A 56,153-nucleotide genomic window follows, 5' to 3' on the forward strand; every position below is an offset into this window, starting at 1 on the left:
AGGCATCCGCCGATCCCGCGCCCGCCGAGCCCGCCCCCGCCGCGCCGGCGCCCGCCGAGGCATCCGGCCCGCTCGGCGCCGACGAGATCGCCGCGATCACCGCGGGGTACACGTTCGCGGGCGAGACGCTCGACCTCGGCGCACTGATGAACGGCGACCCGGTGCCGACCGCGCAGATCCGCATCCCGCTCGGCATGATGAACCGGCACGGGCTCGTCGCCGGGGCCACCGGCACCGGAAAGACCCGCACGCTGCAGGGGCTCGCCGAACAGCTCGCGGCCAAGGGCGTGCCGGTGTTCGCCGCCGACATGAAGGGCGATCTCTCCGGCGTTGCGACGCCGGGGGAGCCGAACGACAAGCTCCTCGCCCGCACCAAGGCGATCGGCCAGGAGTGGAAGCCCGAGGCATCCGTCACCGAATACTTCGCCCTCGGCGGCATCGGAAAGGGCGTGCCCGTGCGCGCGACGGTGTCGGGGTTCGGGCCGCTGCTGCTGAGCAAGGTGCTCGGCCTCAACCCGACGCAGGAGTCGAGCCTCGGGCTGGTGTTCCACTACGCCGACGAGAACGGGCTCGCGCTGGTCGATCTCTCCGACCTCCGTGCCGTGCTCAGCTACCTCACGAGCGACGAGGGCAAAGGCGAGTTGAAAGAGCTCGGCGGGCTCTCGCCCGCGACGGCCGGGGTCATTCTGCGCGAGCTCATCACCTTCGCCGACGACGGGGCCGATGTGTTCTTCGGCGAACCCGAGTTCGACGTGCACGATTTTCTGCGCACCGCCCCCGACGGGCGCGGCGTGATCTCGCTGCTCGAGGTGCCCGGCGTCGCCGACAAGCCCGCGCTGTTCTCGACGTTCCTCATGTATCTGCTCGCCGAGCTCTACGAGCTGCTGCCCGAAGTGGGCGACCTCGACAAGCCGAAGCTCGTGTTCTTCTTCGACGAGGCGCACCTGCTCTTCAAGGATGCCTCGAAGGACTTCCTCTCGTCGATCACCCAGACCGTGCGGCTCATCCGCTCGAAGGGCGTGGGCGTCTTCTTCGTGACGCAGACCCCGAAAGACGTGCCCTCCGACGTGCTCGGGCAGCTGGGCTCGCGCGTGCAGCACGCGCTGCGCGCGTTCACGCCCGACGACGCGAAGGCGCTGCGTGCGACCGTCGGCACCTACCCCAAGAGCGGGTACGACCTCGAGCGCGTGCTGCAGGAGCTCGGCACCGGTGAGGCGATCGTCACCGTCATGAGCGAGAAGGGCGCGCCGACGCCCGTCGCGTGGACGCGGCTGCGCGCTCCGCAGGGGCTCATGTCGCCGACGCCCGACCCCGACATCGAACGCGCCGTGAAGGCATCCCCGCTGCTGGCGAAGTACGGCACCGCGATCGACCGCGAGTCGGCGCGCGAGATCCTCACGGCCAAGATGAACGCCGCGGCCGAGGCCGACGCCGCGGCGCAGGCCGCCGCCGAGCAGGCGAAGGCGCAGGCCGACGCCGACAAAGAGCTCGCGAAGCAGCAGGCCGCCGCCGCGAAAGCCGAGGCCGCCGCCGAGAAGGAGCGCCAGCGCGAGTACGACCGCATCATGAAGTCGACCGGCGGCACGACCCGCACCTCACGCAAGAAGGAGACCTCGCCCCTCGAGCAGGTGCTGAACTCCAAGTCGACGCAGACCATCCTCAACTCGGTCATCCGGGGGATCTTCGGTACGGGGCGTCGCTGACCTGCGCCGGGCGGCTCACGGATTACCTCGCGCGGCGCCCAGGCGCAAGCCCTGCGCCTGAGCGCGCAGATCGCCGTACGCTCGCCGCATGACCGAGCTGTCGGCCCCCACGGGGCGTGAAGAGGCCCTGCGCGCCGAGCCGCGCCCGGACGGCACGGCGCCGCGCGCGCTCGTGCTCGGCGCGACAGGCTACATCGGCGGTCGGCTCGTGCCCCGGCTTCTCGCGGCGGGCTACCGGGTGCGGGTGCTCGTGCGCGACCCGGCGCGACTCGCGGCGTTCGACTGGGGGGACGACGTCGAGGTCGTCGAGGGCAGTGCGACGGATGCCGAGGCGCTCGCCGCGGCGACCGTCGACGTCGACGTGCTGTACTACCTCATCCACTCGATGGCGCAGGGGAAGGGGTTCGAGCGGGCCGACCTCGCCGCCGCGCACGCCGTCGCGGATGCGGCGGCGAAGGCATCCGTCCACCGCATCGTGTACCTCGGCGGTCTGCATCCGGAGGGCGTGGAGCTCAGCCCGCACCTGCGTTCACGGGTCGAGGTGGGCGAGGTGTTCCTGCGCAGCGGCGTGCCCACGCTCGTGCTGCAGGCGGGTGTCGTGATCGGGTCGGGGTCGGCGTCGTTCGAGATGATCCGGCACCTCACCGAGGTGCTGCCCTACATGCCGGCGCCCCGCTGGGTGCGCAACCGCATCCAGCCGATCGCGGTGCGCGACGTGCTGCACTACCTGCTGGGGGCGGCGCGCGTCGCGCCCGACGTGAACCGCGCCGTCGACATCGGCGGGCCGGACGTCTGGCGGTACGGGCAGATGATGAACGGCTACGCCGTCGAGGCTGGCCTGCCACAGCGTCCCATCGCGCCGCTGCCGGTGCTCACCCCGGGCCTCGCCTCGCACTGGGTGAACGTCGTCACGCCCGTGCCGCGGTCGATCGCCCGGCCGCTCATCGCCTCGCTGCAGAACGAGTGCGTGATGGACGACCATGCCGTCGATGAGCTGATCCCGCGCCCCGAGGGCGGTCTCACCCCGTATCGCGCCGCCGTCGCGCTCGCCCTCGGCCGCGTCGAGGCCGACACCGTCGAGACGAGCTGGCAGGATGCCGACGTCACCGGCGTGCCGTCGGACCCCCTGCCGTCGGACCCCGACTGGGCGGGACGGACGGTCTTCACCGATGTGCGGGTCGCCGACACGACGGCAACGCCCGAGCGGCTCTGGGCCGTGATCGAGGGGATCGGCGGCGAGAACGGCTGGTATTCGGCGCCGCTCCTGTGGGCCGTGCGCGGGTGGATGGACCGCGTCGTCGGGGGAGTCGGGCTCTCGCGTGGGCGGCGGAGCCGAACGCGGGTCGCGGTGGGAGACGTGATCGACTTCTGGCGGGTCGAGAAAGTCGACCCCGGGCACCTCCTGCGCCTGCGCGCCGAGATGAAGGTGCCGGGCCTCGCCTGGCTGGACCTGCAGTGCGATCCGGCGCCGGACGGCTTGGGCGGCGCCCGCTACCGCCAGCGGGCGGTGTTCTTCCCCGCAGGGCTCGCCGGGCGCCTGTACTGGCTCGCCGTGCTGCCCTTCCACGGGTTCATCTTCCGCGGCATGGCGAACCGGATCACGGCGACGGCAGAGGCGCCCGAGCCTTCATAGGCTGAACGGATGCCCCGCATCCGCCCGTTTCAGCCCGGCGACGAAGCCGCCCTGTCGGAGATCTGCCTGAAAACCGCCGACGCCGGCGCCGACGCGACCGGCATCTTCGCCGACGACGACCTGTGGGGCGAGGTGTTCGTGCTGCCCTATGTGGCGCGGCACCCAGACCTCGCGTTCGTCGTCGAGACCGATGACGGCCGCGTTGCGGGCTACATCGTCGGCACGGACGACACGCGAGCGTTCGAGGACTGGTTCCAGGGCGAGTGGTGGCCTCGGTTCGCCGAGCGTTGGCCGCTGCCCGACCCTGAGCGCCCCGCCGCGGAGCGCACGCGCCAAGACGGCACCGTCGCCTACGCCTACGGTCGCCGCGGCGGTGCCGAGCCGTTCGGCGACACCTATCGCGCGCACCTGCACATCGACCTGCTGCCCGAACTGCAGGGGCAGGGGTTCGGTCGCCGCCTCATCGACACGCTGGTCGCGGCGCTCCGCGAACGCGGTGTGAGGGGACTGCACCTCGCCGCCGACGTGCGGAACACCTCGGCCGCAGCGTTCTACGAGCGGACCGGCTTCAGCCGCATCCCGTCGCACGCCGACGTGGTCGCCTTCGGTCGCGAGCTGTAGCGCTGCCGACCCCGCCGGGGGCCTTCTGGGCTCACCGGCGGCGGAGTGGGGCGTCGGGGTGTTCCGAAAGCAGGCTGAATCGGTCCGCGCGGGGCTCCGCGCTGCGCGGAGGGACGGTTCGCCCTGCTTTCGGAACGGAAGACGGGGAGAACGCGGGGGAGCGGGGACGCCACCGGGCCGAGCGCGGGCACGGACGGCGGGTGGATTAAACCCGGCCTAGCCGATTCGGGCGGCGAGGCTCGCGCGTACCGTCGAAGCATGGATACGCGCGCTCCGGGTGCTTCGCCCGCGGGTGCGGCGCGGGGCGCTGCGCGCCGCCGCAGAGGCGCGTGGCCTCGACTGGTGATCGTCGTGCCGGCGGGCGCGATCATGCTGGTCGGTCTCGACGCGGGGCTCGTGCTTCTGGGTGTTCCCGCGCCGCTCATGCTCTCGCGGCTTGCCGATCTGCACGCGCCCCTGCTCGTCTTCGGATTCCTCGGCACCCTCATCTCGCTCGAGCGTGCCGTGGCCCTGCGCGCGGCGTGGGCCTTCGCCGCGCCCGTGCTGATGGCAGCCGGCGCCATCGCCATTCTCACCGCGCTGCCCGTCATCGCCGGGCAAGCGCTCATCGGTCTCGGCATGACTGTGCATGTCGGGCAGTACCGCGCCGTGTGGCGCCGGCAGCCGATGACGGCGACGGCTGTGCAGGCGCTCGGCGCCGTCACCGGCACCGTCGCCGCCCTCGTCTGGGCAGCCTCGGTGCCTCCGCCGCGAATGGTTCCGCTGTTCGCGGTCTTCCTCGTGCTCACGATCGCGGGTGAACGGCTCGAGCTCGCGCGCGTCGCCGCGCCCGGCCGCGCGGCTGAGACAACGGTGTTCGCGCTCGCGGTGGGGCTCTCTGTCGCGGCTGTCGTGAGCCTCGTCGCGCCGACGGTGGCGGTCCCCGCCGCGGGTGCCCTGCTGCTTGCCCTGGCCGCGTGGCTCTACCGTTACGACATCGCGCGCGTGACGGTGCGCACGCGCGCGCAGCCGCGGTTCATCGCGGTCTGCCTGCTCGCCGGGTACGGCTGGCTCGTCGTAGCCGGAGCCGGGTGGCTGCTCGGCGGAGCCCGCACCGATGGGCCGGTCTACGACGCCACGACCCACGCCGTCTTCCTCGGATTCGTGATCACCCTGGTGATGGCTCACGCGGCGCTGATCCTGCCGGCCGTGCTGCGCGTTCGCATTCCCTACCATCCCGTCATGTACGTGCCCGTCGCCGTGCTGCAGGCGTCGCTTCTCGTGCGGGTCGTGGCGGGGGATGCCTGGGGGTCGGTCACGGCGCTGCGTGTCGGCGGCGTCGGTGCCGTCGTCGCGATGGTCGGCTTCGCGGCGACGGTCATCGTGCTCTCGGTGCGGGCCGGGCGCCACGCGCGCGCTGAGCGAGAAACAGAGCGACAAGCAGAGCGAGAGGAGCAACCCCGATGAGCCGCCGCAACTGGTACCTGCTGACGAACGCCGTCGTCTTCGCCTGGATCGTGATGACCTTCGTCGCCGTCACGATCCACCGGTTCGTGAACCAGCCGCTGTGGCTGATGGTGCACGTGCCGCTGCTGGGCGCGGCGACGGCCGCGATCCTCATCTGGTCGCAGCACTTCAGCGACACGCTGCTGCGACGCCCCGCTCCGGCGGGGCGCGTCGGGCTCGCGGTGCGGCTCGGAGCGCATTCGAGCGGCGCGGCCGTCGTCATCGCCGGCATCCTCAGCGGCAGCGCTCCGCTCGTGATCGTCGGCGCGACAGGTGTCGCCGCGGCGATCGTCGTGCATGCCGTGGTGCTGTTCGTGCAGTTGCGGCGAGCCCTGCCCTCGCGCTTCGGGCCGCTCGTGCGCTACTACGTCGCCGCGGCGCTGGTGTTCCTCGGGGGCATCGCGATCGGGGCCGTGATGGGCGCCCTCGCCGACCCCGGGGTGACCGATCGCCTGGTGGCGGCTCATATCGTGCTGAACGCCTACGGCTGGATCGGTCTCACGGCCCTCGGCACGCTCGTGCTGCTGTGGCCGACCGTCCTGCACGCGCGCATGGACGACAGCGCAGACGCCGCCGCCCGCCGCGCCCTGCCCGTGCTCGTCGCGGGGCTCGTCGTCGCGGCGACGGGGCCGCTGGTCGATCTGCGCCCCCTCGTCGCCGTGGGCATGACGATCTGGCTCGCCGGTGCGCTTCTTCTGGGGCGAGCCGGGTGGCGTCACGCGCGCCGGATGCCACCGGGAACCTTCGCCGGATGGAGTCTCGCGGCGGCGTATGCCTGGGCGGTCATCGCTGCGGCAACGCTCGTCGTCATCGGCGTGCTCGCCCCCGACTGGGCGGGACTGCGCGCCGGCTATCTCATGGCGCTCGGGCCCCTCGTGGCGGGCTTCGGGGTGCAGCTGCTCATGGGTGCGCTGAGCTATCTGCTGCCCGTCGTCGCGCTCGGAAGCCCCGCCGCGGCAGAAGTCGCAGCGGACGTGCTCGACCGCGGCGCCGCGTTCCGGGTCGCTGCGCTCAACGGCGCGATCGCCCTGTATCTCTTGCCGATGCCGTCGCTCGCGCGCGTGCTGCTCTCGTTCGTCGCGCTGGGCGTCGCGATCGCTTTCGCCGTCTTGCTCGTGCGTGCGGTGATCCTCGGTCGCCGCGTGCGGCGCGCGGAGGGCGATGCCCCCGACCGTTCGCGCGTCGTGCGGCTGCAGGCTCCGACGGTTGCCGCGCCGCCCGCTCCGGCCCCGCGAACGGGCGCCGTCGTCGCGGCATTCGCGGTGCTCGCGCTCTGCGTGGGTGCGGGCGTCGCCGCCGATCCGGCCGCGGTGGGAATCTCGATCGCGGCGCCGGCGGGAGAGGTCATCGCGTCGGGGGCGACGACCGAGGTGACGGTTGAGGTCGAGGGGATGCACTTCACGCCGTCCGAGATCGACGTTCCCTATGGTGACGCGCTCGTCGTGACCTTTCACAACACCGGCGCGGACGTGCACGACCTGACCTTCGCGAACGGCGTACGCACCCCGCGGCTCGCCCCCGGCGACGCCGCGACGATCGAGGTAGGGCTGATCGGCGCCGACCTGGAGGGGTGGTGCTCGATCGCCGGTCATCGGCAGATGGGCATGGAGCTCACGGTGCGCGTCACGGGAGCGCCCACCGGCTCCGCGACCGCGACCGCGTCGGAAGGCGGCGACAGCGACGGCATGGACATGTCGCACGACCACAGTGCCTCTTCGGGCTCGAGTGCCGCCGACGACATCGACCTGTCGGCCACGCCTGCAGACGACTTCTCCGCCTGGCCGGCGGCTCTGGAACCCGCCTCGGACGAGACCGTCCACCGCGTCACCCTCACGGTGCACGAGATCGTGACCGATGTCGCCCCCGGCATCAGCCAGACGCGGTGGACGTTCGGCGGCACCTCGCCCGGGCCGGTGCTGCGCGGCCGCATCGGCGATCGCTTCGAGATCACCCTCGCCAACGACGGTTCGATCGGCCACTCGATCGACTTCCACGCCGGCATGCTCGCCCCCGACCAGCCGATGCGCACGATCCAACCGGGCGAGAGCCTGACCTACACCTTCACCGCGACACAGGCCGGCATCTGGATGTATCACTGCTCGACCATGCCGATGTCGATGCACATCGCCAACGGCATGTTCGGCGCCGTCATCATCGATCCGCCCGATCTCGCTCCGGTCTCCCGCGAGTACCTGCTCGTGCAGAGCGAGTTCTATCTCGGCGCGCAGGGCGAGACGGCCGACGCGGATCGCATCGCGACGCAGCAGCCCGACTTGGTCGCGTTCAACGGGTACGCCGACCAGTACGTCTACCGGCCGCTCGCGGCATCGGTCGGCGAGCGCGTGCGGGTGTGGACCCTCGACGCCGGGCCCAACACCGCCTCGTCGTTCCACGTCGTCGGCGGGCAATTCGACACGGTGTTCTTCGAGGGCGCCTACACACTGCGCCCCGATGACCCGGGCGGGTCGCAGGCGCTCGCGATGCAGCCCGCGCAGGGCGGCTTCGTCGAGCTGGCCTTCGCCGAAGCAGGCAACTATCCCTTCGTCACCCACATCATGAGCGACGCCGAGAAGGGCGCGAAAGGAATCTTCCATGTCGACCAATGAGCGCATCTCCGTCGACGGGCACGGTCGCGTGGTGATCGGCGATCACGCCGAGGTCACGCGCATCGCGCGCGACGCCGCGGGGTTCTCGAGCGCGGTCTCGCGCCACCTGCAGGTGCCGAACGGCCTCGACGGCGCGGCGCACGCCGAGATGCGCCGCCTGATCGATCCGTTCATGGATGCCGACGCCGTCGACGCCCTCACGGCCGACCTCGAAGCGATCGCCGCCGACCTTCTGAGCGAGCTGGTCGAACGCTCCGAGCCTTTCGGTGCCGTGGGCGACCTCGGCGCGCGGTTCGCGGTGCGGGCGCAATCGGCCTGGCTCGGCTGGCTGCCCGAATGGGAGGAGCCGCTACTCGAGTGGGTCGCCGACAACCGGGTGGCCTCGCGCACGGGGCATTCTGAAGCCACCGCGGTCATCGCCGAGCGTTTAGACGCGATCATCCGCGAGCTGCTGCGCCGCCGCAGAGAGACCCCGCGCGGCGATGTGACCTCTGCTCTCATGGCGCTGCGTCACGACGACGGGTCCGCGCTCGGCGATGATGAGCTCGTCTCGATCCTTCGGAACGTGACGGGCGGCGACCTCGGGTCGCTCGCGCTGTGCGCGGGTGTCATCGTGCACTGGCTCGCCCGGCATCCCGAGCATCAGCATCACCTCGCCGAGGCGAGCGACGCCGATCTCGATGCTGCGATCGATGAGATCCTGCGGGCCGACGACCCGTTCGTCTCGAACCGCCGTCGCGCGAGGGTCGACACCGACATCGCCGGATGCCCCGTGCGCGCGGGCGACGTCGTCGTGCTCGACTGGCGCGCCGCCAATCGCGATCCCGAGGTGTTCGGCGACCCGGGGACGTTCGATCCCGCGGGCCATGCGGCAGACAACCTCGTCTACGGCACCGGACCGCACGTCTGCCCGGGGCGCCTCCTCGCGACGCGAGAACTGCGCGTGCTCGTGCGGGCGCTGCTGCGGGCCGGCCGCGTGGCTCTCGCGGGCCCGGCGGTGCGCGAAGAGGCGCCCGCCGCGGGTTTTCGCGAAGTGCCCGTGCGCGTCGGCTGACGGCGACGCCGCCCGTACGCGTCGGCTGACGCCGCCCGGGTCAGAGCCGTCGCAGGCGTTCGGGATCGGGGGCCCCGACCGGCTCCCAGCCGCGACGCGGTGTGCGCGCACCGCGCACACCGTCGCGCGAGCGGTACACGACGTAGGGGCGGAACAGATACCCCACGGGCGCCGAGAACACGTGCACGAGGCGCGTGAAGGGCCACAGCGCGAACAGCGCGCACGCCGTCAGCACGTGCAGCTGGAACAGCAGCGGCACCTCGGCCATGAGCTCGACGCGCGGCTGGAAGAGGAAGAGGCTGCGGATCCACGGCGAGATGGTCTCGCGGTAGTGGAACCCGCTGCCGAACACCTGGTAGACGAATGTCGCGAGCGTGCCGAACCCGAGCGTTGCGCCGAGGAAGACGTACATCACCTTGTCCATCACGGTGGTGGCGAGGAACACCGGGCCGACCGTGCGGCGTCGATAGATGAGGATGCCGAGGCCCGCGAGGGTCAGGACGGCTGCGAACGAGCCCATCCCCGTCGCACCCAGGTGGTAGATCTCTTCGCTGATGCCGATCGCGTAGAGCCATTCGCGGGGGATGAACAGTCCCACGACGTGCCCGGCGATGACCATGAGGATGCCGATGTGGAACATCGGCGAGCCCCAGCGCAGCAGCCGGTTCTCGTAGGTCTGGCTCGAGCGTGTCGTCCAGCCGAACTTGTCGTAGCGGTAGCGCCAGAGGTGCCCGACGACGAAAACGGCCATCGCGGCATAGGGCACGGCGACCCAGAGGATGATCTGCTGAGCGGTCACGGCGCACTCCTGAAGGCGGGGGTCTGCTGCGAAACGGGGGAGAAGGGCGGAAGTTGGCCGAGAAAACTGAGTCCGACCGTTTCGGTGGGCGGGCCCTCGTTGATCAGGCCCAGGTAGCGTTCGCGCGTGGCCGCATCGATCGGCGGCAGTGATTGCGTGATCGTCTGCACGATGAGCGCCCATGGGCTCGACATGCCCTCGAGCGCCGCGCGGAGCACCTCGATGCCCTCGCGGTGCGAGGCGATCAGGGCATCGGCGATCTCAGACTCGGCGCGCGCCGAGAACTCGAGCACGGCGGGCAGATAGTCGGGCAGGTCGTCGGCCTCGAACTCCCACCCCGCCGCCCGGTACGCCTCGAGGAACGTCACGAGGGCGACGCCGCGCCGGCGGGTGTCGCCCGTCGCGTAGTAGCTCAGATACAGGCTGCACTTGCGCTTCAGATCGAACGTCGTGACGTAGCGGCGCTGCCACGCGGCATCGCCCGCGCTCTCGGCCTCGTCGATGAACGCGATGAGCGGCGAAGAGATCGCGGCGGGCAGCCTCTCGGCATGCTCGCGCAGTGCGGGCAGACGCGAGAACCACCGAGCGTCGGGGTAGTCGAGCAGGAGCGAGGCGAGCATGTGCGCGTGCGAGCGCTGCGCGGGCGTCAGGCGCACCGAGGGGAGCTCCGGCGGCAGGGCGCGGCGCGGTGTCACACGGGCCAGTACCGAGCTCATGAACGATCCTTCTTCTTGCCGGTGTCGCGTACCTCGGTCATCGACGACGGCGGGAAGAGCCCGTTGGCGCTGCCGTTGCCGTCCCAGTTGAGGAGGTTGACGCGCCCCGGCGTCGAGGGGCGATCGGCGGTCTGTCGATCGGCGAGCATGTGGAAGTTCTCGACCGCGACGGGCACGCTGGGGCCGCTCGACGAGCCGAACGGTCCCGCCCCGCCCATGCCGGGCCCGCCGTCGAAATCGAGCGAGCACGCCATCTCTTCGAGCGCGTGGGCCTGCTCGGTGTGCGCGGAGGGGATCACGTAGCGCTCTTCGTACTTCGCGATCGCGAGCAGTCGGTACATCTCCTCGATCTCGGCGCCCGTCATGCCCACCGCGCGCGCGATGCGCTCGTCGCGCTCGTCTTCGAGGTTCACCCCACGCATGTACGAGCGCATCGCCGCGAGACGGCGGAGCGCCAGATCGACGGGCGCGACCTCGCCGGCGGTGAAGAGTTCGGCGAGATAGCCGATCGGAATGCGCAGCTTGTCGATCGCGGCGAACAGGGTGCGCGCGTCTTCGCCGTCGTTGCCCGACCCGGTCACGACGTCGACGACGGGAGACAGCGGCGGGATGTACCAGACCATCGGCATGGTGCGGTATTCGGGGTGCAGCGGCAGGGCGACTTCGTAGCGCATGAGCTTCCAGATCGGGCTGCGCTGCGCCGCCTCGATCCAGTCCTCGGGAATGTCGCCCTGTCGTGCCGCTTCGATGACGGCGGGATCGAACGGGTCGAGGATGATGTCGCGCTGCGCCTGCAGCAGGGCCTTGTCGTCTTCGACCGAGGCGGCTTCGGCGACCCGGTCGGCGTCGTAGAGCACGATGCCGAGGTACCGCAGGCGCCCGACGCACGTCTCGGAGCACACCGTCGGAAGACCCACCTCGATGCGCGGGTAGCACATCGTGCATTTCTCGGCCTTGCCCGTGCGATGGTTGAAATACACCTTCTTGTAGGGGCACCCCGACACGCACATGCGCCATCCGCGGCACTGGTCCTGGTCGACCAGCACGATCCCGTCTTCGGCGCGCTTGTACATCGCACCCGAGGGGCAGGATGCCACGCACGAGGGGTTCAGGCAGTGCTCGCAGATGCGGGGCAGGTAGAACATGAAGGCCTTCTCGAACTCGGCCTTTACCTCTTCGCTCATCTTCTTGAGGATCGGGTCGTCGTGCATCGTCTCGAGCGATCCGCCGAGGTCGTCGTCCCAGTTGGCCGACCACGAGATCTTCATGTCTTCGCCGGTGAGCAGGCTCTTCGGGCGGGCGACCGGGGTCTGCGAGCCCGCGGGGGCGTTCAGCAGCATGTCGTAGTCGTACGTCCAGGGCTCGTAATAGTCCTGGATCTCGGGAAGCTTCGGGTTCGAGAAGATGTGCGCGAGCTTCGACAAACGCCCGCCGCCGCGCAGCTTCAGCCGGCCGCGCCCCGTGCGCACCCAGCCACCGCGCCACTTCTCCTGGTCTTCGTAGGTGCGGGGGTAGCCGACGCCGGGGCGGGGCTCAACATTGTTGAACCACACGTACTCGACACCTGTGCGGTTGGTCCACGCCTGCTTGCACGTGACCGAGCAGGTGTGGCATCCGATGCACTTGTCGAGATTCATGATCATCGACATCTGCGCCATGACCTTCATCAGTACTGCACCTCCTGGCTGCGGCGACGGATCGTCGTGATCTCGTCGCGCTGGTTGCCCGTCGGGCCGAGATAGTTGAACGCCCACGCCAGTTGCGCGTAGCCGCCGATGAGGTGGCTGGGCTTGAGCAGAATGCGGGTGAGCGAGTTGTGGATGCCACCGCGCAGGCCGCTCGTCTCGGCGATCGGCACATCGACCGTGCGGTCCTTCGCGTGGTACATGTACACCGTGCCCTCGGGCATGCGGTGCGAGACGATCGCGCGGGCGACGACGACGCCGTTGCGGTTGTACGACTCGATCCACTCGTTGTCGCGCACGCCGATCTTCTGGGCGTCTTGCGGGCTCATCCAGATCGTGGGGCCGCCGCGGCTGAGCGAGAGCATGAACAGGTTGTCTTGGTACTCGGAGTGGATCGACCATTTCGAGTGCGGCGTGAGGTAGCGCACCGTCACCTCGGTCTGCCCCGGGGCGCCGGGGCCCGCGATGCGCTTGGTCGTGCCGACCTTCTCGGAATCGAACAGGCGGTGCATATCGAGCGGCGGGCGGAAGATCGGCAGGTTCTCGCCGAGCTCGCTCATCCAGTCGTGGTCGAGGTAGAAGTGCTGGCGCCCGGTGAGGGTGTGCCAGGGCTTCAGGTGCTCGACGTTGATCGCGAAGGCCGTGTAGCGGCGGCCGCCGTGCTCAGACCCCGACCATTCGGGCGAGGTGATGACGCTCCGCGGCTGGATCTGCACGTCTTGGAACGTGATGTGCGAGCCCTCGTGGTCTTCGGCGAGCTGCGCGATGCGCTGACCGGTTCTCTTCTCGAGCTCGCGGAAACCCTGCACCGCGAGGCGGCCGTTGCTCGTGCCCGAGAAGGCGAGGATCATCTCGCACGCCTTCTTGTCGGTGTCGAGCAGCACGCTGCCGGCGTAGGGCCCGCTCGCCACGGTGCCGTTCTTGTGCTTCAGCTGCTCGATCTCGACGTCGGGGCGATAGGTGATCGCCTTCGTCGTCATGCCGAGCTTCGCCGTCAGGGGGCCGAGAGCCTTCCACCGTTCGTAGAGGTTGGCGTAGTCGCGTTCCACGACGATGAGCTTGGCCATCGTGACGCCCGGCACGAGTGGGGCGTCGCCCGGCACGATGCCGTGCGGGGTCGCCATGACGTCGGGGGTGTCGTGCTGCAGCGGCGAGGCGACGACGTCGCGGCGCACGCCCAGGTGCAGGCGTGCGTATTCGCTGAACTTCTCGGCGAGCGAGCCGAACAGATCGAAGTCGGTGCGCGTCTGCCACGGCGGCGTGATCGCCGGCGTGAAGGCGTGGATGAAGGGATGCATGTCGGTCGAGGACAGGTCGTACTTCTCATACCAGGTGGCGGCGGGAAGCACGAGATCGCTGAACAGCGTCGTCGAGGTCATGCGGAAATCTGCCGTCATCAAGAGGTCGAGCTTGCCCTCGGGCGCCTCGTCGTGCCACGCCATGTCGCGCGGGCGCGAGCCTTCGGGCGACTCGGGGGCGCGCACCGCCGAGTCGGTGCCGAGCAGGTGCTTGAGGAAGTACTCGTTGCCCTTGCCCGAAGACCCCAGCACGTTCGCCCGCCAGATCGAGATCACGCGCGGGAAGTTCTCGGGCGCATCGGGGTCTTCGACCGCGTACTGCAGCGACCCGTCGGTCAGCTCGTCGACGATGTGCTGGGCGGGCTCTTTGCCGGCGGCCTCGGCCTCGTCGCATAGGTCGAGGGGGTTGCGCGAGAACGTCGGATACGCCGGCATCCACCCGCGTTTGACCGATTCGACGAGGCAGTCCGCCGTCGTGCGGTCGTCGAACTGGCCGCGGGCCAGCGGAGAGGCGAGTGACGAGGCGGGCAGGCCGTCGTATCGCCACTGGTCGGTCGCGAGATACCAGAACGCCGTGCCGATGTTCTGGCGCGGCGGGCGCCCCCAGTCGGCGGCGGTCGCGTACTGCGAGTACCCCGTGATCGGGCGCACCTTCTCTTGACCGACGTAGTGCGCCCAGCCGCCGCCGTTGACGCCCTGGCATCCGGTCATCGTCGTCAGCGCGAGGAAGGTGCGATAGATCGTGTCGGAGTGGAACCAGTGGTTGGTGCCCGCACCCATGAGGATCATCGAGCGCCCGCCGCTGCGCTCGGCGTTGTCGGCGAACTCGCGCCCGATCCGCGCGGCCTGCGCCGCGGGCACGTTCGTGATCTCTTCTTGCCACGCGGGGGTTCCCGGCGTGCTCGCGTCGTCGTAGCCGGTGGGCCACTCGCCGGGAAGGCCCTCGCGGGCGACACCGTACTGCGCGAGCAGCAGATCGAACACCGTCGTCACGAGGCGACCGGCGACCTGCCGCACCGGCACCCCGCGGGTCACCGTGCCGGTGCCGCCGGCGTGGGCGGCATCGTCACCGTCGGGGGTGACGTCGAAGCGCGGCAGCACGATCGAGGCCGATTCGGTGGTGCTCGCGAGATCGCGCAGCGACAGGGGCGGCACGACGCCTTCGAGGTCGAGGTTCCATGTGCCCTCGTCTTCGGGTGTGAAGCGGTGGCCGAGCGAGCCGTTCGGCACGACCGGCTCGCCGTGCTGGTCGAGCAGCACCGTCTTGAAGTCGGCGCGCGGTGCGGCGGCGTGCGCACCGCCCAGGTCGCTCGCCGTGAGGAACTTGCCCGGCACGAGACCTTCGGGGTGCTCTTCGAGCGCGACGAGGTAGGGCGCGTCGCTGAAGCGGCGCATGTAGTCCTCGAACCGCTCGGTGCGGCGCTCGACGAAGAACTCGGTCAAGATGACGTGGCCCATCGCCATGGCGAGGGCGGCATCGGTGCCGGGGTGCGGGGCGACCCACTCGTCGGCGAACTTCGTGTTGTCGGTGTAGTCGGGCGAGACCGTGACGACCTTCTGCCCGCGGTAGCGCGCCTCGGCCATGAAGTGGGCGTCGGGCGTGCGCGTGACGGGTACGTTTGAGCCCCACATCATGAGGTAACCCGCGTTCCACCAGTCGGCCGACTCGGGCACGTCGGTCTGATCGCCGAACACCTGGGGGCTCGCGACGGGCAGATCGGCGTACCAGTCGTAGAACGACAGGATCGTGCCGCCCAGAAGGTTCAGGAACCGCGCCCCGGCGCCGTGGCTGACCATCGACATGGCGGGAATCGGCGAGAAGCCGGCGACCCGGTCGGGGCCGTAGACCTTCACCGTGTAGACGTGCGCCGCGGCCGCGATCTCCATCGCCTCATCCCACGTGGTGCGGATGAGCCCGCCCTTGCCGCGGGCACTCTTGTAGCGCTGCGCCTTGTCGGGGTCTTCGACGACGGATGCCCAGGCCTCGACCGGATCGCGATGCGTGAGCTTGGCCTCGCGGTAGAGCTCGGCGAGAACGCCGCGGATATACGGGTAGCGCACGCGCGTCGGCGAATAGGTGTACCAGCTGAACGCTGCGCCGCGGGGGCAGCCGCGGGGCTCGTACTCGGGTGAATCGGGGCCGACCGAGGGGTAGTCGGTCTGCTGGGTCTCCCACGTGATGATGCCGTCTTTGACGTACACCTTCCACGAGCACGAGCCCGTGCAGTTGACGCCGTGGGTCGAACGGACGACCTTGTCGTGGGCCCAGCGGTCGCGATAGAAGACGTCGCCCTTGCGGCCGCCCTCGAGGAACACGGCGCGCAGGTCTTCGCTCGTCTCGCCGCGGTGCAGGAACCGACCCATCGTGAGGAGGGCGTCTTCGAGCGGGCCGTCGGTGGCGCGCCTCGTGCGGATCTCGGGGGTCATCGGATTCTCCTCGCTGGCGATCTGTGCTCAGTATCGCCAGCGACTCAGCGCGGCCCCGGCGAGTAGACCGTGGTTAATCCAGGCTGAAGGCGAGGCTCGACCGCCCCGTTCCCGACCGCGGAATAACAACGGTGAACCGCTCTCGGGGCGCTCCGGCAGCGGCGCTACCGTGAGCGCACCGATGGGAGTCACCGTGACAACGAAGCCCCGCGCGACCATGACGTCGCCGCACCCGAACACCACCCCCGACCTGCGCGGCGGACTGGGGCAGGTGCTCCTCGCGACCCTCGCCTCGACGACAGGCTTCTGGGCGTGGATGTGCATCGCCCCGCTGCAGAACGTCTATGCCGAGAAGATGGGCCTCGACCAGGGGCAGATCTCGCTCATGCTCGCGACGCCCGTGCTCGTCGGGTCGCTCGGACGCGTCGTCGTCGGCGCGCTGACCGACCGCTTCGGCGGGCGCCGCATGTTCACCGCGGTGCTGCTCGGGTCGATCCCCGCCGTGCTGCTCGTCGCTCTCGCCGGGCAGACCGGCAGCTTCTGGCTGCTCATGGTCGCGGGCTTTCTGCTGGGGGTCGCGGGCACGATCTTCGCGGTCGGCGTGCCGTTCTCGAGCGCATGGTTCCCGCCCGAGCGCCGCGGATTCGCCAACGGCGTCTTCGGTATGGGCATGATCGGCACGGCCGTGTCGGCCTTCGCGACGCCCCGTCTCGCGAAAGCGATCGGCTACCTGCCGACGCACCTGCTGATCGTGGGGGTGCTCCTCGTGGTGGCGGTGCTCATCTGGTTCTTCCTGCGCGAATCGCCCGCCTGGAAGCCGAGCAGTCAGCCCCTCGTGCCCAAGGTGGCCGGCGCGCTGCGACTCGCGGTGACGTGGCAGATGTCGTTCCTGTACGCGATCGTCTTCGGCGGATTCGTGGCGTTCTCGACCTATCTGCCCAAGTACCTGCTGACCATCTATCCCGACCAGATCGATGCCGTCGGCGCCGGCACCCGCACGGCGCTGTTCGCCGCGGCCGCCGTGCTCGCCCGCCCGATCGGCGGCGTGCTGGCCGACCGGTTCGGCCCGAAGGTGATCTCGCTCCTCTCGCTCGCCGGCATCGTCGCGTGCGCGTACCTCGTCGGCCAGCAGCCGCCCGAGGGTGTGCTGACCGGCGCGATCTTCTTGCTGATGGCGGCGGCGATGGGCCTCGGCATGGGCGCGGTCTTCGCCTGGATCGGCCCGTCGACCCCGCCCGACAAGGTCGGCGCCGTGACGGGCGTCGTCGCTGCGGCGGGCGGTCTGGGCGGGTACTTCCCCCCGCTCGTCATGGGCGCCACCTACGATTCAGCGACCAACTCGTACGCGCTCGGGCTGTGGCTGCTGGTACTCGTGGGGGCGGGAGCGCTCGTCGTCGGCGGCATGCTCGCCGACAAGCGCGCGGGTGCGCGCGCCGACAAGAAGTGACGGCCGCGCGAGTCGGCCGACGCGGTCACCGCCGGCCGGCTCGCGGCGCGCAGACGTCGTCGTCGCCAGAGGGGGATGCCTCGGAAATCGCGGTGGCGGTCGCGGTCGCAGTGGCATCCCGCCCCACGCTGCCGCCGGGCGCCGCCGCGCCTTCGGGTGCGGCCGCCAGACGCAGCACGAGTTCGCAACGGTGCGCGCTCACGAGCGGGAGCAGCCGGTCGATCTCGACGGGACCGCCGGCACGGTCGAGCACCTCGCGGATGAGCCCCTCGTGCACGCGGCACAGGGCCTCGCGGTGATTGTCGACGAGCGTGTGGAAGGCGCACGGGCGCAGGGCCACCTCGAGGTCGCGTTCGGCCACCCGCGGGTCGAGTCCCACTTCGTCGAGGTGCTCGTACAGCGCGTCGAGCTGGTGGACGGCGTCGGGCCCGAGGGCGAGCTCTGGGTCGGACTCGGTCTCGGGCATGATGCGCCGCAGCAGGTCGCCGTGCTTCTTGGCCTGCTCGATCCGCCTCTGCGCCGCCTCGTTCTCGACCCCGGCATCCATCGGGTAGAACAGCGCCCGTGGCCGCCCGCGCATCGCGCGGTGCTCGACCTCGCTGCGGATGATGCCTTCGCTCGTGAGCACGCGCACGTGATCGCGCAGCGTGTTCGCGTGCAGGCCCGTCTTCTCAGAGAGCTCGACGAGCGAGATTCCCGGTTGCTCCATCACCAGCGCCGCGACCTGCAGCCGGCTCGGCTGAGCCAGTCCGCGGTAGGCGTGCGTCGGGCGGGGCATGCTTCGATTATGCGCGGTCTCGTGGCGGCGAGCGTGCGATGTGATGGTATCGGGCCCCGATGCGTGCGGCGTAGGCTGGCCGCATGAGCCCGGCTGCCCGCGTCATCACGGTCTCGGATCGCTCATCGGCGGGGCTGCGCGCCGACGAGGGCGGGCCCCTCGCCGTCGCGGCGCTGCGAGCCGCGGGGTTCGACTGCCCCGACGCGATCATCGTGCCCGACGGCGCCGACGCCGTCAAGGACGCGTTGCGCGCCGCGTGTGCGGCGGGTGCGCGCCTGATCGTCACGACCGGGGGAACCGGCCTGTCGCCGCGCGATCAGACCCCCGAGGGAACCGACCGCGTCATCGAGCGCGCGCTGCCGGGCATCGCCGAAGAGCTGCGCCGGCGCGGCCTCGACGAGACCCCCGCCGCGATGCTCTCGCGCGGGCGCGCCGGCGTCGTGGGCGACGCGCTGATCGTGAACCTTCCGGGGTCGCCGCGCGCCGTGGCATCCGGCATGCCGCTGATCGTCACCATCGCGCCCCACGCGCTGGCTCAGCTCGATGGAGGAGACCACGCATGAGCATTCGCATCGCCCGCATTCGCGACACCGAACTCGATGTCGCCGAGCATCTCGCCGCTGTCGAGGGTGCGTGGGTGGGCGCCGTGACGAGCTTCGTCGGCACCGTGCGCGCGAACGACCCCGACGCACGCTCCGAGGTCGTCGCCCTCGAGTACTCCGCCCACCCCGACGCCGAGGCGACCCTGCACGACATCGTGATCGGGGCGATCGGTGATCGGCGGGCGGCCGTGGCCGTCAGTCATCGCGTCGGGCGACTCGCGGTCGGCGACGCGGCTGTCGTGATCGCCGTCGGCACGGCGCATCGCGACGATGCCTTTCAGATCTGCCGAACCCTCATCGAAGAGATCAAGCGTGGTCTGCCCGTGTGGAAGAAGCAGTGGACCGACGACGGCGAAGCGGCCTGGAAGGGCATCGGCGGCTGAGCCTGCCCGAGCGCCGCGCGGCCAGCCGCGTGCTCAGCCGCCCGCGAACGGGGGCAGCACGTCGACGAGCGTCGTCTCGGTGAGCGGTGCGTCGGCATCGGTGCGGCGACCGTCGATCAGCACGGCGCAACGCGGCAGCAGTGCGCCGAGCGCGGGGTAGTCGGTGGCGAGCGCCGCGCGCAGCTCGCTCACGCGACCCTCGCCGCGCTCTTCTTCGGCGCGGCCCGCGAAGTCGGCCGCGGCCGCGAAGTAGCGTACGCGCGCCATCAGCTCTCCCTGCGGGGCCAGGCTTCGGCGAGCTCGACGATCGCCGCGACCGCCGCGCGCACGTCGTCGGGGGTGCCCCCCGCGCGGCCGGCGACGAGTCCCGCGGCGAACGCGCTGAACGGTGCGGCCGGGCGGGCGACACCGTTCGCGACGTCGCGCGCGAGGTCGAGGACGAGAGCGATCGGCAGGTCGTCTTCGGCGAGCTCGAACCGGGTGCGCAGCGCGGCTGCCCAGGCGTCGAGGGCTTCGGGGGGAAGGGTGCGTTCGCTCATGGGTTCGTCTCCGATGGCAGGGTCGTGGTCGTAGGGGGCTGGATGCCTTCGCGCGCGAGATCGTCCCACGTGTCGACGTCGGCGGTCGCCCGCTCAGAGGCGACGAGCACGAGGGGATCGAGGGGGGCGAGCAACGCCCGCATCGAGAGCCCCGCGGCCGCGTCGGGGGCGGCCTTCGCCGCGCGGCACAGCGCGGTGGTGCGGTAGAGCCCCGCGAGCCACTGCGGATGTCCGTCGTGGTCGGCGAGGCAGAGGCCGCAGCGGCGGGCGCGCTCACCGGGTGCGAGGGCGTTCCGTGCGTCGCGCAGCGCATCGACGGCGGCGCGCGGGTCGGCGAGGTCGGTCGCGAGCACGAACGCCCACGAAGGGTCGGCGCTGGGGCGATCCGATGAACGCCACGAGTCGAGGACGGCGACGAGCGCCGCGGCAGGCCCCGAGAACGGCGGTTCTTCGCGCACCCACTTCACCGCGCTTTCGCCGCTTGCGCGCACGATGCCCGGGCGCTCTGGTCCGGCGATCGTGAGGGGCGCCGACCCCGCGACCGCGTCGACCGCGCGCTGCAGCAGCGACCTGCCGGCGCGCTGCAGTAGCGGCTTGTCGAGGCCGCCGAGGCGTGACGCGCGGCCGCCGGCGAGCAGGATCGCACCCGTCGCACCGCGCGTTCTGGTCGAGGTGGTCATTGCCCGCGCGTCCAATCGCCGCTCTTCCCGCCGGTCTTGCGAACGAGGTGCACCTGCTCGATCGACGTCGCCTTGTCGAGGCCTTTGACCATGTCGACCACGGCGAGAGCGGCCACGGCGACGGCGGTGAGGGCCTCCATCTCGACGCCGGTGCGATCGGCCGTCCGCACTGTCGCCTCGATCTCGACGCCCTCATCGACGATCGTGACGTCGACGCTCGCGCCGTGCACGCCGATGACGTGCGCGAGCGGCAGCAGCTCAGGTGTGCGCTTCGCGGCTTGGATGCCACTGATCCGCGCGACCGCGAGCACGTCTCCCTTCGGGGTGGTGCCGTCGCGCAGAGCCTCGACGACCGTGGGCGCGCAGCGCACGAAGCCGTGCGCCGTCGCCGATCGCACCGTGGGCTGCTTCTCGGTGACGTCGACCATGCGGGCGTGGCCCGCGGCGTCCAGGTGGGTGAAGGTCATGGCATCCTCGATATTCGTTCCGGTGGGCAGTGGCGGTGGGCAGTGGCGGTGCGGTGCTCAGTCCAGCGGTGCTCAGTCGAGCAGCATCACGTCGACCGGGTCGCCGGCGCGTACGACCTCGAGGTCGGCCGGAATGACGGCGTACGCATCGGCAGCGCCGAGCCGCCCGGCGAGGTGCGAACCGCCGCCCGACACCGGCACGGCGCGCCACGCGGCGGGGTCTGAGCGGTCGAGAGCGACGGGCAAGAACTGCTGGCGCCCCTCGGGTGTGCGCCAGCCGCTGTCGGCGACCGCGCGCACCCGCGGCCTGTGCAGCCGAGCGCGGCCCTGCAGAGCGAGCAGAGCCGGGCGCACGAACACCTCGAACGACACGGCAACGCTCACCGGGTTGCCGGGCAGCCCGAACAGCAGCGTCGATCCCGCCACCCCGAAACCCTGGGGCTTGCCCGGTTGCATCGCGACGGGACCGAAGGTCATCTGGGTGACGTGCTGGCGCACGACTTCGTAGGCTCCGGCGCTGACACCGCCCGAGAAGATGACGACGTCGCAGGCATCCGGGCCCGTCGTCACGGCGTCGAGCAGATCGTGCAGATCGTCGCCCTCGTCGTCAACGACCTCGCGGCGGACCACGACGGCGCCCGCGCCGTGCACGAGCCCAGCCAGCAGCGTGCCGTTGGATTCGGGGATCTCGCCGCGCCGCAGCGACCCGCCGCGAGCGGGCAGGTCATCGAGCGGCACGAGTTCGCTGCCCGTCGAGACGACGACCACGCGCGGCGCCGACGCGACCGTCACGCCGGTCACACCCACGGCGGCGAGCGCGGCGAGCTGCCGACCGCCGAGCAGAGTGCCCGCCGGCAGCACGAGGCCGCCGCGCGGCGTGTCTTCGCCGCGCCGCCGCACGTGCGCCCCGAGCGATCTCGGCGCGCTCGCCACGACGATCTCGCCGAGCGAGTCGGCGAGGCCGCCGAGGGTGTCTTCGAAAGGCACGACGGTGTCGGCCGCGGTCGGCAGCGGTGCACCGGTCATGATGCGCGCCGCCTCTCCGGCGGCGAGCGGGGGATCGAGGGGGCTGCCGGCGGGAACATCGGCGACGACCTGCAGTCGCACCGGCCGGTCGGCGCGCGCCGCGGCGACGTCGGCGTGGCGCACGGCGAAGCCGTCCATCGCCGAGTTCTCGAACGCGGGCAGATCGAACGCCGCGACCGCAGGCGCGGCGAGGGTCGCGCCCAGCGCGTCGGCGAGAGCGACGCTGCGCACCGGCAGGGAAGCGGCGGCAGCGAGCACCGTCGCGAGGTGCTCATCGACACTGACCATGGCGGCGCCCGGCGTCGCGCTCATGTCCATGCCGCCAATCCGCCCGCGAGCACGCGCGCGTCGACCCCGCGCTCTCGCAGCGCCTCGGCGGCGCGCCGTGCGCGCAGCCCCTTCGCGCACACCACGACGACGGGCGCCGTCGCGGCGACCGCGGAGGGATCGGCCAACAGGTCGCCGAGAGGCATCAGGATCGCGCCGTCGATTCCGCCGCCGCGCGTCTCGTGCGGCTCGCGCACGTCGAGTACGACGGCGCCCTCGTCGGCGATCGCGGTGCGCATCTCGGCGAGCGTCAGCTGCGGGGGAGCGGCGGCGTAGGCGTCTGGTACAGCGGGCGCGGCGGGTTCGGATGCCTCGACCACCCCGCGGCGCCGCTCAGCGGTCGGGTGCAGCGGCACGTCGGTGCTGCGACCGGCGAGCGCGTCGACGAGCAGCACGCGGCCGAGCAGCGGCTCGCCGACGCCGGTGATGAGCTTCAGCGCTTCGACGGCCATGATCGCGCCGACCTGCAGGGTCAGTGCGCCCAGCACGCCCACCTCGGTGCAGCTGGGTGCTTCGCCGACCAGCTCGGGCGGGTGCAGATCGGCGAGCACGACGGCCTCACGACCCGCGGGCGGCGCCGACCAGAACACCGTCACCTGCGCGTGGAACTCCTGCACGACGCCCCAGACGAGCGGTAGCCCTCGCCGTTCGCACTCCGCGGCGACGATCGTGCGCGTCGCGAAGGTGTCCGAGCCGTCGAGCACGAGGTCGGCCCCCGCCAGCAGATGCGCGGCATTCGTGGCATCCAGCCTCTCTCTGCGGGCGTCGACACGTGTCTCGGGGCTGAGGTCGGCGCCCGCGCGCACGGCCGAATCGACCTTCGGTGCGCCGATGTCACGGTGGCGGTGCAGCACCTGGCGCTGCAGGTTCGCGACGTCGACGTCGTCGTCGTCGATCACGGTGATCGTGCCCACTCCCCCCGCGCAGAGGGCCAGTACGGCGGGTGAGCCGAGCCCGCCGGCTCCGACGATCGCGACGTGTGCGGCGGCCAGGCGGCGCTGCGCGAGCTCGCCGAATCCGCGCAGTGCCGCGTGCCGGTGCGTGCGCGTGCGCTCGGCGTCGGAGAGCGCATCGACGGGGCTGACGAGGGGAGGCAGCGGCATGCGTTCAGGCTAATCCCGCACGCCGCGCGCGCTGCGACCGTATGCCCGTGGAAACCTCACGAGCGGAATATCCACGGTCATCGTTCCGCATGTGCGGAGTAGTTTTGCCTCATGACGAGCTATCGCATCTCTGACGCGGCACGCCTGCTCGGCGTGAGCGACGACACCGTTCGGCGGTGGATCGACCAGGGCGCTCTGCCGACGACCGATGCCGCACCGGCCGAGATTCCCGGTGAGGCGCTCGCCGCCAAGGCCGTCGAGCTCGCCCACACTCCCAACGATCCGACCGACCGCCTGTCAAGCGCGCGCAATCGCTTCACAGGGCTCGTCACGCGCGTGCAACTCGACGGCGTCATGGCGCAGGTCGACATCCAGTGCGGCCCGCACCGCGTCGTGACGCTCATGTCGGCCGAAGCCGTGCGCGAACTGGACCTCGCGCCCGGATCGCTGGCCGTCGCGATCGTCAAAGCCACGACCGTCATCGTCGAGACCCCGAAAGGCTGACCCATGACCCACTCCCGACCCCGCGCCGCCGCCAGGCCGGTCAGGCCCGTCACGGCCCTCGCCGCGCTCGTCGTCGCGATGTCGACGCTCGCGGGGTGTGCGAGCACGCCCACCGCGGTTGACGCCTCGGCGAGCGGCGATGCCGCCGCCAGCGCCTCGACGCTCAGCGGAACGCTCACCATCTCGGCTGCGGCGTCGCTCAAAACGGCGTTCGACCGGCTCGCCGCCGACTTCGAGGCGCAGAACCCCGGCGTCGACGTCTTGCCCATCAGCTACGACGGCTCGTCGACCCTCGCGACGCAGATCATCGAGGGCGCCGCGGTCGACGTGTTCGCCTCGGCCGATCAGAAGAACATGGCGAAAGTGACGGATGCCTCGCTCGCGACAGATCCCAAGCCCTTCGCCACCAACGTGCTCACCCTCGTCGTGCCCTCCGGCAACCCCGGCGGCGTGACGGGTCCCGCCGATCTCGCGAACCCCGATCTCGACGTCGTGCTCTGCGCCGCCGAGGTGCCGTGCGGCGCCGCGTCGGCGACCCTGCTGAGCAACGTCGGCGTGCAGGCATCCGTCGACAGCTACGAGCAGAGCGTCACGGCCGTGCTCACGAAGGTAGCCGGCGGCGAGGCCGATGCCGGCCTCGTCTACGTGACCGACGCGAAGAGCTCGACCGACGTCGAGACCGTCGCCACTGCGGGTGCCGACGCCGTCGTGAACACGTATCCGATCGTGGCGCTGACGGGATCGAAGAACCCCGACGCCGCAGCCGCGTTCGTCGCGTATGTGCTGTCGGATGACGGGCAGTCGGTGCTGCGCTCGCTCGGTTTCGGCGCGCATTGAGGGCGACGGGCCTGTGAGGGGCGACGGGAGAGGTTTCGTACCGCGGGTGCTGATGGTGCCCGCGGTGCTCGGTCTGGCCTTGCTCGCCGTGCCGCTGAGCGCGCTCGTCGGGCGGGTCGAGTGGTCGACGCTGTGGGCCGATGTCACCTCGCCCGAGGCGGTGTCGGCGCTCGGGCTCTCGCTCGTGACCGGCACGATCGCGACGATGGTGTGCGTCGTGCTCGGCGTGCCGCTCGCGCTGCTCATCGCGCGATCGGGTGCGCGCGTGGCGACGCTGCTGCGCGCCGTCGTCACGGTGCCGCTCGTGCTGCCGCCGATGGTCGGCGGGGTCGCGCTGCTGGCCCTGCTGGGGCGCAACGGATGGCTCGGTGCGCTTCTCGCCGAGGTCGGGGTGAAGGTGCCGTTCACGACGGCGGCCGTCGTGATCGCGCAGACGTTCGTGGCGCTGCCTTTTCTCGTGCTGGCGCTCGAAGGGTCGCTGCGCTCGACCGGGATCGGCTACGAGCAGACCGCGGCAGCGCTCGGGGCGGGGCGGTGGCGCATTCTGTGGCGGGTGACGCTGCCGCTCGCAGCGCCGGGACTGATCGCGGGGATCGTGCTGTGCTTCGCGCGGGCGATCGGCGAGTTCGGGGCGACGGCGCTGTTCGCGGGCAACGCGCCGGGCGTCACCCAGACCATGCCGCTCGCGATCTATACCGCCTTCAACGGCGCTGGGGTGTCGCAGGGCACGGCCGTCGCTCTGTCGCTGCTGCTGCTGACGACCGCGGTCGCTGTGCTGCTGCTCGTGCGGGCGTGGCGCCCGGGCGCGGGGGCCGCGCGGTGACTGCCGCACCAGTCAGGGGCAGTGATGCGGCTGCTCGCGGGGCCGCGCTCGAGGTGCACGTCGCGTTGCAGCGGGGTTCGTTCGAGATGGATGCCCGCCTCACGGCGGCTCCGGGCGAGGTCGTCGCCCTCATGGGGCCGAGCGGCGCCGGCAAGTCGACCCTTCTGTCGGTCGTCTCGGGCCTCGTGCGCGCCGAGCGCGGCTACGTCCGTGTCGACGGTGCCGACGTTTCGAGCGCACGCGTGCACGTGCCACCGCAGCAGCGGGGAGTGGTGTTGCTCGGGCAGCAGGCGAGGCTCTTCCCGCACCTCTCCGCGCGCGAGAACGTCGCGTTCGCCCTCGTCGCCCGCTCGCGGCGGGGTGCACGAGTGTCGCGCGCTTTGCGCCGCGCCGAGGCTGACCGGTGGCTCGACCGTGTGGGTCTCGGCGCCGACGCGGCGCGTCTGCCCGAGGCGCTGTCGGGAGGTCAGCAGCAGCGCGTCGCGCTCGCGCGCGCGCTGGCTGCGCGGCCCCGCGTGCTGCTGCTCGACGAACCGTTCGCCGCGCTCGATCCCGCCACGGCGGCCGATGTGCGCAGCATGCTGAGCGATCAGGTGCGCCGCACCGGCACGACGACGGTGATCGTCACGCACGCCGTGGTCGATGCCATCGCCCTCGCCGACAGGCTGATGCTGATGGAGGCGGGGGCCATCGCACAGCAGGGCGCGCCTCGCGAGGTGCTGACCGCGCCGCGCACGGCTTTCGCGGCGACGCTGGCGGGGGTGGCGCGGGTGCCGGGCCTCGTGGGGGGCGGGTACTGGCGGTCGGGCGCCCTGACGGTGACGGTGCCGGGCAGCGCCGACGGAGCGGCGGTGCTCTTGGTGCCGTCGGGTGCCGCGCGCATCGTGCCTGAGCAGGGGAGAGGTGCTGCGGATGCCCGTGAAGAGCGCCCTGTGCTCTGGCGCACCCACGTCGCGCGCATCGAGGCGACGCCCGCCGGGGCGCGACTGCACGTGTCGGACCCCGAGGCCGATGTCGAGATCTCGGCGGCGGAGCTCGCCGCGCACGATCTCGCGGTCGGGTCGCCGGTGGTCTTCGCCCTCGACCCGCAGCTCGTCCGGCTCGCGCCGCGGTGACATCACCGCTACTCCCGCGCTAATACGAGTCGCTGGGTTGCATGCCGTCGGGTGTGAGGAAGCAGGGGGACGATGACATGACGTCGAGTGTTGCCCCGCGTGTCATCGGCCTGACGATCCATTGGCTGCCGGCCTTGTCGTGGATGGTGAGTACGGGATCGCCGTGATCGTCGGTGTCCATGATGGTCGTGTACGCCGGGTCTGCGGTGAACGCCGTCTGGATGTCGGTGAGGATCTTGGTGAAATCGGGGTCCGATTGCACGGTGAGCGTGGCACCGCCGCTCCAGGTGAGGGATGTGGGACTGCACGCCAGCAGGATACCTTCGGGTCGCACCTTCGATAGGGCCACGAAATCCGACGGCACCAGATCGATAATCTGTTGGGTCACGGCTTGGGTCTGGTGCTTGGCTTGATCGATGGTCAATGTCTTGTCCACTCCGTCATCCTTCTGCGCGCATCCGGTCAGCACACTCAACACCACGGCCACGCAGACGACCAGACCCCATCGCGACGGGCGGCCGGTCATCGTTGCAGCTCCGCTAGAACATCGCGAAGGGCGGCAACGATCGCGACGAAAGCCAATCGATACCTCACTGCTTACCCATCTGATGCAGCAGCTCTCGCACGCTTCGTAGTGAGGTGCCGTTGACCGAAAGGTCGTCACTCATCATGTCGATGTGATTGTCCACGCTGGCGGGGATCTGCGCTGCGACAGCGAGAGGGCCTGCGAGCGACGCTTCCATGGACACGGTCATAGGGTTCATTGGTAGGCCGCTCATTCCCGAATTGAGGATCGTGATCCGGGGGATCTGCTCGGGCGCAATGCCGAATCCAACTTCCCATGCTTGTTGGCCAGCATAGATGCGGTTGATGTCGTTGGGTGCTTGGATCGCGTATCTGGCGACATCGTTCGCTGGTTCATACCCGTACATCGCTCCAACTCCGCCCGCCAGGACTCGGACGGTCGACTGTCGACCATTGCGTGCTCATCGGGTGGACGCCATGGCTGCGGCTGCCGTGTCGGCGTTGACCATCGCGGTCGCCGCGTCACGAACACCACCCGCCCGCAGCATCAGCGCCTCCCTGAGCGCCATCACCGCTACTCCCGCGCTAATACGAGTCGCTGCGTTGCATGCCGTCGGGGGTCGCGAAGCAGGGGGACGACGAGGAAATGTCGAGGGTTGCGCCCCGCTTCATCGGCCTGACGATCCATTGGCTGCCGGCTGCGTCGTGGATGGTGAGTACGGGATCGCCGTGATAGTCGGTGTCCATGATGGTCGTGTACGCCGGGTCTGCGTTGAACGCCGTCTGGATGTCGGTGAGGATCTTGGTGAAATCGGGGTCCGATTGCACGGTGAGCGTGGCACCTCCCGCCCACGTCACCGAAGTTGGGCTGCACGCCAGCAGCACGCCCTCCGGCTGCTGTCTCACATCTGCCACGTAGGTAGCGGGCGTGAGTTCGATGATGCGCATCTCGACCTCTTGGGTCTGGCTTTTCGCTTGGTCGATGGTCAGCGTCTTGTCCACTCCGTCATCCTTCTGAGCGCATCCGGTCAGCACGCTCACGACCACGGCCACGCAGACGACCAGACCCCATCGCGACGGGCGGCCGGTCATTGTTGCAGCTCCGCTAGAACATCGCTGAGCGCGCGGAGGTTGGCGTCCTTGTTGGTGGCGATGAGGTCGTGATTGCCGATGGGGTCGCTGGTGGCGGGGATCACGTGCATCGGAATCACGACGTCGGGCCCGCCGGGAGCGAACGGGTTGATGAGCGGGCGTGTCACGATGGTGAAGTCTCCCGGTGTGGCGTAGTGGTGTTGCTGGAAGTAGGGGCTGGTGCCGGGGTTGTTCCCGCCCCACACGGCGCCGGTCTGTTGCGCCATCGTCAGGGCGTCGGTGTATGCGAAGTGGGCGTACGCCGTGCCGGGGTGCGGCCTCCAGTCCGGTGGCATCCCCGCGCCGGAGAGGGAGATGACCGTGTCATACTCCGCGCCGGCATCTTCGGACGCAGTGAGTGCGCCGAGTCCCCACGAGTGCGCGATGCCGTTGTGCTCAGCGGATGCCGCAGAGGTGAGTGACGCTCGGAGTTCGGATTCGAACCTGGCGAGGGCGTCGCCTTTCGCGACCGCCCACGGCAGGAAGTTCGCCTCAAGAATGCGCGGCAGGATCTGCGCGGCACCGGTCGCCGGGTCTTCTCCGGGGAACAGGCCGTGCTTCCACACGAATGTCACCTGGCCGGTGTCCTTCTTCGTAAGCCAGCTGCCGACTTGTTGGACGTCGCCGTGGTAGAAGCTGAACAGGCTCGTGAACGTGCCCGGGATGTAGGTGTTGATCGCGGTGGTTTCGGGGCCGGGGGTTCCGATCATCTCCACGATGCTCAGGGATGACGGGTCGTACAGATACAGCTGAACGGTTCCGTCGATCACCTTCTGAAGGTACCCGCGTTCCGCGAGCAACCGGTTGATCTCCTCATCGAAGGTGCCCGCGTCGTACCCGTAGGCGGGAGTGGAGAACCCGCCAGAGGTGGGGGTCGATCGCAACTCCGCGAGGCGAGCATCAATCTCCGCTTCACGCGCGACCGCGTTCAACCTGTTCGCGGCGGACCGCGCGACGGGAGACACCCCGCCCAGGGAGCCGATCAGTCCCGGCGCGCCCAGAACGAGGGCCGTCTGTGCGTCCCTGGACAGCGACGCCCACCATGCAGCGACCTGATCCGGAGGTGCAGAGGTGCGGAGCGAGGCGGCCAGGCCAGGGTAGAACTGGAACAGGGCGGCCAGTTCCGTGGCCGTCATCCCCGCCAACTGCTCGAGCGTCACGTTCGGGAGGCTGCCGGACGGTGTCGCGCCAGGACCGCCCGGGACAAACCCAGTAAGAGCGCCCGCGCTCGACGCGCCGCTGAGCGATGCGATGGCAGCACTGTCCGCGGCAGACCTGAGGGTCGTGAGCGCTTCGAGCTGCCCTCCGTACGCTCGCATCTGCCAGTTCAACGCATCGACATTTCCTCTCGCACGGGAGAGTTCGTACGGGTCCGCGCTACTGTCGGACGCAAGCCGGTCAACGCTACGTCGGGCGCGCAACAGCGTCTGCGATGTCTCTTCCTGGCGCGCGATGATCGCGGACTGCTGCTGCTTCACGGCGTCGACATCGTTCGCGTACCGCTGCAACGCGCCCGCCACCGCGTCGACTTGCGAAGCGAGACCGCCCAGATCCGCTTGCACGTCCGTCGCCACGGAGACGACGGCTCTCTCGCCCTGCCCCGACCACCCCGCGGACGCCGTTGCAGAGGCCGCACCCGTCCGCGCGGCGGCGTCGCGCATCGTCGCGGCTTGCTGCTGGCGCGCCGAAGCTGCCGCACGAATCGAGGGAGGATCGCCATACCCGGGGTCTGACGCTGTCCACTGACCACTCACGGCAGCGCCCTCACAAAACTCTCATCCGCGGCGATCATGTCCGCGACCGCCTGCTCCACTCCGAACGCCGCACGCTGAAGCATCGACTCGGCAGCCGACACGCGTGCCGAATGAATCGCGGTCACCCCGTCCAGCGCAGCCTGTACGCTGACGGAGCCGAGCCCCGCAGACCATGGCATCCAGGTGTCGGAGAGAGCCGCAGCCGCGGCTCTGAGGCCCCCCGACGAGGCCGAGATCGAACCATAGTCCGCGAATAGCGAGCTGGTCACGGCTCTCGTGGTCAGCGGCCGATGCGGGCGGCGATCTGGGTGTCGACGTCCTGCAGGGTTTGTGCGGTGGTGCGCAGGAACGCGGCGAGGTCGTCGAGTCCGCCGATGGTGTTCGTCGCACCCGACGTGAACCGGTTGTAAGCCTCTTGGTAGGCGCCTGAGGATCGGTCGGTGACGAACCCCTGGGCGACGAGCGCGCTGATCTGGGACTGTAGCCGCTGCAGCGTCGTGTTTATCTCATCGCGACCGGCAATGAGCTGGTCGGCACGGGACGTCATTTCACCGTAGGTGACGTTCAAGTTAGCCATCAGAGTTCCCCCTCTGGTTGCACCGTGCCCTGCACGGTGATTCGTCTCGCCTCTAGAGACGGCTCTGTGCTTATTTTATGACGCGGGTTCCTGGACGATCAGCCATTTCTTGTCCCCTCTTCGGGGGACAAGCGGGCGACTTGCACCCGTCGGACGCGTCCGGCGGTGACCGCGAATCCACGGCCTGCGGGGAAGTCGGCGCGGGTGGAGCGGGGGAACTGGACACGGAAGATGCTCGCCCCGTCGGACTCTTCGGGTTGCAGGACGATGCCGGCGCGAGCGGTCTTCAGTTCGGTGAAGATCTGCCACGCCGACCCCGCGGTGACCGTGTCGGTCTCCACGAGGACGCGGGTGGTGGGGTTGCGGCGGGCGGCTTTGAGGAGCCCCGCGATCGCAGATTCGGCGGGGGTTCCTTCGAACCCGCTGCTGTCTTCGACGACTACGAACAGTGACGCTGAGCCTGGGGCGGTGAGTGTTGCCGCGAGGGTCGTTGCGAGGGCAAGCGACGTGTCGGGGTCGGTCGCGGCATCCTTCCAGCGCAGTTCGTCGCTGAGGTCGCCGGGGCGGGCAGAGAGGAGGTAGGCGGGGAGGTCGGGGTACGCGTGGTGGGTGGCGTGGGCGATCGTGCGCATCGCGGTGCTGCGGCCGGAGCCGAACGGGCCGGTGACGACGAACAGCCCGTCCGCGACTCCCACGGCGTCCAACGTGTCGTCGGCGACGCCGTACACGGGTGCCCCGTCGACGGTCCGGGGGAGAGCATGCCAGTCGATGTGCTCCTCGAGACGCTTCACGGCAGGGGCGGGCGGACCAGTGGGGCGGGTTCGCCGTAGCGCATCTGCCTGCGCGGCGAGTTCAGTGCTGCCCCCGGGAAGCGCGATCTGCACCTCGAGGCCGTGCGCGTAGGCGCGGCCGGCGGGGGCGTCGTCGAGCATGTCCCGCGGCACGCCGGCGATGTCGGCTTCCGCTGCGGACGACATTCGCAGCACGACGCGTTCCGACAGCGAAGCCAGGATCGACTGCGGGATAGCGGCGTGGCGTTCGGCGGTGACGACGAGATGGATGCCGACCTGGCGGCCCGCGCTGAGCAACTGCGTGAACGTGTCGAACAGTCGTCCCGCGTCGACGAACTCGTACTCTGCACGAAAGGCGGCGATGCCGTCGATCAGCACGACGATGCGTGGCAACGGCGCCGGCGCCTGCCGGTTGTGATCGCTCAGGGTTGCGGAGTCCGTGCCCGCGAACAGTCGAGCCCTTGTTTGCGCGTGCTCCGATAGCCACCTGATGAGGCGCGTCACGCGTTCGGAGTCGTTCCCAGCGATCACCGCGCCGACATGCGCAGAATCGCGGAGCATTGCGAGTCCGCCCGCCGTGTCGATCGCGTACATCCACGTGTCTTCGGGGTTCACCGTCACGGCCGCGGCGATGGTGCGCAGCAGCGTCGTCTTCCCCGTGCCGCCCGCCCCGAAGACGGCGACACTGCCCACGGCATCCCACTCCCAGCCGAACGGCTGCTGCCTCTGGCGGGCCGGTTCGTCCTGGATGCCGATGCGCACGAAACCGGGCGACTGCGTGAAATCTGCGAGATCGACGACCCCCGGCAGGGGGTCGAGCCACGGACGACGTGCGACGGGGAGTCGCAACTGCGCGGCGGCACCCTGGATCGCGTTCGTGATCCGTTCGATGTCGCGCGGGCCGGACCGGAGTCGGCGCGGCGTCGGATCGGTCCATGCCTGCCCGGGCGCGAAAGGCAGGTCGCGAACCTGGATGCCGGCGTCAGGTGCCGCCGTGCCGGCGCGGCCCCCGACATACGCAGTCTGGAAGTCGCGGACACGCCCGGCCCCCAGCTTCGCCGCGGCGCGACCCGGCGTGTCCGCATCGAACGTCGCGGCACGCGGTGTGCCCAGAACGTCCACGGAATCGGCTTCGTCGGCGACCCGCAACGCAACCCGCAGATTCGTGTTCGCGCGCAGCGACTCTTTGATGACTCCGGCCGGTCGCTGTGTCGCCATGATGAGATGCAACCCGAGTGAGCGTCCACGCTGCGCGATGTCGATGACCCCGTCGACGAACGCCGGCACTTCGGTGACCAGGGCGGCGAACTCGTCGATCACGATCACCAACGCAGGAGGAGCGTCCGGGTCGGCCCGCTCCTCGAGCGCAGCGAGGTCCTTCGCGCCCTTCATCGCGAACAGTTCCTCTCGACGTGTCAACTCCGCCCGAAGGCTCGTCAATGCGCGGGCCACGAGATGCGGGGTGAGGTCGGTCACGAGCCCCACAGTGTGAGGCAGCGACACACAGTCGCCGAACGCCGAGCCGCCCTTGTAATCGACCAGCAGGAACGTCAATCGGTCCGGGGACTGCTCGATCGCCATCCCCAAGATCCACGTCTGCAGGAACTCGCTCTTCCCCGCACCGCTTGTGCCGCCGACGAGTGCGTGCGGGCCGTCGCGGCGTAGGTCGATGCGCAGCGGTCCCGCCGCACCCTGCCCCACCAGCGCGGTCAGTCCGGTCGGTTCACGGTTCGCGGACCCCGCCGTCCATCTCGAGATCACCGAGTCCGAGCGCGCCCATCGTCCGCTCACCGCGCCGGGGTCGGCGGCGATGTCATCCTCGAACAGATCGACCAGCCGCACTGCGGACGGCAAGTCGGACTCGTCGAGGATCGGTGCACCGTCATCCTCCAACGGGGCCAGCGATCGCGCTGCGGCGACTGCCCGGCTGCGCTCCAGCGCTTCCACACGAGTGAGACGCACCGTGGAGCCGTGGCGCACGAAGGATACGGTCGGGGCTCCGTAAGCGAACGAGACGAACGTACGGCAGACGACCGGAAGTGCCTCCGGATGACGCTCCACCCACACCGTGTACACGCCGACGTCGGGGCCATCCTCCGCGAGCTGAACCAGACGTCCCCGGTCCACGCCGGACGCGTCCGCGACGAACACCACCACCGCAGGTGTCACCGGGTCGGCATCCACAGCTTCCCAGACATCCACCTCCCCGGGCGTCAGCCCGCGCAGATGCGACCGCACACGTCGTGCACCGCTCCGGCCCGCCCGACGCTGCATGATCAGCTCCTCCAGCTCGGCCAGCATGCGCGACGAGCTGGGCACATCTGACGCGAGTGGTGAGCGCACCGGTGCATGCGGGGAGTCGATGTGGGGGAGCCACTTCGCCCACGCCCACTCGTCTTCCGCGGATCCCATCGCCAGTACGCACAGGGCCACGTCCGCGGGGGAGTGCAACGAAGCGATCTGCAACAGCAAAGCCCGCATGATCGCCGACGCCACGGCGGGCTCGGCGGCGATCCCGAGGGCGCCTGCATCCGACAACCGTTCGACGACGGGAACCCCGGTCACCGTCGCATGCTCGTCGACGAGCGACCTCAGCTGCTCCCACTCCGACGCCGCGCCCAGATCGCGTGTCGGAAGCTGCACTCGGGTTCGTGAAGGCAGCTCGCCGACCCCCAGACGCACTGACAGAAACGCCGCGTGCTCAGGCATCCGGGTCCACAACAGCGGCGACCGCTCCTGCACCGCACCGAGAGCCTCCTCCGTCGACGGGGACTCGCGAAGCCGGGCCTCCCGCTCCCTGACGACACCGTCCGCCAACTCCGCGGCGAGACTCTCCAACCCCTTTCCGAAGCGCTTCTGCTCGTCGCGGCTCTGGCGCTTCTGCCGCACGCGCTGATCCCACCAGGACGCGACCATCAGCACTGGACTGAGCGCGATGAACACCAGCATCAACGGATTGCGCGTCAACGCGAACAGCACCCCACCCGCCGCGATCGGCGCGACCACGGCAATCCACGCAAAACGAGGTCGCTCGCCCGCCCGAGGCAGCGCCGGCGCGGGGACCTCGCCACCAGACCACGGCTGCACGACCCGCGGCGACCGCGAGAACCCCGACGCCTCACCCGCCACCGGCCCGGCAGACGGCAGCACCTCGACCCGTAACTTCGAATCGCCCACAACGAGACGATCCCGCGACGTGACCACCGCCCGTTCCGCACGCGACCCGTTCACCTCGATACCGTTCGCGGAGTTCAGATCGTCGACGACGACCGACCCCGAAACCACCGTCAGACTCGCGTGACGACGAGACACCAACCCGTCCTGCAACCGCACCTGCACCGCCGGGTCACGACCGATGAAGTTCACCCCGTCGCCCAGCGCGAACACCGCCCCCTCGTCGACGCCCTCCAGCACCGTGACCCGCGCCCGCACAGCCTCACCCACGACTTGCTGGGCGACCGCCTCCGCCACCGCGACACGAGACCCCGACCGCACCCCGGACTCGTTCATCGACAACAACGGATTAACCGGCCGCATCACCTCACCCGCGCCCGGATCAACCCACAACGTCACCACCGCCGACGCCGCACGCCCCGCCAACCGGCGGGCCACGTCTCCCACCGTCGCCGACGCGTCACACGTCACCACGACATCCCGCGACGACGCATCCCGAGACACCAACTCCAGCTTCAGTCTCACATCAACCCCTCCGGATCGTCAGCCGACCGCCAGGCTAGCCGCCGCGAGCGGTCCGACTCCAACCGCTCATCGTGTACGCCGACCATGTCGGGATGAAGATTCTCTGCTACGCGCGAGTCTCAACCAAAGAACAAGAAGTATGTCGCGCCGGGTTGAATGGAGGGTCTGACCGTCCCGAAAGAATGAGAGTCGATGCTAGCTTCGAAGAAGTGCCCGCCGGGTTTGAAGGAGCGGGCCGTCGGGCTCGTGTTGGACTCGCGTGACGCGGACGGTGGCCGTCGGGGGCGCGTGCACGAGGATCGGGCGCCAGCTCGGCGTTCGCGGGGACATTCTACGCGGCTGACCGCAATCCAGGGCTAGCTCAACGGTCGACCGCGCAAAACGCTCCAGGTGCCGATTTCCCATACCTTCACCCCCGCGACGGCCTGCTGGATTCCCGCGGGTTCCGGGCCCGAGATCGCGGCAAAGCGGCCGAGGCGTCTCGCGTGCGTCTATCAACCCGCCCAACGTCGGCGCGGGCGCCTGTGCGGTGGCATCCGCTCGTCTCAGCGGGCGATGCGCCCCTCGGCCAAGCGCACCGTGCGGTCGACGAGCCCGTCGGGCACGGCGACGTGCGAGATGAGCACGATGGCCTGGTCGGGGCCGACAGCGGCCAGCAGATCCGTCAGCAGCGCGTCGGAGGCGGCGGGGTCGACACCCGCGGTGGGCTCGTCGAGCACGAGCACGGGGAAGTCGCGCAAGATGCCCCGCGCCAGTGCGATGCGCTGCGCTTGACCTCCCGAGACGAGAGCCCCGCGCTCACCGACGCGGGCGTCGAGACCGCCGCGCTCGCGCAGCCATTCGCCGAGGCCCACGCGCACCAGCACGGCCTCGAGATCTGCGTCGGTCGCCGTCTCACGGGCGAACAGCAGGTTCTGACGGATGTCTTCGTCGAACAGCATCGGATGCTGCTCGCACAGACCGACCGTCCGCCGCACCGCGTCGGCGGGCACATCGGTCACGCGCGTGTCGCCGATGAGGTAGTCGCCCGCGCTCGGCGCGAGGAATCGCACGAGCACGTGCGCGAGCGTCGTCTTGCCCGAGCCGCTCGACCCGACGACGAGCACCCGCTCGCCGGGTCGCACCTCGAGGTCGATGTCCGTGAGCGACGCGCTCGCCGCGCCGGGCCACCGCACCGACACGCCGCGCAGCACGAGTCCGCTCGCGAGATCGATGTCGGTGGTCGAGGGGGAGGGGGCCTCGAACGGCAGTTCAGCGGGCGGGCTGTCGGGAAGAGCCGTGCTGATCCGCTCGGCCGCCGCGCGCACCTGGCGCCAGGCCGATGCGGCCAGCGGCACGGCGGTGAACACCTCGAACACGGCCATCGGAACGAGCACGGCCACCGCGAAGGCCGGGCCCGTGATCGTGCCCGAGCTCACCGCGGGGGCCGAGACGATGACGGCGAGCAGCGAGGCGGCGCCGGCGAGCACCGACACGATCGCGGTCGTGCCGGCCTGCGATCCAGCCCGCCGGGTGACGGCGCGGCGGAGTGCGGCATCGGCCGCGCGGATGCGCTCTCGACCGGCGTCTTCGGCGCCGTAGGCGACGAGCACATCGAGGCTGCCGAGGTAGTCGAGCACTGCATCGGCGAGGCGTGAGCGCAGCGGCGCGATCGACCGCTCGGCGCGCGATCCCGACGCCCAACCCCACAGCGTCGCGACGGCGGCGGCCACCAGCAGGCACGCGAGCAGCGTGAGCGCCGCCGGCCACCACACGAACGCGACCAGTACGACCGCACCCACGGCGACACTCGCCGACGAGACGAGGGGCAGCACCACGCGCAGGGGCAGGTTCTGCAGCTCGTCGACGTCGTCGACGAGGGCGCCCAGTACAGAGCCGCGGCGCGTGCGCGCGAGCCCATCGGGCGCGAGCGGAATGACCCGGCGCACGAGGTCGGTGCGCGTCTGGGCCAGCTGACGCAACGCTGCATCGTGGCTCGCGAGACGCTCCGTGTAGCGGAACGCGGCGCGGCTGAGCGCGAACGCGCGCACCCCGACGACGGCGGCGCCGAGGAACATCACGGGCGGCTGTTCGCTCGCATAGACGATGAGCCATGCGCTGCAGGCGAGCAAGGCGACGGCGGATGCCTCGGTGAGAAAGCCGCTCGCCGCACCCGGCCAGAACCGCCGCCACGGCGGCATCGCGCGCCGCAGGATCTGTGCGGCGTTGACGGGCGTGCGAAGCGGAGCGACCGACCCCGTGCGGGGCGTCTGGGCCTGCGCCGCGCTCATGCCGGCACCTCGATCGGGTGCAGCGCGACGACCTGATCGGCGATCGCCCGCGCAGTCGTGCGGTGCGAGACCAGCAGCACGCACGCACCCGCATCGGCGAGGCCGCGCACCGAGCGCCACAGCTCGGCTTCGGTCTCGGCGTCGAGCGCGGCCGAGGGTTCGTCGAGCGCGATCACCGGCGCCAGGCCCGACAGGTGCCGGTGGATCGCGCGGGCCACCGCGACGCGCTGCGCCTGGCCGCCCGACAGGCCCGCTCCCTGCGCCCCGAGTTCGTGTTCGGGATCGAGGCCCGCGGCACCCGCGAGCGCGAGCGCGCGGTGCGTGAGGTCATCGGCGGGCGATGCCTGCGCCGACGCGTCGACGCCCGTTCCCAACCGCACGTTCTCGCCGATCGTCCCCGAGATGAGTCCGGGTTGCTGGCCCGCCCAGGCGAGCCACTGCCACGGCGCGAGGGTGCGCAGATCGTGGCCCGCGACGTCGGCTGTACCCTCGAACTCGGCCGCGCCGCGGAGCGCGGCGAGCAGGCTCGTCTTGCCGCTGCCGCTCGGCCCTTCGATCAGCGTCACGGTGCCGGGCGCCGCGGTGAAGGTCACGGGGGGCAGCACGCGCTCACCGCGGTGCACCCGCACCGCACGCACCGCGACCGTGGCGCCCGCGCCGATCGTCGGCGCCGCGAGCTCCTCGGGTCGCGACGCGGGGCCCGCGCTCTCGTGCGCGGAGGCGTCTGCGGCATCGAGCACGGCGAAGACGTCTTCGGTGGCGGCGACGCCCTCGGCGGCCGCGTGGAACTGCACGCCCACTTGCCGCAACGGCAGATAGGCCTCGGGGGCGAGCAGCAGCACGAACAGCCCGACGGTCAGCGCGATCGTGCCGTCGATCAGGCGGAACCCGATCGAGACGGCGATGATCGCGACCGAGATCGACGCGAGCAGCTCGAGAGCGAACCCCGAGAGGAACGACACCCGCAGCACCCGCATCGTCTCGCGACGATACGCGTCGGTGACCTTCTCGATGGATGCCACGGCGCGGTACTGCCGCCCGAACACCTTCAGTGTCGACAGCCCCTGCACGGTGTCGGCGAAACGGGCCGCGAGCCGCCCGAGGGTCTTCCACTGCGCGCTCTGCACCGAGCGCGTCGCGAGTCCGATGAGCACCATGAACACCGGGATGAGCGGCAGCGTGAGAACGACCGCGATGCCCGAGGCGAGGTCGTTCCACCACATCGTGGCGACGATGATCGGGGTCGCGATCACCGTCAGCACCAGCTGCGGCAGGTAGCGCCCGAAATACGCATCGAGGGCGTCGAGGCCCCGCCCGGCGACGACCGCGAGCCGGGCCGAGTTCTGCTGCGCGAGCCACCCCGGGCCGAGCACGCCGATCGCCTCGACGAGCCGTGCGCGCAACTGAGCTTCGACACGGGCCGCGGCCCGAGCCGCCACGATCTCACGCAGCCACAGCAGTGCGGCGCGGGCGAGCACCACGGCGAGCAAGAGGCTCAGGGTCGTGGTGAGTTCCGACCACGGTGTGCCCGCGATCACTCCGGTGATCGCCGCCGTCAGCAGCCAGGCGAAGGCGACGACGACGAGAGTCTGGGCGAAGCCGATCACGCCCACCGCCACGAAGAATCCGCGCGATGCCGACGCGTAGCGCAGAAGTCTCGGATCCACAGGTCGCACGCGCGTGCGCGCGGGCGACGGTGAGGCATCCGGCATTCGTCCATCCTCTCAGATCGCGCGCCTCGCCGACCCCGTGCGGCGGGCCGTGAATACCCACGGTGGTGGCTGCTCGTACCCGGCTCGTGCGGGGCTAACCTCGGACAATGGCAGCGATCCCGGTCACTCTGACGCGGTCTGGCGGCGCGGTACACAGCGTGGGTAACAGCGTGGGCGACAGGCCGCGGACCACGACGGGCGTGCGCGGCGTTCCCGGCGATCCCCTGGTCGACCGCTTCGGGCGGGTGCACCGCGACCTGCGCATCTCGCTGACCGACCGCTGCTCGCTGCGCTGCACCTATTGCATGCCCGAGCAGGGCAACGAATGGCTGGCACGCTCGAGCATCCTCACCGTCGACGAGATCGAACGCATCGCGCGGGTCGCGGCGGCGGCCGGGGTCACCACGTTTCGGCTGACCGGTGGAGAACCGCTGCTGCGCGCCGACATCGTCGAGGTGGTGCGGCGCCTCGCGGCCATTCGCACGCCGCGCGGGGCGGCGATCGACCTCGCGATGACCACCAACGGCATCCGGCTCGCCGATCTCGTCGAGCCGCTGCGCGAGGCGGGGCTGCGCCGACTCAACATCTCGATCGACACGCTCCGCCGCGACCGCTTTCACGAACTCACCCGCCGCGACCGTCTGCCCGAGGTGCTGGCCGGCATCGCGGCAGCGGCCGCCTCGGGCCTGCGCCCGCTGAAGCTCAACGCCGTCGCGATGCGCGGTGTCAACGACGACGAGATCGTCGACCTCGTCGAGTTCGCCCTCGCGCACGGCGCGCAGTTGCGTTTCATCGAGCAGATGCCGTTGGATGCCGGGCACACGTGGGACCGCGCATCGATGGTGACACGGGCCGAGATCCTCGAAACCCTCGCGCAGCGATGGCGGCTGACGCCCGTGCCCGGTCGGGGCGGCGCGCCCGCCGAGAAGTGGACGCTCGACGGCGGCACGGCGACGGTGGGTGTCATCGCGTCGGTCACGGCACCGTTCTGCGGGCAGTGCGACCGGCTGCGGCTGACCGCCGACGGTCAGCTGCGCAACTGTCTGTTCTCGACGGGGGAGTACGACCTGCTCGGGGTGCTCCGCGGAGCGCCGGGTGTGCACGGTGTGCCGGATGCCGGTGATGCGGCGATCGACGCCGGAGTCGACGCCGTGCTGCGCGCGTGCGTCGCGGGAAAGCTCCCCGGTCACGCGATCGACGACCCAGCCTTTCTGCAGCCGGCGCGCGGCATGAACGCGATCGGCGGCTGAGCCGCAGGGGCTCAGCCGCCGATCGGTCGGACGTCTTGTCTCAGTGCGCTTCGGCGAGTTCCGCCTTCTCGATCACCGAACGGGTCACGCGCTTGCGGAACACCCAGTACGTCCAGCCCTGGTAGGCCATGACAAGCGGCAGGAAGATGAGCGCCGCCCACGACATGATCTCGAGCGTCAGCTGCGTCGACGAGGCGTTCGCGATCGTCAGGCTGTTCGCCGGGTCGTTCGAGGCCGGCATGACGTACGGGTACAACGCGAGCCACAGGGTCAGCACCGCGAACACGATCGTCACGGCGCCCGCCGCGAAGGCGCGCCCGTCGTGGTCGGCCCAGTTGAAGGCGACGGATGCCAGGAGTGCGACCGCGGCGATGACGCCGCACGCGATCACGGCCCACAGCAGCGGCGCCTCGCGGCCCGCGGCGATGACGATCGTCCACAAGACGGTGCCGGCGGCGAAGATCACCGTGGGGATCGCGAGCTTCTTCGCGAGCGCCTGCGCGTCGTGGTGCACCGGCCCGTCGGTCTTGAGCCCGACGAAGTAGACCCCGTGCAGGAAGAACAGCAGCAGCGTCGTCACACCCACCCACAGTCCGTACGGGTTCAGCAGCGTGAAGAGGTTGCCGGTGAAGTTCTTGTCGGCGTCGATCGGCACGCCCTGCACGATGTTGCCGACGGCGACCCCCCACAGGAGCGCCGGCACGGCGGAGCCGATCGTGATCATCCAGTCGAAGCGGCGCTTCCAGCGGATGTCGTCGCGCTGGTGGCGGTACTCGAACGACACACCGCGGGCGATGAGGGCGAGCAGGATCAGCAGCAGCGGCAGGTAGAACCCGCTGAAGAGGGTCGCGTACCACTCGGGGAACGCCGCAAACAGGCAGGCGCCCGCGACGATCACCCAGGTCTCGTTGAGGTCCCACACGGGGCCGATGGTGTTGATCACCTGGCGGCGTGAGACCTCGTCCTTGCCGAGGAAGGGCAGCGACATGCCGACGCCGAAGTCGAAGCCGTCGAGGACGAAGTACCCGACGAAGAGCACTCCGACGATGAAGAACCAGAGGGTTGCGAGGTCCATGTCAGTCAGCTCCTAGTACACGGTCGAGGGGACGTCGTCGACCGTGTGCCCCTCGGGGGTCAGGTCGTCGGGGTCGGGCATGGCCTGCGGGCCTTCGCGCACCGTCTTGAAGATCAGTCCGAACTCGACGACCGCGAGGATCGCGTAGATCAGCGTGAAGGCGATGAGCGAGATGAGCACGGTCCAGCCCGGCACGTTCGGCGAGACGCCGTCTTGAGTGAGCATGAGACCGAACACGATCCAGGGCTGGCGGCCCATCTCGGTAAAGATCCAGCCGACGAGGATGCCGAGGAGGGCGAGCGGCGCCTGCCAGATCGCGATCTTCCACATCCAGCCCGCCACGGGGCGCTTGGCGTTCTTGCGGGTGACCCACAGGCCCACCACGGCGACGGCGGTGGCGAGAAGGCCGAAGCCCATCATCCAGCGGAACGCCCAGTACGTGACCCAGAGGATGGGGGCGAAGTTGCCGTTCACCTGGTCGGCGAACTGCGGGAACAGTTGCGTCGTGTACAGGTTGTTCAGGTCGTTGATGCCCTCGACGCAGCCGTTGAAGTCGTGCGTCGACAAGAAGGCGAGTGCGTACGGCACGCGCAGCGACCAGATCTCGCCGGTGCCGTCGGGGGTGCCGATCGAGAAGATCGAGAACGAGGCATCCGCCCCGCACGCCGAATTGAAGAGCGCCTCGGCGGCCGCCATCTTCATCGGCTGGGTCTGCACCATGACGAGGCCGAGCTGGTCGCCCGAGAGGAAGACGGCCACGAAGCCGATGATCATCGCCCAGAGGCCGAAGCGCAGCGACGTGCGCATGGTGTCGAGGTTGCGCCCGCGGGCGAGGTGCCAGGCGGAGGCGGCGATCATGACACCCGCGGCGAACATGATGGCCGACGACAGGGTGTGCGGCAGCTGGGTCAGGGCGACCGGGTTGGTCAGCACCTGCCAGAAGTTCGCCATCTCGGCGCGGTGGCCCTCGGTCGACATCTGGTAGCCCTGCGGGTTCTGCATGAAGGCGTTGGCGGCGAGGATGAAGTACGCCGAGAGCCACGTGCCGAACACGGTGATCCAGATGGTGGCGAGGTGGATGCCCTTGGGCAGGCGGTTCCAGCCGAAGATCCACAGTCCGATGAAGGTCGCCTCGAAGAAGAACGCCATGAGGCCCTCGAAGGCGAGCGGAGCGCCGAACACGTCGCCGACGAAGCGGCTGTAGCTCGACCAGTTCATGCCGAACTGGAACTCCTGCACGATGCCGGTGACGATGCCCATCGCGAAGTTGATGAGGAAGATCTTGCCGAAGAAGCGCGTCAGATAGAGCCACTTGATGTTCGCGGTGCGGTACCACGCGGTCTGGAAGATCGCGACGAACAACGACATGCCGAGTGTCAGCGGCACGAAGATGAAGTGGTACAGCGTCGTCAGGCCGAATTGCCAGCGCGCCAGCAGCAGCGGATCTAGGAAGTCCATCGCGGTCCCCTCTCGACGGCCCGGTGGGGCCGATCTTCCTTATGACTGAAGCTACACAGCACCCTCTCAGGTGCCGCGATGACGGGCCGTGAATAAACCGCTCAGGGGCGCTGCGAGGCGTGCAGCAGCTGCACGATGCACTCGCGGGGGTCGCACGACGAGCGCATGCCGTCGACCGAGAGCGGGCCCTCGGCCGAGCTCAGCACGCTCTGCATGATGCCGAGGTGCACGCTGCAGAGCACCTCGCGGTGCTCGGCCTGCGACGAGGCGTGCGCACACGGTGTCAGCTCGACGGTCAGTTCGTTCTCGTCGACGAGCGGGTCGAAACCGGCGTCGACGAGGTCTTCGACCAGGGCGTCGATCTGGTGCAGGGCGGCGGTGTCGAGTTCGGGGGCATCGCCCGGCAGCACGCGGCGCATGAGGTCTCCGCGCTGGGCGGCGGCCCGCGCCTTGCGGTGCTGCACGGGGCTGCACGCGGTGACCCCGTCGGTGGCGCTGTAGAGCACGCGGGGACGACCGCGGGTGGTGCGGTGCTCGGTCGCCGACACGACGTAACCGTCGTCGATCAGGCGCTGCAGATGCTCGCGCACGGTGTTCGGGTGGAGCGAGGTCGCCGAGACCAGCTCGGCGACGGTGCGGTCGGGTCGGTCCTGCACGAGGTGGAGGATCTCGACACGCGAGTAGTTGGAGATGGCGCTGTACCCCGCGGGGCGACCTGTGGTCATGCCACTATTATTCACGGCGGCGTCCTTTCGCGCCACCCCGCATTCGGCGTGGCATCCGCTCGGCTCTCCTTCAGGTGACCGATACCCGCATGTCATAAAGTCGGCGCATGGATCTGTGGCAGGTGCCGATCGCAGAGGGTCCGGTACCGGTGACAGTGTTCGCCCTGGCCGTGGTCCTGCTCGCGATCCTCGCGGTGCGGCGGTGGCGTGTGCGCCCGCTGGTGTGGGCGCTCGCCGGTGCCGCGATCGGCGCGGTGGTCGGATATGCCGCCTACAAGATCGTGAACGCGACGAACGTGTTCGGCGACGCCGTGCCCACCTTCGTGTGGCACTGGAGCGCGGCCGCCTTCGCCGCGATCGGCTTCGCGCTGGGCGGCATGGTCGGTGCCCGCACGTGGCGGCGGGTGCTCGCGGGCATCGGCGTGGTCGTGTTCGCCGTGGCCGGGGTCATCGGGGTCAACATGCGATTCGGTCTCAATCCGACCCTCGGGAGTCTGCTCGGCATCGCCGCGTCGATCGACCTGCCGACCGACGCCGGCGGCGCGAATCAGACGCCGGCGCCCGCGCAGCCGATCTACACGACGTCGACGCCGCCCGCCGACATGCCCGCCGTGGGTTCGCGCGGCAGCCAGACGATCCCGGCGACCGCATCGGGCTTCGATGCCCGCGATGCCGGCATCTACCTGCCGCCCGCGGCGCTCGTCGCGAACGCTCCGGCGCTGCCCCTCGTGATCATGATGATGGGCCACCCCGGAAACCCCGACGCGACCGTGATCAGCGACGTACTCGACCAGTTCGCCGCCCAGCACAACGGCCTGGCTCCGATCGTGATCGTCGCCGACCAGCTCGGCGAAGCCATCAACGACACGGCGTGCGCCGACTCGACCGCCTACGGCAAAGCCCGCACCTACATCACGGTCGACGTCGTCGACTGGGCGAAGAAGAACCTGCACATCATCGACGACCCCGCCTACTGGACGATCGCGGGGTACTCGAACGGCGGCGGCTGCGCGATCACGTTCGGTGCGCAGTCGCCGACGCTGTGGAAGAACATCCTGGATGTCTCGGGCGAGCCTTTCGGGGGGTCGGAGCAGGTCGCGAATATCACCAAGACGATCTACGGCGGCGACGCGGCCGCGTTCGAGGCATCCAAGCCCGTCAACATCATGGCCGCGGCGCCGGCGGGCACCTACAAGGGCATGACGGCTGTGTTCACCGCCGGTGCAGAAGACGTGGGATACAAGGCGTTCGCCGACGAGGTGGGTGGCGAGGCGCGCAAGGTCGGCATGACCGTCACGCGCTACGACGTGCCCGGCGCCGGGCACACCGGCGACGCCCTCAAGGGTGGCCTTGCCGAAGGGTTCACGGTGCTCTACCCGGTGCTCGGGCTGTCAGCGGCGAGCTGAAGACAGCGCAGTAGGGGGCGGTCGTCCTACGCCGGCGCGGGTGCGAATCCGAGCCGCTGTCTCGAGAGCCAGGCATCCACCTCGCGCTGCGAGCGCAGGCGCACCACGACGAGGTTCTCGTGCTCGGCGTCTGCGCGGGGCACGCGCTCCCGATAGGTGTGGCGCGTCGACCAGGCCCACCGCACGATGTGCTCCGGGTTGGTGAAGAACGTGACGAGCGGGGGCTCGACGTTGCCGTTCCACAGCTCTTGCCGACGCCGTCGTCGTCGGACGGTCCGGCGGATGACGCGGGGGAGGGCGACGCGCAGAAACGGCAGGTCGAGCCAGATGAGGAGGTCGGCGCGTTCGGCCAGCAGCGGGCGCGCGAGCGAGTACTGCCACTCGGTGACCCACGCCTCTCCGGCGACGAGGGCACGCACGTCGCCCAGGAACGACTCGCGCGGCGTCCAGTTCTCGCCGTGGAAGAGCCCGTCGATCTCGGTGTGCGGGATGTCGAGGATGTCGGAGATCCGCCCCGCGAGCGTCGTCTTTCCCACACCCGACACGCCCGCGACGATGACGCGCCGCGGGCGTGCGGGGAGGGGATCGTGCGCGCCGAGCATGGCGTGGAGTCTACTGAACGGGCCCCGATTGGTCCCCGCGAGCCGTCCCCGCGAGTCACCACGCGTCTCGCGAGTCACCACCGGATTTGCGCAGAAGCGGTGGTGATTCGGCGAGCGGGTGGTGAGTCGCGGATGCCAGGGTCAGGCCTCGGTGTTGGGCTTCCAGCCGAGGGCGGGGGCGACGTGCTTCGCGAACTCTTCGACGACGTGCAGGTTGAATGCGACGCCCAGCTGCGAGGGGATGGTCAGCATGAGCGTGTCGGCGCTCATGACCGCGGCATCCTGCTTGAGCTGCTCGACGAGCACGTCGGGCGAGGCCGCGTAGGTCTTGCCGAAGGTCGAGCGGAAGCCGTCGATGTAGCCGATGCCGTCGCCCTCCTGGCTGTGCCCGAAGTACAGCTCGTCCTCGGCGGTCGTGATGGGGAACACCGAGCGGCTCACCGAGACGCGCGGGGTGCCGGGGTGGCCGGCCTCTTTCCACGCGGCCCGGAAACGGTCGATCTGCTCGGCCTGAAGGATGTCGAACGGGCGCCCGTCGGCCTCGGTGACGAGGGTCGACGACATGAGGTTCAGGCCGGTGCGACCCGCCCACTCGGCGGTCTCGCGCGAGCCGGCGCCCCACCAGATGCGTGAGCGCAGTCCCTCGGACTGCGGCTCGATCTGCTGCAGACCCGACCCGCCGCCGAACGGCGATTCGGGGTCGCGCTCGGCGATGCCCTCGCCGCCGATCGCACGCCAGAACAGGTCGAAGTGCTCGCGGGCGAGGTCGGCGCCGCGGGGGTCCTCGGCGCTGTAGCCGAACTTCTCGTAGCCGCGGACGACCGTCTCGGGTGACCCGCGGCTCACGCCGAGAGCGAGTCGCCCGTCCGAGATCAGATCGACGGCGGCCGCCTCTTCGGCAAGGTAGAGCGGGTTCTCGTAGCGCATGTCGATGACGCCGGTGCCCATCTCGATGCGCTCGGTCTTCGCCGCGATCGCGGCGAGCAGCGGCATAGGCGAGGCCTGCTGGCGCGCGAAGTGGTGCACGCGGAACGCGATGCCGTTCACGCCGAGGTCGTCCATGCCCTGCGCGAGATCGATGGCTTGGTGCAGCGAGTCGCCCGCGGTGAGCTGACGACCGCCGCCGAGCGGGCCGTAGTGGCCGAAAGACAGGGTTCCGAAGCGTTGCATGATGACCCCAACCGTACGCCGGTGCGTTTCATTCCCGTGAATGGATGCCCAGGCATCCGCCTCACCCCGCGCCCGCCCGCGAGACACCAGCGGTGCGCCGAGACACCGCCGATGGACCGGTGTCTCGGCGCAGATCGCGTGTCTCGCGGGCGCCGCCGGTGCTCGGGCCCGGCTCGCGGGTCACAGTCCGTCGCGTACGTCGCGCACGAACGCCTCGACGTTCGCGCGCATCGCGGTGATGCGCGCGGCGCGGGCGGCCTCGCGATCGAACCCGGTGTAGGCCAGCGGCGGCAGTTTGCGCACGTTCGCATTGCACTGGAACCGGTCGCACGCGAGAGTGCCGACCGTGTCGCCGCGCCGTCCGGCGTCGCCGACCCGCTTCGCGGTGAACAGCAGCACGTCGTTGGGCAGGTGGATGTCGGCACACCACGAGCACTGCGCGCGCGAACGCGGCTTCGATTCGGCCTGGCGCAGCAGCAGCCCGGTCGGTTCGTCGTCGAGCACGGCCACGACGTAGCCGACGAGGGCGAGCTTGCGATCGCGGGCGCCGTAGAAGTCCATCGCGCTCCACGGGGTGTCGCCGAACTCGGCGGGCAGCGTCAGATTCTTGCGCTCCGACTGGGTGACGTTGATGAGGCTGGCGCGGATCTGCGCCTCGGTGAGGGCGTGCATGGTGGGACCTTTCGTGACGAAGAGTGGGGAGAGGGCGCGACGATGCGGCGTCGGGCTGCGCACGAGCGCGGCGCGCGACGCCGGGGCGGGCTCATCTCTCGCCGGCGCTGAGTGCGCCGCCGACCCCCTGTCGGCCGCTGCGGCCGGTCACGATATCCATCCCTCCACGGTACGCCTCGCGTCTCGATGACGAAACGGGGGAATGCGCCGGGCGCGGGGATGCTTGGATCAGAGCATGACCCGCATCGGCACGAGCGACCTCGACGTCTTCCCCCTCGCCCTCGGCGGCAACGTGTTCGGCTGGACGGCCGACCGGGACGCCTCGTTCGAGATCCTCGACGCGTTCCATGGCGGCGGTGGCGACTTCATCGACACGGCCGACTCCTACAGCGCCTGGGTGCCGGGTCACGAAGGTGGCGAGAGCGAGACGATCATCGGCGAGTGGCTCGCGAGCCGCGGGCTACGCAACGACGAGGGCGTCACGATCGCCACCAAGGTCAGCCAGCACCCGCAGTTCCGGGGGCTCGCCGCCAGCAACGTGCGCGCCGCGGCCGAGGCATCCCTCACGCGTCTCGGCCTCGATCGCATCGACCTGTACTACGCGCACTTCGACGACGCCGAGACCCCGCTCGAAGAGACCGTGGCGGCCTTCGGCGCGCTCGTCGCCGACGGGCTCGTGCGCTACACGGCGGTGTCGAACTACTCCGCCGACCGCATCCGCGAGTGGGTGCGCATCGCGCGCGAGCTCGGCGTCGCCGAGCCCGCCGCGATCCAGCTGCACTACAACCTCGTGCACCGCGAGACCGAGAACGACATCGTGCCCGTCGCCGAAGAGCTCGGGCTGTCGCTCGTGCCCTACTTCGCCCTCGCGAAGGGGTTCTTGACCGGAAAATACCGGTCGACGGATGCCACGGACGGCGGCCACACGTCGCCGCGCGCCGAGGGCGCGGCGAAGTACGCGACCCCGCAGGGGCTGCAGATCCTCGAGGTGCTGGAACGCGTCGCCGACGCGCACGGGGTGTCGGTGGCATCCGCGTCCCTCGCGTGGCTGCGCGCGAAGCCCACCGTCGCAGCCCCGATCGCGTCGGCCTCGAAGGTAACGCACGTGCCCGATCTGCTCGACGGGGCGACGACCGACCTCACCGCCGACGAGGTCGCCGCGCTCGACGAGGTGTCGGAGTGGACGCCGCTCGACATGTGAGCCGTCCGCCAGGATGGACCCATGCCCGATCCCTACGCCCACGGCCATCACGAGAGCGTGCTGCGCTCGCACCGCTGGCGCACCGCCGAGAACTCTGCCGCCTACCTGCTGCCCGCCCTCGCGCCGGGGGTGAGCGTGCTCGACGTCGGTGCGGGACCGGGCACGATCACGCTCGATCTCGCCGAGCGGGTCGCCCCGGGTCCCGTGCGCGGGGTGGATGCCTCGGCCGACGTCGTCACGCAGGCCGAGGCGGCACGCGTGGCATCCGGCCTCGACAATGCGAGCTTCGCCGTCGACGACGCCTACGCCCTCGACTCGGCAGACGGGGCGTGGGATGTCGTGCACGCGCACCAGGTGCTGCAGCACCTGGTGCGGCCGGTCGACGCACTGCGCGAGTTCCGCCGGGTCGTGGCGCCGGACGGCGTGGTCGCGGCGCGCGACGTCGACTACAAGGGCGTGATCTGGTGGCCTCTGCTGCCCGGCCTCGCCGAATGGCTCGAGGTGTATCTCGCGGCCCATCGGGCGACGAGCGGTGAACCGGCTGCCGGGCGGCGCCTGAAGGCGTGGGCGCGCGAGGCGGGGTTCGCCGATGTGCGCTCCTCGGCGTCGGTGTGGCTGTTCGAGACTCCCGATGACCGCGCGTGGTGGGGCGGCATGTGGGCCGACCGTGCGCTGCAGTCGTCGTTCGCCGACAACGTGCGGCGCCACGGCATCGGAGACCAGGCGACACTCGAGCGGATCAGCGCGGCGTGGCGGGAATGGGCCGAGCACCCCGACGCCTGGATGCTGCTGCCGCACGGCGAGATCCTCGCTCGCGGCTGACGGCCGTCACGGCGCGAGGCGCTCGATCGCGGCGATGAAGGCGTCGAGGTCGAACGCGAACTGGGCCGCGCCGTTGTCGTCGACCCGCGCGTCGACGAGGTCGCGCAGCGCCGGGTAGCCCTGCCGCTCGGCGGCGAAGGTGGCGCGCAGGGCTTCGATCTGCGGGTGGCCGCCCTCGCGGGCGCCGATCACCGCGTCTTGGGCGAACCCGCGGCAGATCGTGACGAGCAGGTGCATGGCACGGCTCACCGTGACGCGGTCGAGCCCCGCGGCCAGCATCCGCTCGGCGATCACCTCGGCCGGGCCGGCGAGGGCGAGATCGCTGGGGCTCGTGAAGCGGAAGTACGCGAGCCACTGGCCCGTGTCGACGAGACTGTGCCACATGTTCTCGGCGTAGGCGCGGCAGGCGTCTTGCCAGCTCTCACCGAGGTCGAGGTCGACCGCGTCGAAGCGAGCGCGGACGGCGTCGATCGCGAGCAGCTCGAGCAGGCTTTCGCGATCGGTGACGTGATGGTTCAGCGCCTTGCGGTCGACGCCGAGCGCCGTCGCGACCTCTTGCATCGTGAGTTCGTCGGGGTCGAGCCCGCGGGCGGCTGCGACGATGGCCTCGGTGTCGAGCCCGGCGCGCGTGCCGCGCCCACGGCGGGTGCTCGGCGCGGCGTCGGACATGGTGTCGACTCTAGCCCTCATCGGCTACTCTTTCCCGCACGGGAATAGTACTTCCCGCTCGGGAATTGACTCGGATGACCACGGGTCGCGGCACCTCACCGCGGCCACTCATGAAGGAGATGTCATGTCGCAGAAGCACCACTGACCGCATCGAGCATTATCGGAGCCTGGCTCGACAGCGAGGTCGGCGGCCCGCTCGTGCGCGGCCTGCTGGCCGCGTCGGGAGCGGGCGAAGAGACTCTCGCCCCGCTGCGCGGCCTGCCGCTGCAGCAGCTCATCGCGCCCAGCCAGGGCCAGATGCCGTAATCGGTCGTCGACGACCTCGTTCGCGCCGCCAACGGCGGAGTCATCCCCGAAGAGGCCGCCCCGGCCGGGTGGGTCGAGAAGACCACGCCGGGCCGCTTCTCGGGTAAGACGGTCATCGTCACGGGCGCCGCGAGCGGCATCGGCCGCGCGACCGCCGCGCGGATCGCACGAGAAGGCGGGCGCGTCGTCGCCGTCGACATCTCGGCCGACAAGCTGACCGAGTTCGCCGCGTCGCTGGAAGGTCACATCGACGCCGAGATCGTCACCGTCGCGGGTGACATCACGACGCAGGAATCGGTCGACGCGATCGTCGCCGCCGCCGGCGAGCGCATCGACGCCCTCGCCAACGTCGCGGGCATCAACGACGACTTCTCGCCGCTGCACGAGACGACGGATGCCATGTGGGATCGCGTTCTCGCGGTCACCGTCACCGGTGCGTTCCGCCTCACGCGCGCCGTGCTGCCCGCGATGATCGCCGCCGGCGCCGGCGCCGGGTCGATCGTGAACATCGCCTCGGAGGCGGGGCTCCGCGGCTCGGCGTCGGGCAACGCCTACACGACGAGCAAGCATGCCGTCATCGGCATGACCAAGTCGGCAGCGTTCATGTACGGCCCGAACGGTGTGCGCGTGAACGCCGTCGCGCCGGGTGGGGTCGCCACCGGCATCCCGTTCCCCCCGCACGTGTCGGAGGCGGGCCAGGCGCGGCTGCCGCCGTTCCAGGCATCCATCCCCACGCTCGCGACGGCCGAACAGCTCGCGGCATCGATCACCTTCCTTCTCTCTGACGACGGCGTGAACCTGAACGGGGTCGTGCTGCCGAGCGACGGCGGCTGGTCGGTGCAGTAAGCGGTACGGGGCCGCGAGGGCGGCGACGTACGCTGGAGGCATGACCTCTGCGCGCGCCGCCCTCGCGGCCTTCGCCGTCGATGCGGTCCTCGTCGTGCTCTTCGCCGCGACCGGGCGGCTGAGCCACGCCGAGAACGTGCTCGTGGGGCTATGGACCACGGCGTGGCCGTTCCTGCTCGCCCTCGTCGCGGGCTGGCTCATCACGCGGGCGTGGCTCGCGCCGCGCGCGGTGGTGCGCACGGGACTGCCCGTCTGGGCGATCACGGTCGCGGGCGGGATGGTGCTGCGCGCCGCGGTGGGGCAGGGCGTCGCCGTCTCGTTCATCATCGTCGCGGCGATCGTGCTGTTCGTGCTGCTGGTCGGCTGGCGCGCGCTCGCGCTCCTCGTCTCGCGCAGGCGTGCCGCAGCGACCACGCGCTGACACCCCGACGCGTGTCGGGGCCGCGCGGTACGCTCGCTCGCGTGTCGGAACCGGTGCACCACCTCACGCGTGAGCAGGCGCGACGGCTCGCGGTGCGCGCGCAACTGCTCGACGCGGCGCGGCCCGGAGACGTGGTCGAAGCCGCCGAGCAGCTCGGCGCGATCAAGATCGATCCGACCGCGACAATCGCTCCGTCGGAGCAGACGATCCTGTTCAGCCGCATCGGCTGGGGGTACGAGCCGGGGCAGCTCACCGCGGCGGTCGAGCGCGACCGGCTGCTGTTCGAGTACGACGGGCATTTCCGCCCCGTGACGCTGCTGCCCGCACACCTCGCACGCATGCGTGGGCGGGTGTTCCGGGCGCAGGCGACGCAGTGGCTCGAGGCCAACGCGCGCTTTCGCGCCGACGTGCTCGCCCGCTTGCGCGCCGAGGGGCCGATGCTCGCGGCGCAGATCCCCGACACGAGCCAGGTCGCCCATCGCAACGAGGCCGGCTGGTACGGCTCGAACCAGGTGCCCCGCATGCTCGAGCTGCTGTCGTACGTCGGCGAGGCCGCGATCGTCGGGCGCGAAGGCCGCCAGCGGGTGTGGGATCTCGGCGAGCGCGTCTACGCCGACGTGCCGGTGCTCGGCTACGACGACGCCGGCGCGGTGCTGGAGGAACACCGGTTGCAGGCCGCCGGCATCGCGCGGCAGAAGTCGCCGTGGACGCCCGTGGGAACGGCCGGCGCCCTGGCATCCGTCGAAGGGTCGGCGTGGCGCTGGCGCGTCGACGCCGCCGCACTCGACACCCTCGACGACGACCCGGGCGGGCGCGTGGCGATCCTCAACCCCTACGACGGCATGCTCTTCGACCGGCCGCGCCTGAAGGAGCTGTTCGGTTTCGAGTTCGTGCTCGAGCAGTTCAAGCCGAAGGCGCAGCGGCGGTTCGGCTATTTCGTGCACCCGATCCTCGTCGGCGACCGCTTCGCGGCGCTGCTCGATGCCGAACTCGACAAGAAGAAAGAGAACCTCGTCGTCACCGCCGTGCACGAGCTCGACCCGGTCGATGACGTGCTCCGCCTCGACGACGAAGAGCGCGAGATGGTGGATGCCGAGATCAGCGACCTCGCGGAGTGGCTGGGCGTTCCCGTGGTGCGGGCCCGCTGACCCTCACTCCCGCTCGCCCGGCGTCACACGACGACACGCGATTGGTGCCCTGCCGCCCGTGCGCACGACGATGGGGGAGCGCGCGCGAGCGCCGCACAGAAGGGACGGGCGTCATGGCGACACAGGTCACAGGCGACGGCGGGGCCGGCAGGCGCGGCTTCTCGACGAGGCAGCTGCACGAGCGCGCCGCAGGCGCCGCACCGACGGCGCGCGCGACCCCGATCTATCTGACCGCCGGGTTCGAGTTCGACGAGTACGAGCAGGCCGCCGCGCACTTCGGTGAGGGCCGCGGCTACGCCTACACCCGCATCGGCAACCCCACCGTCGAGGCCGTCGAGCACACCCTCGCCGCGCTCGAGGGCGGGTCGCAGGCGCTGCTGCTCTCGAGCGGGCAGGCCGCGACGAGCGTCGCGCTGCTGAGCCTTCTCGAATCGGGCCAGCACGTCGTGTCGTCGACGCACATCTACGAGGGCACGCGCGGGCTGCTGCGCGACAACCTCTCGCGCCTCGGCATCGGCACGACGTTCATCGACGACATCGACGATGTGGATGCCTGGGAGGCGGCGATCCGCCCCGAAACCCGCGCCCTGTTCGCCGAGTCGATCTCGAACGCCGCGAACCGGCTCGTCGACATTCCGGCGCTCTCGGATGTGGCCCGGCGCCACGGCATCCCGCTCGTCATCGACAACACCTTCGCGACGCCGTATCTCGTGCGCCCGATCGAGCAGGGCGCCGACGTCGTCGTGCACTCGGCGAGCAAGTTCCTCGCCGGGCACGGGAGCGTCTTGGGCGGCGCGATCGTCGACAGCGGACGGTTCGACGCCGAGCGGTCGGGGCACCTCTTTCCGCACCTGATCGCGCCGGGGCGGGGCGGCTTGCCGTCGATCGCCGAGCGCACCGGGGGAGATGCGCGCATCGCCTACGCACGCGAGAGCGTCGCGCCGCGGTTGGGGCCCACCCCGTCGCCCCTGAACGCCTTCTTGATCGGGCAAGGCATCGAGACCCTGAGCCTGCGCGTCGAGCGCCAGAGCGCGAACGCGCTCGCCGTCGCTCAGTGGCTCGACGGGCGCCCCGAGGTCGCGTCGGTCGACTACGTCGGGCTCACGACGCACCCCGACCACGCTCTCGCCGGCGCGCTGCTGCCGGACGGATTCGGGTCGGTGTTCAGCTTCACGTTGCGCGCCGACGGCGACGGTGACGCGGCCGGCACCGCCCGGCGCTTCGTCGAGGCCCTCGAGGTGTTCACGCACATGACGCACCTCGGCGACGTGCGCTCGCTCGTGCTGCACCCCGCCTCGACCTCGCACGCCTTCCTGAGCCCCGACGAGCGCGCGGCACTCGGCGTCCACGACGGCACCCTGCGGGTCTCGATCGGCATCGAAGACGTCACCGACCTCATCGGCGATCTCGCCCAGGCCCTCTCGGTCGCCGCCGACGTGGGCGTCGCGGTCGTCGCATGAGCGCGGGCGGCCGCCCGCAGCACTTCGGGTGGTTCCTGGCCCGCGGGTTCGGACCGCACGGCTGGGGGCATCCGTACCTCGACTGGGACTACGACTGGACCCGCCCGGGCCTCTACCAGCAGTCGGCGCGCGAACTCGAACAGGCCGGTTTCGATTTCGTGCTGATCGAAGATGCGCCCTCGCTCGGCTCAGCCGAGACGATCGACCTGCGCGTGCGGCACGCGTTCGGTGGGCCGAAGCACGACCCGCTGTTACTCGCGCCCTACCTCTTTCAGGCGACGCAGCACCTCGGCGTGATCCCGACCGTGAACCCCGCCGCCTCCCTGCCCTACACGGCCGCGCGGCAGTTCGCGACGCTGCAGCACCTGAGCGCCGATCGGCTCGGGCTCAACGTCGTCACCGACACCGGTAGCGCGCGGCACTTCTCGGCCGCGGCGCCGCTCGGTCACGACGACGCCTACGACCGCGCCGAGGAGTGGCTCACCGGCATCCGTTCGCTGTGGCGTTCCTGGGGTGAGGGTGCCCTCGTGCGCGATGCCGCGTCGGGTGTTTACGCCGACGGCACGCGCATGGATGCCACGGCGCACCGCGGTGCGCACTACGCGTTCGACGGGCCGCTGAACGCCGTGCCGTTCGAACGCGGCGAACCCGTGATCGCCTCGCCCGGAGGATCGGGGCGCGGGCTCGCGTTCGCGGGGGCGAACTCCGACATCCAGCTGGCGCTCGCGCCGCTCAGCGAGAAGAGCGTGCGCGAGTACCGCGCCCGCATCCATGCCGCCGCCGTCGCAGCCGGACGCGCGCCGTCGGACGTCACGATCATGTTCGCGATCCAGCCCGTGATCGTCTCGTCGGCGGAGGAGGCCGACCGGCTCGTGGCCGCGTCTGCGACACCGTCCGACCCGACCTTGCGCGAGGTCGCCCGGCGCCAGTCGAGCGACCTCGAGACCGATCTGACCTCGCTCGACCTCGACGCGCCGCTGCCGGAGGGTCTGTTCGCCGACCACGTGTCGCAGGGGTCGATGCGTCGCCTCGTGGGCGACCGCGACCCGGCGACGACGCCGCTGCGCGCGCACCTGGGCGCCCTCGCGCGCCTCGGGCGCATCTCCGACCGCTCGGGTTTCGTGGGCACGGCCGACGAGTTCGCCGACCTCGTCGAAGAGCTCGGCGAGTGGGGCAACGACGGCGTGCTGCTGTGGGGCGATCTGCACCCCGTGACCGTGCACCGCACCCTCGACGAGCTCGTTCCGATCCTCCGTCGTCGCGGCATCCTGCGCCGCGAGTACACCGGTGCGGGCCTGCGCGCCGACCTGCGCGCGTTCTAGCGTTCTAGCTTTCTCGCTTTGTCGCGGCGCGCCGCCGCCGCACGGCGAAGGCCCCGGCACCCGCGCGTGCGGGACGCCGGGGCCTTCGCGTGCGCTCAGCTCAGGCCGTTGGCTGCCAGCCACGCCGATGCGATGTCCTTCGAGGACTTCTGGTCGACGGTCGACTCGACGTTCAGCGCGACGAGGCCTTCGGGGGTGAGCGCGGCGCTCACCTTGTTGATGACGTCGGCGATCTTGTCCGACACACTCGTGCTGACCACGGGCACGACGTTCGAGGCGAGGAAGAGGCCCTCGGGGTCGGCGAGGGTCACGAGGTCGTCGGTCTTGATGCGCGGGTCGGCGCTGTAGACGTTCGCGATCTGGATGTTGCCGGCGACGAGCTCGTCGACGGTCGTGTCGGCCGTGCCTCTGAAGGTCACGTCGACGCCGTACTTCGACTTCAGGCCGCTGGGGCCGTAGGGCCGGGTCTCGAGCTCAGGGGGA

The 56,153-nt window shown here is 70.5% G+C and carries 50 protein-coding genes (1 of these 50 running past the window's edge); 22 read left to right on the plus strand and 28 right to left on the minus strand.

Annotation, left to right across the window (positions count from 1 at the left end):
* The 6 genes from G3N18_RS03315 to G3N18_RS03340 all read left to right on the plus strand — a co-directional run.
* The coding region (locus tag G3N18_RS03315; RefSeq protein ID WP_196382890.1) for a helicase HerA-like domain-containing protein at window positions 1–1,703 on the plus strand (1,703 nt) is incomplete at its 5' end.
* Between the two features lie 88 nt (window positions 1,704–1,791).
* On the plus strand, window positions 1,792–3,336 hold the full coding sequence (locus G3N18_RS03320; protein ID WP_196382891.1) for an SDR family oxidoreductase: 1,545 nt from the start codon (window positions 1,792–1,794) through the stop codon (window positions 3,334–3,336).
* A 9-nt stretch (window positions 3,337–3,345) separates the two neighbouring features.
* Entirely contained in the window at window positions 3,346–3,957 is a 612-nt protein-coding gene (locus G3N18_RS03325; protein ID WP_196382892.1) for a GNAT family N-acetyltransferase, read from the plus strand.
* 258 nt (window positions 3,958–4,215) lie between these two features.
* Window positions 4,216–5,403, plus strand: a complete 1,188-nt coding sequence (locus G3N18_RS03330; protein WP_196382893.1) for a hypothetical protein — start codon at window positions 4,216–4,218, stop codon at window positions 5,401–5,403.
* The gene (locus tag G3N18_RS03335; protein WP_196382894.1) at window positions 5,400–8,048 is read left to right on the plus strand and encodes a multicopper oxidase domain-containing protein; all 2,649 of its coding nucleotides are present in this window, start codon (window positions 5,400–5,402) and stop codon (window positions 8,046–8,048) included. The genes G3N18_RS03330 and G3N18_RS03335 overlap by 4 nt, the downstream gene beginning before the upstream one ends.
* The gene (locus G3N18_RS03340; RefSeq protein ID WP_206692925.1) at window positions 8,035–9,102 is read left to right on the plus strand and encodes a cytochrome P450; all 1,068 of its coding nucleotides are present in this window, start codon (window positions 8,035–8,037) and stop codon (window positions 9,100–9,102) included. The genes G3N18_RS03335 and G3N18_RS03340 overlap by 14 nt, the downstream gene beginning before the upstream one ends.
* A gap of 40 nt (window positions 9,103–9,142) precedes the next feature.
* On the opposite strand, the gene narI is transcribed toward G3N18_RS03340, so the two are convergent.
* From narI to G3N18_RS03360, 4 genes are read right to left on the minus strand one after another with little or no spacing between them, the layout of a single operon-like run.
* Entirely contained in the window at window positions 9,143–9,901 is a 759-nt protein-coding gene (narI, locus tag G3N18_RS03345; protein WP_196382895.1) for a respiratory nitrate reductase subunit gamma, read from the minus strand.
* On the minus strand, window positions 9,898–10,617 hold the full coding sequence (gene narJ / locus G3N18_RS03350; RefSeq protein ID WP_196382896.1) for a nitrate reductase molybdenum cofactor assembly chaperone: 720 nt from the start codon (window positions 10,615–10,617) through the stop codon (window positions 9,898–9,900). Before narJ ends, narI begins: the two co-directional genes overlap by 4 nt.
* Window positions 10,614–12,284 (minus strand): nitrate reductase subunit beta, encoded by a 1,671-nt coding sequence (gene narH / locus G3N18_RS03355; protein ID WP_196382897.1) that lies wholly within the window; start codon window positions 12,282–12,284, stop codon window positions 10,614–10,616. The genes narJ and narH overlap by 4 nt, the downstream gene beginning before the upstream one ends.
* Window positions 12,284–16,027: a nitrate reductase subunit alpha gene (locus G3N18_RS03360; protein ID WP_196382898.1), complete on the minus strand. Its 3,744-nt coding sequence runs from the start codon at window positions 16,025–16,027 to the stop codon at window positions 12,284–12,286. Before G3N18_RS03360 ends, narH begins: the two co-directional genes overlap by 1 nt.
* Window positions 16,028–16,244: 217 nt before the next feature.
* Between G3N18_RS03360 and G3N18_RS03365 the strand changes: the two genes are divergently transcribed.
* Complete coding sequence (locus G3N18_RS03365) at window positions 16,245–17,474, plus strand: MFS transporter (protein ID WP_196382942.1); 1,230 nt, start codon at window positions 16,245–16,247, stop codon at window positions 17,472–17,474.
* Between the two features lie 25 nt (window positions 17,475–17,499).
* On the opposite strand, the gene G3N18_RS03370 is transcribed toward G3N18_RS03365, so the two are convergent.
* Entirely contained in the window at window positions 17,500–18,252 is a 753-nt protein-coding gene (locus G3N18_RS03370; RefSeq protein ID WP_196382899.1) for a winged helix-turn-helix transcriptional regulator, read from the minus strand.
* Window positions 18,253–18,335: 83 nt separating this feature from the next.
* Between G3N18_RS03370 and G3N18_RS03375 the strand changes: the two genes are divergently transcribed.
* Window positions 18,336–18,815 (plus strand): MogA/MoaB family molybdenum cofactor biosynthesis protein, encoded by a 480-nt coding sequence (locus G3N18_RS03375; RefSeq protein ID WP_196382900.1) that lies wholly within the window; start codon window positions 18,336–18,338, stop codon window positions 18,813–18,815.
* The gene (locus G3N18_RS03380; protein WP_196382901.1) at window positions 18,812–19,237 is read left to right on the plus strand and encodes a molybdenum cofactor biosynthesis protein MoaE; all 426 of its coding nucleotides are present in this window, start codon (window positions 18,812–18,814) and stop codon (window positions 19,235–19,237) included. The genes G3N18_RS03375 and G3N18_RS03380 overlap by 4 nt, the downstream gene beginning before the upstream one ends.
* Before the next feature lie 33 nt (window positions 19,238–19,270).
* Here the strand turns inward: G3N18_RS03380 and G3N18_RS03385 are convergent, their stop codons facing one another.
* From G3N18_RS03385 to G3N18_RS03410, 6 genes are all read right to left on the minus strand, one after another.
* Window positions 19,271–19,504: a MoaD/ThiS family protein gene (locus tag G3N18_RS03385; protein ID WP_196382902.1), complete on the minus strand. Its 234-nt coding sequence runs from the start codon at window positions 19,502–19,504 to the stop codon at window positions 19,271–19,273.
* Window positions 19,504–19,776: a DUF6457 domain-containing protein gene (locus tag G3N18_RS03390; RefSeq protein ID WP_196382903.1), complete on the minus strand. Its 273-nt coding sequence runs from the start codon at window positions 19,774–19,776 to the stop codon at window positions 19,504–19,506. Before G3N18_RS03390 ends, G3N18_RS03385 begins: the two co-directional genes overlap by 1 nt.
* The gene (gene mobA, locus G3N18_RS03395; protein WP_196382904.1) at window positions 19,773–20,456 is read right to left on the minus strand and encodes a molybdenum cofactor guanylyltransferase; all 684 of its coding nucleotides are present in this window, start codon (window positions 20,454–20,456) and stop codon (window positions 19,773–19,775) included. The genes G3N18_RS03390 and mobA overlap by 4 nt, the downstream gene beginning before the upstream one ends.
* Window positions 20,453–20,923, minus strand: coding sequence for a cyclic pyranopterin monophosphate synthase MoaC (gene moaC, locus G3N18_RS03400; protein ID WP_196382905.1), 471 nt, complete (start codon window positions 20,921–20,923; stop codon window positions 20,453–20,455). Before moaC ends, mobA begins: the two co-directional genes overlap by 4 nt.
* A 72-nt stretch (window positions 20,924–20,995) precedes the next feature.
* Window positions 20,996–22,267, minus strand: coding sequence for a molybdopterin molybdotransferase MoeA (locus G3N18_RS03405; RefSeq protein WP_338038221.1), 1,272 nt, complete (start codon window positions 22,265–22,267; stop codon window positions 20,996–20,998).
* Window positions 22,258–23,379, minus strand: coding sequence for a ThiF family adenylyltransferase (locus G3N18_RS03410; protein ID WP_196382906.1), 1,122 nt, complete (start codon window positions 23,377–23,379; stop codon window positions 22,258–22,260). The genes G3N18_RS03405 and G3N18_RS03410 overlap by 10 nt, the downstream gene beginning before the upstream one ends.
* Window positions 23,380–23,490: 111 nt before the next feature.
* Here G3N18_RS03410 and G3N18_RS03415 point away from each other — a divergent pair, with 111 nt between their 5' ends.
* From G3N18_RS03415 to G3N18_RS03430, 4 genes are read left to right on the plus strand one after another with little or no spacing between them, the layout of a single operon-like run.
* Window positions 23,491–23,883, plus strand: a complete 393-nt coding sequence (locus G3N18_RS03415; RefSeq protein WP_196382907.1) for a TOBE domain-containing protein — start codon at window positions 23,491–23,493, stop codon at window positions 23,881–23,883.
* 3 nt (window positions 23,884–23,886) lie between these two features.
* Window positions 23,887–24,720, plus strand: a complete 834-nt coding sequence (modA, locus tag G3N18_RS03420; protein WP_230403826.1) for a molybdate ABC transporter substrate-binding protein — start codon at window positions 23,887–23,889, stop codon at window positions 24,718–24,720.
* Window positions 24,721–24,772: 52 nt separating this feature from the next.
* Complete coding sequence (locus G3N18_RS03425; protein WP_230403828.1) at window positions 24,773–25,543, plus strand: ABC transporter permease; 771 nt, start codon at window positions 24,773–24,775, stop codon at window positions 25,541–25,543.
* Entirely contained in the window at window positions 25,540–26,658 is a 1,119-nt protein-coding gene (locus G3N18_RS03430) for a sulfate/molybdate ABC transporter ATP-binding protein (RefSeq protein ID WP_314431369.1), read from the plus strand. The genes G3N18_RS03425 and G3N18_RS03430 overlap by 4 nt, the downstream gene beginning before the upstream one ends.
* A 19-nt stretch (window positions 26,659–26,677) precedes the next feature.
* Here the strand turns inward: G3N18_RS03430 and G3N18_RS03435 are convergent, their stop codons facing one another.
* The 9 genes from G3N18_RS03435 to cydD all read right to left on the minus strand — a co-directional run bounded on the left by G3N18_RS03435 (window position 26,678) and on the right by cydD (window position 39,117).
* A complete protein-coding gene (locus tag G3N18_RS03435; protein ID WP_196382909.1) occupies window positions 26,678–27,184 on the minus strand; it encodes a hypothetical protein in 507 nt (168 codons plus the stop codon).
* 64 nt (window positions 27,185–27,248) lie between these two features.
* Entirely contained in the window at window positions 27,249–27,590 is a 342-nt protein-coding gene (locus G3N18_RS03440; protein ID WP_196382910.1) for a hypothetical protein, read from the minus strand.
* Window positions 27,591–27,768: 178 nt separating this feature from the next.
* On the minus strand, window positions 27,769–28,185 hold the full coding sequence (locus G3N18_RS03445) for a hypothetical protein (RefSeq protein ID WP_196382911.1): 417 nt from the start codon (window positions 28,183–28,185) through the stop codon (window positions 27,769–27,771).
* 86 nt (window positions 28,186–28,271) lie between these two features.
* Window positions 28,272–29,975, minus strand: a complete 1,704-nt coding sequence (locus G3N18_RS03450; protein ID WP_196382912.1) for a hypothetical protein — start codon at window positions 29,973–29,975, stop codon at window positions 28,272–28,274.
* Between the two features lie 89 nt (window positions 29,976–30,064).
* The gene (locus G3N18_RS03455; RefSeq protein WP_196382913.1) at window positions 30,065–30,337 is read right to left on the minus strand and encodes a hypothetical protein; all 273 of its coding nucleotides are present in this window, start codon (window positions 30,335–30,337) and stop codon (window positions 30,065–30,067) included.
* An 11-nt stretch (window positions 30,338–30,348) separates the two neighbouring features.
* Window positions 30,349–30,645, minus strand: coding sequence for a WXG100 family type VII secretion target (locus G3N18_RS03460; RefSeq protein WP_196382914.1), 297 nt, complete (start codon window positions 30,643–30,645; stop codon window positions 30,349–30,351).
* Between the two features lie 98 nt (window positions 30,646–30,743).
* Complete coding sequence (locus G3N18_RS03465; RefSeq protein WP_196382915.1) at window positions 30,744–34,946, minus strand: FtsK/SpoIIIE domain-containing protein; 4,203 nt, start codon at window positions 34,944–34,946, stop codon at window positions 30,744–30,746.
* A gap of 734 nt (window positions 34,947–35,680) precedes the next feature.
* Window positions 35,681–37,315, minus strand: a complete 1,635-nt coding sequence (cydC, locus tag G3N18_RS03470) for a thiol reductant ABC exporter subunit CydC (RefSeq protein ID WP_230403832.1) — start codon at window positions 37,313–37,315, stop codon at window positions 35,681–35,683.
* A gap of 86 nt (window positions 37,316–37,401) precedes the next feature.
* Window positions 37,402–39,117, minus strand: a complete 1,716-nt coding sequence (cydD, locus tag G3N18_RS03475; RefSeq protein WP_196382917.1) for a thiol reductant ABC exporter subunit CydD — start codon at window positions 39,115–39,117, stop codon at window positions 37,402–37,404.
* Between the two features lie 170 nt (window positions 39,118–39,287).
* Between cydD and moaA the strand changes: the two genes are divergently transcribed.
* On the plus strand, window positions 39,288–40,367 hold the full coding sequence (gene moaA / locus G3N18_RS03480) for a GTP 3',8-cyclase MoaA (RefSeq protein ID WP_338038223.1): 1,080 nt from the start codon (window positions 39,288–39,290) through the stop codon (window positions 40,365–40,367).
* Window positions 40,368–40,407: 40 nt separating this feature from the next.
* Here moaA and cydB read toward each other — a convergent pair whose 3' ends face one another.
* The 3 genes from cydB to G3N18_RS03495 all read right to left on the minus strand — a co-directional run bounded on the left by cydB (window position 40,408) and on the right by G3N18_RS03495 (window position 43,625).
* Complete coding sequence (gene cydB, locus G3N18_RS03485) at window positions 40,408–41,442, minus strand: cytochrome d ubiquinol oxidase subunit II (protein WP_196382919.1); 1,035 nt, start codon at window positions 41,440–41,442, stop codon at window positions 40,408–40,410.
* A gap of 12 nt (window positions 41,443–41,454) precedes the next feature.
* Complete coding sequence (locus G3N18_RS03490; RefSeq protein ID WP_196382920.1) at window positions 41,455–42,900, minus strand: cytochrome ubiquinol oxidase subunit I; 1,446 nt, start codon at window positions 42,898–42,900, stop codon at window positions 41,455–41,457.
* A gap of 101 nt (window positions 42,901–43,001) precedes the next feature.
* On the minus strand, window positions 43,002–43,625 hold the full coding sequence (locus G3N18_RS03495; protein WP_196382921.1) for a helix-turn-helix transcriptional regulator: 624 nt from the start codon (window positions 43,623–43,625) through the stop codon (window positions 43,002–43,004).
* 107 nt (window positions 43,626–43,732) lie between these two features.
* Here G3N18_RS03495 and G3N18_RS03500 point away from each other — a divergent pair, with 107 nt between their 5' ends.
* Window positions 43,733–45,031 (plus strand): alpha/beta hydrolase, encoded by a 1,299-nt coding sequence (locus G3N18_RS03500; RefSeq protein WP_196382922.1) that lies wholly within the window; start codon window positions 43,733–43,735, stop codon window positions 45,029–45,031.
* Window positions 45,032–45,057: 26 nt separating this feature from the next.
* Here G3N18_RS03500 and G3N18_RS03505 read toward each other — a convergent pair whose 3' ends face one another.
* The 3 genes from G3N18_RS03505 to G3N18_RS03515 all read right to left on the minus strand — a co-directional run bounded on the left by G3N18_RS03505 (window position 45,058) and on the right by G3N18_RS03515 (window position 47,475).
* The gene (locus tag G3N18_RS03505; protein ID WP_196382923.1) at window positions 45,058–45,633 is read right to left on the minus strand and encodes a P-loop NTPase family protein; all 576 of its coding nucleotides are present in this window, start codon (window positions 45,631–45,633) and stop codon (window positions 45,058–45,060) included.
* A gap of 141 nt (window positions 45,634–45,774) precedes the next feature.
* Complete coding sequence (locus G3N18_RS03510) at window positions 45,775–46,803, minus strand: LLM class flavin-dependent oxidoreductase (protein ID WP_196382924.1); 1,029 nt, start codon at window positions 46,801–46,803, stop codon at window positions 45,775–45,777.
* 180 nt (window positions 46,804–46,983) lie between these two features.
* Complete coding sequence (locus G3N18_RS03515; protein ID WP_196382925.1) at window positions 46,984–47,475, minus strand: FBP domain-containing protein; 492 nt, start codon at window positions 47,473–47,475, stop codon at window positions 46,984–46,986.
* 235 nt (window positions 47,476–47,710) lie between these two features.
* On the opposite strand from G3N18_RS03515, the gene G3N18_RS03520 reads away from it, so the two are divergent.
* Together G3N18_RS03520 and G3N18_RS03525 are read left to right on the plus strand one after the other, a co-directional pair.
* Window positions 47,711–48,676, plus strand: coding sequence for an aldo/keto reductase (locus G3N18_RS03520; protein ID WP_196382926.1), 966 nt, complete (start codon window positions 47,711–47,713; stop codon window positions 48,674–48,676).
* Between the two features lie 21 nt (window positions 48,677–48,697).
* On the plus strand, window positions 48,698–49,498 hold the full coding sequence (locus G3N18_RS03525) for a methyltransferase domain-containing protein (protein WP_196382927.1): 801 nt from the start codon (window positions 48,698–48,700) through the stop codon (window positions 49,496–49,498).
* Between the two features lie 6 nt (window positions 49,499–49,504).
* Here G3N18_RS03525 and G3N18_RS03530 read toward each other — a convergent pair whose 3' ends face one another.
* Window positions 49,505–50,167, minus strand: coding sequence for a TetR family transcriptional regulator (locus G3N18_RS03530; protein ID WP_196382928.1), 663 nt, complete (start codon window positions 50,165–50,167; stop codon window positions 49,505–49,507).
* Between the two features lie 348 nt (window positions 50,168–50,515).
* Between G3N18_RS03530 and G3N18_RS03535 the strand changes: the two genes are divergently transcribed.
* The 5 genes from G3N18_RS03535 to G3N18_RS03555 all read left to right on the plus strand — a co-directional run bounded on the left by G3N18_RS03535 (window position 50,516) and on the right by G3N18_RS03555 (window position 55,670).
* A complete protein-coding gene (locus tag G3N18_RS03535) occupies window positions 50,516–51,319 on the plus strand; it encodes an SDR family NAD(P)-dependent oxidoreductase (protein ID WP_338038225.1) in 804 nt (267 codons plus the stop codon).
* 40 nt (window positions 51,320–51,359) lie between these two features.
* Window positions 51,360–51,740 (plus strand): DUF3054 domain-containing protein, encoded by a 381-nt coding sequence (locus G3N18_RS16010; RefSeq protein ID WP_196382929.1) that lies wholly within the window; start codon window positions 51,360–51,362, stop codon window positions 51,738–51,740.
* Window positions 51,741–51,781: 41 nt separating this feature from the next.
* Window positions 51,782–52,888, plus strand: coding sequence for a DNA glycosylase AlkZ-like family protein (locus G3N18_RS03545; protein WP_399548633.1), 1,107 nt, complete (start codon window positions 51,782–51,784; stop codon window positions 52,886–52,888).
* 113 nt (window positions 52,889–53,001) lie between these two features.
* Window positions 53,002–54,348: an O-acetylhomoserine aminocarboxypropyltransferase/cysteine synthase family protein gene (locus G3N18_RS03550; protein ID WP_196382930.1), complete on the plus strand. Its 1,347-nt coding sequence runs from the start codon at window positions 53,002–53,004 to the stop codon at window positions 54,346–54,348.
* Complete coding sequence (locus tag G3N18_RS03555) at window positions 54,345–55,670, plus strand: LLM class flavin-dependent oxidoreductase (protein WP_196382931.1); 1,326 nt, start codon at window positions 54,345–54,347, stop codon at window positions 55,668–55,670. Before G3N18_RS03550 ends, G3N18_RS03555 begins: the two co-directional genes overlap by 4 nt.
* Window positions 55,671–55,765: 95 nt before the next feature.
* Here the strand turns inward: G3N18_RS03555 and G3N18_RS03560 are convergent, their stop codons facing one another.
* Window positions 55,766–56,153, minus strand: the final stretch of a protein-coding gene (locus G3N18_RS03560) for an ABC transporter substrate-binding protein (RefSeq protein ID WP_196382932.1). The gene runs 524 nt beyond the window's last position; 388 of the gene's 912 nt are visible here — the last part of the coding sequence; the start codon falls outside the window, past its right edge; the stop codon is at window positions 55,766–55,768.

The sequence above is a fragment of the Microbacterium paulum genome (assembly GCF_015707995.1).
GTDB lineage: Bacteria > Actinomycetota > Actinomycetes > Actinomycetales > Microbacteriaceae > Microbacterium > Microbacterium paulum.

Excerpts from the sequence above, each read along its gene's own strand:
- G3N18_RS03375 (WP_196382900.1), top strand. The coding sequence starts at position 18,336 with ATGAGCCCGGCTGCCCGCGTCATCACGGTCTCGGATCGCTCATCGGCG.
- cydD (WP_196382917.1), bottom strand. The coding sequence starts at position 39,117 with ATGCCGGATGCCTCACCGTCGCCCGCGCGCACGCGCGTGCGACCTGTG.
- narJ (WP_196382896.1), bottom strand. The coding sequence starts at position 10,617 with ATGAGCTCGGTACTGGCCCGTGTGACACCGCGCCGCGCCCTGCCGCCG.
- G3N18_RS03550 (WP_196382930.1), top strand. The coding sequence starts at position 53,002 with ATGGCGACACAGGTCACAGGCGACGGCGGGGCCGGCAGGCGCGGCTTC.
- G3N18_RS03325 (WP_196382892.1), top strand. The coding sequence starts at position 3,346 with ATGCCCCGCATCCGCCCGTTTCAGCCCGGCGACGAAGCCGCCCTGTCG.
- G3N18_RS03520 (WP_196382926.1), top strand. The coding sequence starts at position 47,711 with ATGACCCGCATCGGCACGAGCGACCTCGACGTCTTCCCCCTCGCCCTC.
- G3N18_RS03465 (WP_196382915.1), bottom strand. The coding sequence starts at position 34,946 with ATGAACGAGTCCGGGGTGCGGTCGGGGTCTCGTGTCGCGGTGGCGGAG.
- G3N18_RS03385 (WP_196382902.1), bottom strand. The coding sequence starts at position 19,504 with ATGGCGCGCGTACGCTACTTCGCGGCCGCGGCCGACTTCGCGGGCCGC.
- G3N18_RS03365 (WP_196382942.1), top strand. The coding sequence starts at position 16,245 with ATGACGTCGCCGCACCCGAACACCACCCCCGACCTGCGCGGCGGACTG.
- G3N18_RS03500 (WP_196382922.1), top strand. The coding sequence starts at position 43,733 with ATGGATCTGTGGCAGGTGCCGATCGCAGAGGGTCCGGTACCGGTGACA.
- G3N18_RS03530 (WP_196382928.1), bottom strand. The coding sequence starts at position 50,167 with ATGTCCGACGCCGCGCCGAGCACCCGCCGTGGGCGCGGCACGCGCGCC.
- G3N18_RS03360 (WP_196382898.1), bottom strand. The coding sequence starts at position 16,027 with ATGACCCCCGAGATCCGCACGAGGCGCGCCACCGACGGCCCGCTCGAA.
- G3N18_RS03425 (WP_230403828.1), top strand. The coding sequence starts at position 24,773 with ATGGTGCCCGCGGTGCTCGGTCTGGCCTTGCTCGCCGTGCCGCTGAGC.
- G3N18_RS03340 (WP_206692925.1), top strand. The coding sequence starts at position 8,035 with ATGTCGACCAATGAGCGCATCTCCGTCGACGGGCACGGTCGCGTGGTG.
- G3N18_RS03450 (WP_196382912.1), bottom strand. The coding sequence starts at position 29,975 with ATGCGCGACGCCGCCGCGCGGACGGGTGCGGCCTCTGCAACGGCGTCC.
- cydB (WP_196382919.1), bottom strand. The coding sequence starts at position 41,442 with ATGGACCTCGCAACCCTCTGGTTCTTCATCGTCGGAGTGCTCTTCGTC.
- G3N18_RS03490 (WP_196382920.1), bottom strand. The coding sequence starts at position 42,900 with ATGGACTTCCTAGATCCGCTGCTGCTGGCGCGCTGGCAATTCGGCCTG.
- G3N18_RS03415 (WP_196382907.1), top strand. The coding sequence starts at position 23,491 with ATGACGAGCTATCGCATCTCTGACGCGGCACGCCTGCTCGGCGTGAGC.
- G3N18_RS03555 (WP_196382931.1), top strand. The coding sequence starts at position 54,345 with ATGAGCGCGGGCGGCCGCCCGCAGCACTTCGGGTGGTTCCTGGCCCGC.
- G3N18_RS03525 (WP_196382927.1), top strand. The coding sequence starts at position 48,698 with ATGCCCGATCCCTACGCCCACGGCCATCACGAGAGCGTGCTGCGCTCG.
- moaC (WP_196382905.1), bottom strand. The coding sequence starts at position 20,923 with ATGACCTTCACCCACCTGGACGCCGCGGGCCACGCCCGCATGGTCGAC.
- G3N18_RS03380 (WP_196382901.1), top strand. The coding sequence starts at position 18,812 with ATGAGCATTCGCATCGCCCGCATTCGCGACACCGAACTCGATGTCGCC.
- narH (WP_196382897.1), bottom strand. The coding sequence starts at position 12,284 with ATGAAGGTCATGGCGCAGATGTCGATGATCATGAATCTCGACAAGTGC.
- G3N18_RS03495 (WP_196382921.1), bottom strand. The coding sequence starts at position 43,625 with ATGACCACAGGTCGCCCCGCGGGGTACAGCGCCATCTCCAACTACTCG.
- G3N18_RS03335 (WP_196382894.1), top strand. The coding sequence starts at position 5,400 with ATGAGCCGCCGCAACTGGTACCTGCTGACGAACGCCGTCGTCTTCGCC.
- G3N18_RS03330 (WP_196382893.1), top strand. The coding sequence starts at position 4,216 with ATGGATACGCGCGCTCCGGGTGCTTCGCCCGCGGGTGCGGCGCGGGGC.
- G3N18_RS03405 (WP_338038221.1), bottom strand. The coding sequence starts at position 22,267 with ATGGACATGAGCGCGACGCCGGGCGCCGCCATGGTCAGTGTCGATGAG.
- cydC (WP_230403832.1), bottom strand. The coding sequence starts at position 37,315 with ATGCCGCCGTGGCGGCGGTTCTGGCCGGGTGCGGCGAGCGGCTTTCTC.
- G3N18_RS03440 (WP_196382910.1), bottom strand. The coding sequence starts at position 27,590 with ATGTACGGGTATGAACCAGCGAACGATGTCGCCAGATACGCGATCCAA.
- G3N18_RS03505 (WP_196382923.1), bottom strand. The coding sequence starts at position 45,633 with ATGCTCGGCGCGCACGATCCCCTCCCCGCACGCCCGCGGCGCGTCATC.
- G3N18_RS16010 (WP_196382929.1), top strand. The coding sequence starts at position 51,360 with ATGACCTCTGCGCGCGCCGCCCTCGCGGCCTTCGCCGTCGATGCGGTC.
- mobA (WP_196382904.1), bottom strand. The coding sequence starts at position 20,456 with ATGACCACCTCGACCAGAACGCGCGGTGCGACGGGTGCGATCCTGCTC.
- G3N18_RS03390 (WP_196382903.1), bottom strand. The coding sequence starts at position 19,776 with ATGAGCGAACGCACCCTTCCCCCCGAAGCCCTCGACGCCTGGGCAGCC.
- G3N18_RS03435 (WP_196382909.1), bottom strand. The coding sequence starts at position 27,184 with ATGACCGGCCGCCCGTCGCGATGGGGTCTGGTCGTCTGCGTGGCCGTG.
- G3N18_RS03370 (WP_196382899.1), bottom strand. The coding sequence starts at position 18,252 with ATGCCCCGCCCGACGCACGCCTACCGCGGACTGGCTCAGCCGAGCCGG.
- G3N18_RS03515 (WP_196382925.1), bottom strand. The coding sequence starts at position 47,475 with ATGCACGCCCTCACCGAGGCGCAGATCCGCGCCAGCCTCATCAACGTC.
- G3N18_RS03510 (WP_196382924.1), bottom strand. The coding sequence starts at position 46,803 with ATGCAACGCTTCGGAACCCTGTCTTTCGGCCACTACGGCCCGCTCGGC.
- modA (WP_230403826.1), top strand. The coding sequence starts at position 23,887 with ATGACCCACTCCCGACCCCGCGCCGCCGCCAGGCCGGTCAGGCCCGTC.
- G3N18_RS03410 (WP_196382906.1), bottom strand. The coding sequence starts at position 23,379 with ATGCCGCTGCCTCCCCTCGTCAGCCCCGTCGATGCGCTCTCCGACGCC.
- G3N18_RS03320 (WP_196382891.1), top strand. The coding sequence starts at position 1,792 with ATGACCGAGCTGTCGGCCCCCACGGGGCGTGAAGAGGCCCTGCGCGCC.
- G3N18_RS03460 (WP_196382914.1), bottom strand. The coding sequence starts at position 30,645 with ATGGCTAACTTGAACGTCACCTACGGTGAAATGACGTCCCGTGCCGAC.